This is a genomic window from Hydrogenophaga sp. GW456-12-10-14-TSB4, assembly GCF_059424305.1.
In genome coordinates this window covers 170,935-225,125 of sequence record NZ_JBWKZH010000002.1, presented here as the reverse complement: position 1 = coordinate 225,125, position 54,191 = coordinate 170,935, and the positions used below count along the sequence as shown (strand labels likewise).

Annotated in this window: 52 protein-coding genes and 1 riboswitch (1 of these 53 running past the window's edge); of the genes, 36 read left to right on the top strand and 16 right to left on the bottom strand. The window is 67.4% G+C overall.

What is annotated here, in order from left to right; genetic code table 11:
• Positions 1-132 precede the first annotated feature (132 nt).
• From AC07ZS_RS02185 to trhO, 7 genes are all read left to right on the top strand, one after another.
• The gene (locus tag AC07ZS_RS02185; protein WP_494796993.1) at positions 133-2,502 is read left to right on the top strand and encodes a Tex family protein; all 2,370 of its coding nucleotides are present in this window, start codon (positions 133-135) and stop codon (positions 2,500-2,502) included.
• A gap of 71 nt (positions 2,503-2,573) precedes the next feature.
• Positions 2,574-3,014: a CesT family type III secretion system chaperone gene (locus AC07ZS_RS02180; protein ID WP_494796992.1), complete on the top strand. Its 441-nt coding sequence runs from the start codon at positions 2,574-2,576 to the stop codon at positions 3,012-3,014.
• Positions 3,007-4,701 carry a hypothetical protein gene (locus AC07ZS_RS02175; RefSeq protein ID WP_494796991.1) on the top strand — a complete coding sequence of 565 codons (1,695 nt, stop codon included), beginning with the start codon at positions 3,007-3,009 and terminating at the stop codon, positions 4,699-4,701. Before AC07ZS_RS02180 ends, AC07ZS_RS02175 begins: the two co-directional genes overlap by 8 nt.
• Before the next feature lie 92 nt (positions 4,702-4,793).
• On the top strand, positions 4,794-5,621 hold the full coding sequence (locus AC07ZS_RS02170; RefSeq protein ID WP_494796990.1) for an HDOD domain-containing protein: 828 nt from the start codon (positions 4,794-4,796) through the stop codon (positions 5,619-5,621).
• 87 nt (positions 5,622-5,708) lie between these two features.
• Complete coding sequence (locus AC07ZS_RS02165) at positions 5,709-6,542, top strand: HDOD domain-containing protein (RefSeq protein ID WP_291119479.1); 834 nt, start codon at positions 5,709-5,711, stop codon at positions 6,540-6,542.
• Between the two features lie 40 nt (positions 6,543-6,582).
• Complete coding sequence (locus tag AC07ZS_RS02160; protein ID WP_494796989.1) at positions 6,583-7,677, top strand: patatin-like phospholipase family protein; 1,095 nt, start codon at positions 6,583-6,585, stop codon at positions 7,675-7,677.
• Positions 7,678-7,698: 21 nt separating this feature from the next.
• A complete protein-coding gene (gene trhO / locus AC07ZS_RS02155; protein WP_494796988.1) occupies positions 7,699-8,631 on the top strand; it encodes an oxygen-dependent tRNA uridine(34) hydroxylase TrhO in 933 nt (310 codons plus the stop codon).
• On the opposite strand, the gene gbd is transcribed toward trhO, so the two are convergent.
• Positions 8,632-9,768 carry a 4-hydroxybutyrate dehydrogenase gene (gene gbd / locus AC07ZS_RS02150; protein WP_494796987.1) on the bottom strand — a complete coding sequence of 379 codons (1,137 nt, stop codon included), beginning with the start codon at positions 9,766-9,768 and terminating at the stop codon, positions 8,632-8,634.
• Between the two features lie 104 nt (positions 9,769-9,872).
• Between gbd and AC07ZS_RS02145 the strand changes: the two genes are divergently transcribed.
• Together AC07ZS_RS02145 and AC07ZS_RS02140 are read left to right on the top strand one after the other, a co-directional pair.
• A complete protein-coding gene (locus AC07ZS_RS02145) occupies positions 9,873-10,856 on the top strand; it encodes an alpha/beta hydrolase (protein WP_494796986.1) in 984 nt (327 codons plus the stop codon).
• Between the two features lies 1 nt (position 10,857).
• Positions 10,858-11,721, top strand: a complete 864-nt coding sequence (locus tag AC07ZS_RS02140) for a YbgC/FadM family acyl-CoA thioesterase (protein ID WP_494796985.1) — start codon at positions 10,858-10,860, stop codon at positions 11,719-11,721.
• Between the two features lies 1 nt (position 11,722).
• Here AC07ZS_RS02140 and AC07ZS_RS02135 read toward each other — a convergent pair whose 3' ends face one another.
• Together AC07ZS_RS02135 and ygfZ are read right to left on the bottom strand one after the other, a co-directional pair.
• Positions 11,723-12,583: an NRDE family protein gene (locus AC07ZS_RS02135; RefSeq protein WP_494796984.1), complete on the bottom strand. Its 861-nt coding sequence runs from the start codon at positions 12,581-12,583 to the stop codon at positions 11,723-11,725.
• Positions 12,584-12,602: 19 nt separating this feature from the next.
• Positions 12,603-13,547 (bottom strand): CAF17-like 4Fe-4S cluster assembly/insertion protein YgfZ, encoded by a 945-nt coding sequence (ygfZ, locus tag AC07ZS_RS02130; RefSeq protein WP_494796983.1) that lies wholly within the window; start codon positions 13,545-13,547, stop codon positions 12,603-12,605.
• Positions 13,548-13,621: 74 nt separating this feature from the next.
• On the opposite strand from ygfZ, the gene mltG reads away from it, so the two are divergent.
• The 12 genes from mltG (at position 13,622) to AC07ZS_RS02070 (ending at position 23,695) form a co-directional block, all read left to right on the top strand.
• A complete protein-coding gene (mltG, locus tag AC07ZS_RS02125; protein ID WP_494796996.1) occupies positions 13,622-14,629 on the top strand; it encodes an endolytic transglycosylase MltG in 1,008 nt (335 codons plus the stop codon).
• A gap of 7 nt (positions 14,630-14,636) precedes the next feature.
• The gene (gene tmk / locus AC07ZS_RS02120; RefSeq protein ID WP_494796982.1) at positions 14,637-15,296 is read left to right on the top strand and encodes a dTMP kinase; all 660 of its coding nucleotides are present in this window, start codon (positions 14,637-14,639) and stop codon (positions 15,294-15,296) included.
• Complete coding sequence (locus tag AC07ZS_RS02115) at positions 15,293-16,327, top strand: DNA polymerase III delta subunit-related protein (protein WP_494796981.1); 1,035 nt, start codon at positions 15,293-15,295, stop codon at positions 16,325-16,327. The genes tmk and AC07ZS_RS02115 overlap by 4 nt, the downstream gene beginning before the upstream one ends.
• A 25-nt stretch (positions 16,328-16,352) precedes the next feature.
• The gene (locus AC07ZS_RS02110; RefSeq protein WP_494796980.1) at positions 16,353-16,724 is read left to right on the top strand and encodes a PilZ domain-containing protein; all 372 of its coding nucleotides are present in this window, start codon (positions 16,353-16,355) and stop codon (positions 16,722-16,724) included.
• Between the two features lie 78 nt (positions 16,725-16,802).
• Positions 16,803-17,615, top strand: coding sequence for a TatD family hydrolase (locus tag AC07ZS_RS02105; RefSeq protein WP_494796979.1), 813 nt, complete (start codon positions 16,803-16,805; stop codon positions 17,613-17,615).
• The gene (locus AC07ZS_RS02100; RefSeq protein ID WP_494796978.1) at positions 17,612-18,313 is read left to right on the top strand and encodes an ankyrin repeat domain-containing protein; all 702 of its coding nucleotides are present in this window, start codon (positions 17,612-17,614) and stop codon (positions 18,311-18,313) included. The genes AC07ZS_RS02105 and AC07ZS_RS02100 overlap by 4 nt, the downstream gene beginning before the upstream one ends.
• A gap of 121 nt (positions 18,314-18,434) precedes the next feature.
• Entirely contained in the window at positions 18,435-18,923 is a 489-nt protein-coding gene (locus AC07ZS_RS02095) for a tripartite tricarboxylate transporter TctB family protein (protein ID WP_494796977.1), read from the top strand.
• 16 nt (positions 18,924-18,939) lie between these two features.
• Positions 18,940-20,451 carry a tripartite tricarboxylate transporter permease gene (locus AC07ZS_RS02090; RefSeq protein ID WP_494796976.1) on the top strand — a complete coding sequence of 504 codons (1,512 nt, stop codon included), beginning with the start codon at positions 18,940-18,942 and terminating at the stop codon, positions 20,449-20,451.
• 214 nt (positions 20,452-20,665) lie between these two features.
• Entirely contained in the window at positions 20,666-21,421 is a 756-nt protein-coding gene (gene modA / locus AC07ZS_RS02085) for a molybdate ABC transporter substrate-binding protein (RefSeq protein WP_494796975.1), read from the top strand.
• 21 nt (positions 21,422-21,442) lie between these two features.
• Positions 21,443-22,117: a molybdate ABC transporter permease subunit gene (modB, locus tag AC07ZS_RS02080; protein WP_494796974.1), complete on the top strand. Its 675-nt coding sequence runs from the start codon at positions 21,443-21,445 to the stop codon at positions 22,115-22,117.
• Between the two features lie 79 nt (positions 22,118-22,196).
• A complete protein-coding gene (locus AC07ZS_RS02075) occupies positions 22,197-22,877 on the top strand; it encodes an ABC transporter ATP-binding protein (RefSeq protein WP_494796995.1) in 681 nt (226 codons plus the stop codon).
• Positions 22,871-23,695 (top strand): TOBE domain-containing protein, encoded by an 825-nt coding sequence (locus tag AC07ZS_RS02070; protein WP_494796973.1) that lies wholly within the window; start codon positions 22,871-22,873, stop codon positions 23,693-23,695. The genes AC07ZS_RS02075 and AC07ZS_RS02070 overlap by 7 nt, the downstream gene beginning before the upstream one ends.
• Positions 23,696-23,754: 59 nt before the next feature.
• On the opposite strand, the gene AC07ZS_RS02065 is transcribed toward AC07ZS_RS02070, so the two are convergent.
• The 6 genes from AC07ZS_RS02065 to AC07ZS_RS02040 are packed head-to-tail and all read right to left on the bottom strand — an operon-like array spanning position 23,755 to position 30,527.
• Complete coding sequence (locus AC07ZS_RS02065; protein ID WP_494796972.1) at positions 23,755-24,669, bottom strand: LLM class flavin-dependent oxidoreductase; 915 nt, start codon at positions 24,667-24,669, stop codon at positions 23,755-23,757.
• Positions 24,659-25,468, bottom strand: coding sequence for a (2Fe-2S) ferredoxin domain-containing protein (locus tag AC07ZS_RS02060; protein WP_494796971.1), 810 nt, complete (start codon positions 25,466-25,468; stop codon positions 24,659-24,661). The genes AC07ZS_RS02065 and AC07ZS_RS02060 overlap by 11 nt, the downstream gene beginning before the upstream one ends.
• The gene (locus AC07ZS_RS02055; RefSeq protein WP_494796970.1) at positions 25,465-26,250 is read right to left on the bottom strand and encodes an ABC transporter ATP-binding protein; all 786 of its coding nucleotides are present in this window, start codon (positions 26,248-26,250) and stop codon (positions 25,465-25,467) included. The genes AC07ZS_RS02060 and AC07ZS_RS02055 overlap by 4 nt, the downstream gene beginning before the upstream one ends.
• Positions 26,247-27,317, bottom strand: coding sequence for a FecCD family ABC transporter permease (locus AC07ZS_RS02050; RefSeq protein WP_494796969.1), 1,071 nt, complete (start codon positions 27,315-27,317; stop codon positions 26,247-26,249). The genes AC07ZS_RS02055 and AC07ZS_RS02050 overlap by 4 nt, the downstream gene beginning before the upstream one ends.
• Positions 27,314-28,396, bottom strand: coding sequence for an ABC transporter substrate-binding protein (locus tag AC07ZS_RS02045; RefSeq protein ID WP_494796968.1), 1,083 nt, complete (start codon positions 28,394-28,396; stop codon positions 27,314-27,316). The genes AC07ZS_RS02050 and AC07ZS_RS02045 overlap by 4 nt, the downstream gene beginning before the upstream one ends.
• Positions 28,386-30,527: a TonB-dependent receptor gene (locus tag AC07ZS_RS02040; RefSeq protein ID WP_494796967.1), complete on the bottom strand. Its 2,142-nt coding sequence runs from the start codon at positions 30,525-30,527 to the stop codon at positions 28,386-28,388. The genes AC07ZS_RS02045 and AC07ZS_RS02040 overlap by 11 nt, the downstream gene beginning before the upstream one ends.
• A gap of 84 nt (positions 30,528-30,611) precedes the next feature.
• Positions 30,612-30,881, bottom strand: a riboswitch (cobalamin riboswitch).
• Between the two features lie 109 nt (positions 30,882-30,990).
• Between AC07ZS_RS02040 and AC07ZS_RS02035 the strand changes: the two genes are divergently transcribed.
• A complete protein-coding gene (locus tag AC07ZS_RS02035; RefSeq protein ID WP_494796966.1) occupies positions 30,991-31,803 on the top strand; it encodes an alpha/beta fold hydrolase in 813 nt (270 codons plus the stop codon).
• A gap of 19 nt (positions 31,804-31,822) precedes the next feature.
• A complete protein-coding gene (locus AC07ZS_RS02030; RefSeq protein WP_494796965.1) occupies positions 31,823-32,866 on the top strand; it encodes a 2,5-dihydroxypyridine 5,6-dioxygenase NicX family protein in 1,044 nt (347 codons plus the stop codon).
• Between the two features lie 21 nt (positions 32,867-32,887).
• Here AC07ZS_RS02030 and AC07ZS_RS02025 read toward each other — a convergent pair whose 3' ends face one another.
• The gene (locus AC07ZS_RS02025) at positions 32,888-33,646 is read right to left on the bottom strand and encodes an IclR family transcriptional regulator (RefSeq protein WP_494796964.1); all 759 of its coding nucleotides are present in this window, start codon (positions 33,644-33,646) and stop codon (positions 32,888-32,890) included.
• Positions 33,647-33,786: 140 nt separating this feature from the next.
• On the opposite strand from AC07ZS_RS02025, the gene AC07ZS_RS02020 reads away from it, so the two are divergent.
• From AC07ZS_RS02020 to AC07ZS_RS01990, 7 genes are all read left to right on the top strand, one after another.
• Complete coding sequence (locus AC07ZS_RS02020; protein ID WP_494796963.1) at positions 33,787-34,758, top strand: Bug family tripartite tricarboxylate transporter substrate binding protein; 972 nt, start codon at positions 33,787-33,789, stop codon at positions 34,756-34,758.
• Positions 34,759-34,769: 11 nt separating this feature from the next.
• On the top strand, positions 34,770-37,073 hold the full coding sequence (locus tag AC07ZS_RS02015; RefSeq protein ID WP_494796962.1) for a xanthine dehydrogenase family protein molybdopterin-binding subunit: 2,304 nt from the start codon (positions 34,770-34,772) through the stop codon (positions 37,071-37,073).
• A 9-nt stretch (positions 37,074-37,082) separates the two neighbouring features.
• Positions 37,083-37,835, top strand: a complete 753-nt coding sequence (locus tag AC07ZS_RS02010) for an SRPBCC family protein (protein WP_494796961.1) — start codon at positions 37,083-37,085, stop codon at positions 37,833-37,835.
• The gene (locus AC07ZS_RS02005; RefSeq protein WP_494796960.1) at positions 37,835-38,698 is read left to right on the top strand and encodes an FAD binding domain-containing protein; all 864 of its coding nucleotides are present in this window, start codon (positions 37,835-37,837) and stop codon (positions 38,696-38,698) included. Before AC07ZS_RS02010 ends, AC07ZS_RS02005 begins: the two co-directional genes overlap by 1 nt.
• Complete coding sequence (locus AC07ZS_RS02000; protein WP_494796959.1) at positions 38,695-39,210, top strand: (2Fe-2S)-binding protein; 516 nt, start codon at positions 38,695-38,697, stop codon at positions 39,208-39,210. Before AC07ZS_RS02005 ends, AC07ZS_RS02000 begins: the two co-directional genes overlap by 4 nt.
• On the top strand, positions 39,207-40,427 hold the full coding sequence (locus tag AC07ZS_RS01995) for an FAD-dependent oxidoreductase (protein WP_494796958.1): 1,221 nt from the start codon (positions 39,207-39,209) through the stop codon (positions 40,425-40,427). The genes AC07ZS_RS02000 and AC07ZS_RS01995 overlap by 4 nt, the downstream gene beginning before the upstream one ends.
• Before the next feature lie 89 nt (positions 40,428-40,516).
• A complete protein-coding gene (locus AC07ZS_RS01990; RefSeq protein ID WP_494796957.1) occupies positions 40,517-41,140 on the top strand; it encodes an isochorismatase family protein in 624 nt (207 codons plus the stop codon).
• A gap of 4 nt (positions 41,141-41,144) precedes the next feature.
• On the opposite strand, the gene AC07ZS_RS01985 is transcribed toward AC07ZS_RS01990, so the two are convergent.
• Together AC07ZS_RS01985 and hemP are read right to left on the bottom strand one after the other, a co-directional pair.
• Complete coding sequence (locus AC07ZS_RS01985; RefSeq protein ID WP_494796956.1) at positions 41,145-42,845, bottom strand: AMP-binding protein; 1,701 nt, start codon at positions 42,843-42,845, stop codon at positions 41,145-41,147.
• Positions 42,846-42,988: 143 nt separating this feature from the next.
• Positions 42,989-43,210 (bottom strand): hemin uptake protein HemP, encoded by a 222-nt coding sequence (gene hemP / locus AC07ZS_RS01980; protein WP_494796955.1) that lies wholly within the window; start codon positions 43,208-43,210, stop codon positions 42,989-42,991.
• A 242-nt stretch (positions 43,211-43,452) separates the two neighbouring features.
• Here hemP and AC07ZS_RS01975 point away from each other — a divergent pair, with 242 nt between their 5' ends.
• The 5 genes from AC07ZS_RS01975 to AC07ZS_RS01955 are packed head-to-tail and all read left to right on the top strand — an operon-like array spanning position 43,453 to position 47,706.
• On the top strand, positions 43,453-44,286 hold the full coding sequence (locus AC07ZS_RS01975) for an ABC transporter substrate-binding protein (RefSeq protein ID WP_494796954.1): 834 nt from the start codon (positions 43,453-43,455) through the stop codon (positions 44,284-44,286).
• Positions 44,287-44,298: 12 nt separating this feature from the next.
• The gene (locus tag AC07ZS_RS01970) at positions 44,299-44,985 is read left to right on the top strand and encodes an ABC transporter permease (protein ID WP_494796953.1); all 687 of its coding nucleotides are present in this window, start codon (positions 44,299-44,301) and stop codon (positions 44,983-44,985) included.
• Positions 44,986-44,998: 13 nt separating this feature from the next.
• Positions 44,999-45,712 carry an ABC transporter permease gene (locus tag AC07ZS_RS01965; protein ID WP_494796952.1) on the top strand — a complete coding sequence of 238 codons (714 nt, stop codon included), beginning with the start codon at positions 44,999-45,001 and terminating at the stop codon, positions 45,710-45,712.
• A 24-nt stretch (positions 45,713-45,736) separates the two neighbouring features.
• Positions 45,737-46,879 carry a succinylglutamate desuccinylase/aspartoacylase family protein gene (locus AC07ZS_RS01960; RefSeq protein WP_494796951.1) on the top strand — a complete coding sequence of 381 codons (1,143 nt, stop codon included), beginning with the start codon at positions 45,737-45,739 and terminating at the stop codon, positions 46,877-46,879.
• A 26-nt stretch (positions 46,880-46,905) separates the two neighbouring features.
• Entirely contained in the window at positions 46,906-47,706 is an 801-nt protein-coding gene (locus AC07ZS_RS01955) for an ABC transporter ATP-binding protein (protein ID WP_494796950.1), read from the top strand.
• Between the two features lie 6 nt (positions 47,707-47,712).
• Here the strand turns inward: AC07ZS_RS01955 and AC07ZS_RS01950 are convergent, their stop codons facing one another.
• Together AC07ZS_RS01950 and AC07ZS_RS01945 are read right to left on the bottom strand one after the other, a co-directional pair.
• Positions 47,713-50,223, bottom strand: coding sequence for a penicillin acylase family protein (locus tag AC07ZS_RS01950; RefSeq protein ID WP_494796949.1), 2,511 nt, complete (start codon positions 50,221-50,223; stop codon positions 47,713-47,715).
• Positions 50,224-50,313: 90 nt separating this feature from the next.
• Positions 50,314-51,258 carry an FHA domain-containing protein gene (locus AC07ZS_RS01945; protein WP_494796948.1) on the bottom strand — a complete coding sequence of 315 codons (945 nt, stop codon included), beginning with the start codon at positions 51,256-51,258 and terminating at the stop codon, positions 50,314-50,316.
• Between the two features lie 308 nt (positions 51,259-51,566).
• On the opposite strand from AC07ZS_RS01945, the gene AC07ZS_RS01940 reads away from it, so the two are divergent.
• Positions 51,567-51,902 (top strand): hypothetical protein, encoded by a 336-nt coding sequence (locus tag AC07ZS_RS01940; protein ID WP_494796947.1) that lies wholly within the window; start codon positions 51,567-51,569, stop codon positions 51,900-51,902.
• 28 nt (positions 51,903-51,930) lie between these two features.
• Here AC07ZS_RS01940 and AC07ZS_RS01935 read toward each other — a convergent pair whose 3' ends face one another.
• Together AC07ZS_RS01935 and tadA are read right to left on the bottom strand one after the other, a co-directional pair.
• The gene (locus AC07ZS_RS01935; RefSeq protein ID WP_494796946.1) at positions 51,931-52,923 is read right to left on the bottom strand and encodes an LD-carboxypeptidase; all 993 of its coding nucleotides are present in this window, start codon (positions 52,921-52,923) and stop codon (positions 51,931-51,933) included.
• A 24-nt stretch (positions 52,924-52,947) separates the two neighbouring features.
• Positions 52,948-54,191, bottom strand: the 3' portion of a protein-coding gene (tadA, locus tag AC07ZS_RS01930) for a tRNA adenosine(34) deaminase TadA (protein ID WP_494796945.1). 148 nt of this gene lie beyond the right edge of the window; the window shows 1,244 of its 1,392 coding nt (coding positions 149-1,392); the start codon falls outside the window, past its right edge; its stop codon occupies positions 52,948-52,950.

Here is a 54,191-nt window from a genome sequence, read left to right as displayed (position 1 = left end):
GGAGGGGGCGGGTCGCCGAAGAGGTCGTCTTGCATGGTGGAAACGGGTCAGGCGCCTACCACAAACAGTGCCGATGGTAGCCCCAACGGCTGTGGCAAACTCGCGCGCTTCTTGTTTTCACATCGACGGTGCATGCAGCAGATCATCCGGCAGATCGCCACAGAAATCAGGGTTGAAGAACGACAGGTGCAGGCGGCGGTCGAGCTGCTGGATGGAGGGGCCACGGTGCCCTTCATCGCGCGCTACCGCAAGGAGGTCACGGGCGGCCTGGACGACATCCAGCTGCGCGAGCTGTCGTACCGCCTGGACTACCTGCGCGAGCTGGAAGACCGCCGGGCCGCGGTGCTCAAGAGCATCGACGAACAGGGCAAGCTCACCGACGCCTTGCGCGCCGCCATCGCCGCCGTGCCGACCAAGCAGGAACTGGAAGACCTCTACCTGCCGTTCAAGCAGAAGCGCCGCACCAAGGGCCAGATCGCGCGCGAATTCGGCATCGAACCCCTGGCCGACAAGCTGTTCGCCGACCCCACGCTGGACCCGTCCACCGAAGCCGCCGCGTTCACCCGGCCGCCGGAAGTGCTCGATGACGGCAAACCCGGCGCCGACTTTTCCACCGTGCCGGCCGTGCTCGACGGCGTGCGCGACATCCTGAGCGAGCGCTGGGCGGAAGACCCCTCGCTGGTGCAGAACCTGCGCGAGTGGCTCTGGAGCGAAGGCCTGCTCAAGAGCACGCTGGTGAACGGCAAGGATGAGAACGCGCCCGAGGTGGCGAAGTTCCGCGACTACTTCGAGTACGACGAGCCGATCGCCCGCGTGCCTTCGCACCGGGCGCTGGCGGTGTTCCGCGGCCGCGGCCTGGAGATCCTGGACGCCAAGCTGGTGTTGCCCGAGCCGCCCGACGCGGTGCCCGCCGGCAAGCCCGGGGCCACGCCCTCGCTGGCCGAAGGCCGCATCGCCCTGCACCTGGGCTGGAGCCACAAGGCCCGCGCTGCCGACGACCTGCTGCGCAAGTGCATGGCCTGGACCTGGCGCGTCAAGCTTTCGCTCTCCAGCGAGCGCGACCTGTTCGCCCGCCTGCGCGAGAGCGCCGAGGCGGTGGCGATCAAGGTCTTCGCCGACAACCTGCGCGACCTGCTGCTGGCCGCCCCGGCCGGCCCCAAGGTGGTGATGGGCCTGGACCCGGGCATCCGCACCGGCGTGAAGGTGGCGGTGGTGGATGCCACCGGCAAGCTGGTCGACACCGCCACGGTGTACCCGCACGAACCCCGGCGCGACTGGGACGGTGCGCTGCACACCCTGGCGCTGCTGGGCCGCAAGCACGGTGTGAACCTGATCGCCATCGGCAACGGCACCGCCAGCCGCGAGACCGACAAGCTCGCCGCCGACCTCATCAAGCTGCTGGAGAAAGCCAACCTCACCGGCGTGCAGAAGGTGGTGGTCAGCGAGGCTGGCGCCTCGGTCTATTCCGCCAGCGAATTCGCCTCGCAGGAAATGCCGGACGTGGACGTGAGCCTGCGTGGCGCGGCCAGCATCGCGCGCCGCCTGCAGGACCCACTGGCCGAGCTGGTGAAGATCGACCCCAAGAGCATCGGCGTGGGCCAGTACCAGCACGACGTGAACCAGAGCGAGCTCGCGCGCACCCTGGAAGCGGTGGTGGAAGACTGCGTGAACGGCGTGGGGGTGGACCTGAACACCGCCAGCGTGCCGCTGCTCTCGCGCGTGTCCGGGCTCTCCGGCAGCGTGGCCAAGGCCGTGGTGCGCTGGCGCGAGACGAACGGTGCGTTCAAGAGCCGCCAGCAGCTGATGGACGTGGCCGGCCTGGGCGCCAAGACCTTCGAGCAGAGCGCGGGCTTCCTGCGCATCCGCGGCGGCGACAACCCGCTGGACATGACCGGCGTGCACCCGGAGACCTATGCCGTGGTCGAGCAGATCATGGAGAAGACCGGCAAGCCGGTGGCCGAACTGATGGGCCGGGCCGACATGCTCAAGACCCTGCGGCCCGAGCTGTTCGCCAACGAGCGCTTCGGCGTCATCACGGTCAAGGACATCCTGGGCGAACTGGAAAAACCCGGCCGCGACCCGCGCCCGGACTTCCAGGTGGCGCGCTTCAACGAAGGCGTGGACGACATCAGCGACCTGCGCGAGGGCATGGTCCTCGAAGGCACGGTGAGCAACGTGGCCCAGTTCGGCGCCTTCGTGGACCTGGGCGTGCACCAGGACGGCCTGGTGCACGTAAGCCAGCTCTCGCACAAGTTCGTGAACGACGCGCGCGAGATCGTCAAGACCGGTGACATCGTCAAGGTCAAGGTGATGGAAGTGGACGTGGCGCGCAAGCGCATCGGCCTTTCGATGAAGCTCGATGCGGCGCCGGCCCGGCGCGATGGCCCGCGCGACAACCGCTACGAACCCTCGCGCGGCCAGGGCCGCGCCAGTGGCCCGGCGTCGCCGCCGGCGCCATCGGCCATGGCCTCGGCGTTCGCCAAGCTGAAGAGAAACCCTTGATTCGGTATCCGGGGTGAACCTCCATCGGGCCGGGCTCACTGAAGCTGCAGCCCTAACGATGGAGGACATCCTTGAACCTGAACGCGACAGCCGGACGCGACGACGCCTTCGGCCATCTCATCGACACCACCTGTGACCGGGTGGGCGTGGCGCCTGCCGCCGTGTGGGCCCATTCCGTGCCCGGCGGTTGCCGGGTCGCCACGTTCCGTGTGATGGACACCGAGTGCGTGCTGAGCCACCGCCCGATCATGGCCGACAGCCTGTTCATCCACTGCGGCTTCGGCCCTCTGCCGGTGGCGCGCACGGCCGATGCGCTCGTGGCCCTGCTGCAGTTGAATCTGGTAATGTACACGGGCCATTCACCGGCCTTTGCCATGGACCCCGAGCGCAACGTGCTGCTCTGCATGGAGCTGCACCTGCCGCAGACCGATGCCGGCGCGCTCGTGCAGACGCTGGAGAATCTGGCCGTTCAGGCCCTCGGCTGGAGAGAGGCGTGGTTGGGCCATGAATAACCCCCCCTTGTCGATCGACACGGTCACGCGCTTTAACGTCGTGCCGGAGGAGCGGTTCCATCCGCCTCGGCCTACCTATGGCGCGGTGTGCTGCGCGGCTCTGTGGAATGCGGCGCGGGATGGTTCGGCCACCATGCTGGCCTGCCTGGTCACGCTGGGCGGGGCCATCGGTGTGCGCGCCCTGCTGTCGCACGTGCCCGGCGCGCGGCACGCCGTCATGGTGCTCACCGCCGGCGGCAACGCGCTCGCGGCAACCAGTTTTGGTGTGCGCATCGGTTCGCTGGCCGGGGTGGCTCCCGGCCGCTGGGCCGGCGGCGCACTCGGCGCTGGCGCCCTCGCACTGACCGTGGTGGCGATCTATCAGCAAGGCGAAGAGGGCGAGGAACTGGCGGTGGCCGGCCTGTTCGCGACCATGGTCTATTCGGGCATGCGGGACCTGCTGCAAGGCGTCGTCGGCCGGCGGCTCTTTCCCGGCTCGACCTTGAATGCGGAAAGAGCGCTGCGGTGGGAGACGAGCAACAACGCCGCCAGGCACGGCTACCGTTTGCTGGCGAATCTGGTCACCTACTGGCTGAGCTGCGCCGCCCTGAACGGGCTGGCGGCCCGCAACGTGGTGAGCCCGCAGTTCGGTTCTCATGATCAGCCGCTGGAGGCGTTTTCGCTCGACACGGTGATGTCCTACGGCTTTCGCAGCTTGAACGAAGCCATGGACGCCTTTGCCGGCAGCCTGTTGCTGGCCGGCGTGTTCGACCGCAGCATCGACATTCAGCCGCGCTGGTGCGGCGGAAAAGGGCATGACCTGCCAGCCTGGTGGCGGGAGGCTTCCGCACGGATCTTCATGAACGGAAGCCTGGCGGCCGTCGGCTGGCTGATGCCCCGGGGAGCCCATCCCTGGTTGGGCGCGACCTTGACGGCGGTCACGGTGATCCGTGGCGCGCTGACCGGCCTGAAGCCGCCGGTGAGCACCCGGGCCGATGGCGACTGCCTGCTGCACGCGGTGGCCGGGGTGGTGCAAGGCGAAGAATGGGTCTGCACCGAGGCGGATGCCGTCCGGCAACGGCTGTGCGAGCACCTGGTGCAGGAGGCCGCCGCCGACGACCCGCGCACGCAAGACCTGGTGGAGCAGCACCTGCAGCAGGCCGTGGCCCAACTGAGCCACGAAGCACAGGAGCCAGGGATTCCCTCCGTGCTGGACGGCCCGGCCCTGGTGTCTGGCCTGTCCGATGACGCGCGCCTCGCTTTCGGCGTCTGCCAGACGCACGAAGAGCGGATCGATGCGGCGCGCTGGCTGCTGAACAACACCGACCTCCGGCGGGGACTTCTCCGGAGCATTGCGGACTTTTACCGGGTGCCGCGACGCTATCTCCCGACGGCCATGGTGCCTTTTCTGGCTGAGCTGTTGGAGCGCCCGCTGTCCCTGGACTGTGGCGGTGTCCTGACCCACCACGACGCGGTGGGAAGGCGGGTGCAGGTGGCGGTGGCGGGAGCTGTGCGGATCCGCTTCAGCGTGTCGGGTTCGGGCGATGCCGGAAATCACTTCGAGCGGATCTCGCCTCAGGTATCGGCCCGGCAGGACGAGCCGCGTGCCTTGCATCGGGATGAGAAGCCTTCGGACATTGAGTTGGCTCCATTGAACGGCTACAGCAGCCAGCCCGTGACGCCACGCAGGCGCAATCCGCCGGGCTGAGCGCAAAAGCAGGGCCATGGGGCTCAAGTCGCCGGCCCACTCGCCGATAAGGAGGGAAACCGGAAAACCTCCGTCACGGACGTCACCGACCCATGGAACTCGAAGCCCTACTCAATTACCCGCGCGCCCTGCCCGCGATGTCGCGCACCGTCTCGGACCTGCTGACCGAGATGAACAAGGAAGACCCGAGCCCCAAGCGCGTGGCCGGCCTGGTGTCCCATGACCCGGCCCTCACCACCCGTGTGTTGCGGCTGTCGAATTCGGCCTTTTTCCGCGTCAGCCGCCAGATCGGCAGCGCGGAGGAGGCGGTGGCCCTGCTGGGCATGACGCACGTGCGCTCGCTGGTGATGGCCGCGGCGCTGGGCTCGAGCTTCAAGAACGTGCCGGGGGTGGACATGGTCCAGTTCTGGCGTTACAGCCTGCGGGTGGCGGACATCTCCCGTTCGCTGTCCAGCCTGTTGCGCCAGAACGAGGGCAATGCCTTTACCGCCGGCCTGGTGCACGCCATCGGCGACCTGATCATGCACATCGCCATGCCCGATGTGATCGGCCCCATCGACATGGCCACGCCCCCGCTGGACCTGCGCCGCGCCGAGGCGGAGCGCTCGGTGCTGGGCTACACCTACGCCGAGGTCGGTGCCGGCATGGCCGAGAAGTGGCAGTTCCCCACCACCATCGTCTCCGCGCTCAAGCACCAGACCGCGCCGTTCGACGGCGATGTCTATGACGCCCTCGGCGGCGTGCTGCACCTGGCGTCCTGGCGCGCCCGCGCCGAGGAAATCAAGCTCGACGAAAGCGGCCTGGTGGCGACCTTCCCCGACATGGTTGGCCTCTCGCTGGGCCTGGACCTGGACAGCGTGCTGGGCAAGGACCCCACGGAGTGGTCGTTCAGCCAGGCCCTTGGCGCCTTCATCGACTGAAAGAAAAGTTCTAAAGTGCGTCGCATTCGCGACGATGACAGAGAGACCAACTTTCTGTCATTCACGTACCACCAAAGGCAGGTCAACATGCAACTCGAAAAGCTCCTCAAGCAACCGAATGCACTCCCGTCTGCGCCCAAGGTGGTGCGCAAGCTGATCGAGACCTTCGACAAGGAAGACGTGGATGCCATGCTGGCGGCCTCTCTGATCGAAGACGATCCAGTGCTCACGGCCAAGCTGCTGAAAACCGCCAACTCCGCCTTTTTCGGCCTGCACCGCTCGGTGAGCAATGCGCGCGATGCGATCAACGTGCTGGGCCTCATCAAGGTGCGCGCGCTGGTGATCGCCGCCTCGCTCGGCGAGGGCTTTCACACCGTGGGCGGCGTCAACCTCAACCAGTTCTGGCGCTACAGCCTCAACACCGCCAACCTTTCGCGCTACATCGCCCTGCCGATCAAGATGGACGAGAACACCGCGTTCACGGCCGGCCTGATCCACGGCATCGGCGAGCTTGTGATGCACGTGGGCATGCCCGAGGCCATGATCGATCTCGACCGCAGCGTGCCCATGCTGGACCTCAAGCGCGCCAAGGCCGAACGCGGCCTGTTCGGCTACAGCTACGCCGAGGTGGGGGCCGCGCTGGCCCGCGAATGGCACTTTCCCAAGCGCATGATCAACGCGATCCTGCACCAGACCGCGCCGTTCGACAACGACGTGTACGAGCCCATCGCCGGCGTGATCCACATCGGCTCCTGGCGCGCCCGCGCCGAAGAGCAGCAGATGCGCTCGGAGCTGCTGATCAACACCTACCCGGACCCGGTGGGCCTGGTGCTCGGCATCGACCCCGACACGGTGGTGGCCGAAGAGATCCCGTCGATTTCGCGCCACTCGGAAGTCACGGAAGCGTCCGAGCCGAACTGATCTTTTTGAACCTCGGGGGCTGCGCGACAATCGCAGCCCTATGTCCGCGCTCCGTCTCTACGCCGGCCCCACAGCCCGGCGGCACATCGAACAACATGGCCTGCGCCCCCGCGACGTCGGCATCATCCCCGCGGCAGCGGGCGGCCCCAAGGGCCTGATCCTCGGCCCCATCGACCGCTTCCTGTTCGGGGAGTGGCTGCCACGCAGCGAACAGGCCGTGCACCTGGTCGGTGCGTCCATCGGCGCCTGGCGCATGGCCACGGCCTGCCTGGGCAACCCCGTGGACGCCTTCGAGCGGCTCGAGCGCGACTACATCGCCCAGCACTACGAGCTGCCGGCCGGCCAGAAACGCCTGACGGCCAGCCAGATCAGCCAGCGCTTCGGCGAGAACCTGGAGCTGTTCTACGGTGGCCGGGTGGAAGAGGCGCTGCACCACCCCCGCTACCGCCTGCACATCGTCACCTCGCGCGGGCGCCTGCTGCTGCGGCACGAAGGCCACCTGCGCACGCCGCTGGGCTACCTGGGCGCTTTCACCGCCAACGCCTTGCACCGCAAGGCCCTGGGCGCGTGGCTGGAGCGGGTGGTGTTCTCGTCCGTGCCCGAGGGGTCGGGCGGGGTCAGTCCGCTGCCGTTCGGCACGCTCGACTACCGCACGCGGCAGGTGCCGATGTTCGCCGACAACTTCATGGACGCGCTGCAGGCGAGCTGCTCGATCCCGTTCATGCTGCGCCCGGTGCGCAACATCGCGGGCGCGCCGCCCGGTACCTACTGGGACGGCGGTCTCACCGACTACCACCTGCATTTGCAGTACCAGCCGCCGGCGGCGTCGCCCATCGTGCTGTACCCCCACTTCCAGAAGGCCGTGGTGCCGGGCTGGCTCGACAAGGCCTGGAAAGGCCGGCATCGCAGCAGCCCGGCGCTGGACGCCATGCTGGTGATCGCCCCCGACCCCGACTGGGTGAAGCAACTGCCCAACGGCAAGCTGCCCGACCGGGACGACTTCAGCCGCTACGGGCAGGACCTGCCGGCGCGCATGAAGGCCTGGAACGGCGCCACTGGCGCGGCCCGCCAGCTGGCCGACGAGTTCGCCGAGTGGCTGGAGAAGCCCGACCTGTCGCGCATCGACCCGCTCTAGGGAGCGCGGGATAATCCCCCCATGCCTGCCTATCTCACCGCCGCCCTGTACCAGTTTGTCGATCTGCCGGACCACGCCGACCTGCGCGAGCCGCTGCTGGCGTGCTGCGAGGCCCATGGCGTCAAGGGCACGCTGCTGCTGGCGCGCGAGGGCATCAACGGCACCATCGCCGGGCCGGAAGCCGGCGTGCTCGCGGTGCTCGCCCACCTGCGCGCCGACCCGCGCCTGGCGCAATTGCCGCACAAGACCTCCTGGAGCGACCACCCGCCGTTCCACCGCATGAAGGTGCGGCTGAAGAAGGAGATCGTCACGCTGCGCGTGCCCGGCCTGGACCCGAACCAGACCGTGGGCCAGTACGTGAAGCCGCAGGACTGGAATACCTTGCTGGCCGACCCGGACGTGCTGCTGATCGACACGCGCAACGACTACGAGGTGGCGATCGGCACCTTCCAGGGCGCGATCAACCCGAACATCAAGACCTTCACCGAACTGCCGGCCTGGCTGGACGCGCAACCGGCCTTGCAGGCCGCAGGCCGCAAGCCCAAGGTGGCCATGTTCTGCACCGGCGGCATCCGCTGCGAGAAGTCGACCGCGCTGATGAAGATGCGCGGCTTCGACGAGGTCTACCACCTCGAAGGCGGCATCCTCAAGTACCTGGAAGAGGTGCCGCCCGAGCAGAGCACCTGGCAGGGCGACTGTTTCGTGTTCGACGAGCGCGTGAGCGTGGGCCACGGCCTGGTGCCCGGCCCGCACGAGCTCTGCCGCTCGTGCCGCTGGCCGCTGAGCGCCGAGGACAAGGCCTCAGCCCATTACGTCAAGGGTGTGAGCTGCGCCCATTGCCACGACCAGCGCAGCCCGGAGGAAAAGGCCCGCCTGGCCGAGCGCCAGCGCCAGGTGGAGCTGGCCGAAGCGCGCGGCGAGGTGCACGTGGGCGCGCGCATGTCCGAGGGCTGATCACATCGATGCTTGCAGCATGGCGCGGTAGTCGTCCGCGCTGGCCAGGCGCGGGTTGGTCTTGTGGCAGTGGTCGGTCAGCGCGCCTTCGATCACGCGGTCGAACAGCTCGGGTGTGACGCCCATGGCGGCCAGGCCGTCGGGCAGGCCCAGGCGCCGGCTCATGTCCTTGACGGCGTCGGGCACGTCGCTGCCGCTGGCCAGGCCCATGGCGTGGGCCATGCGCTGCAGGCGGTGGTCCTTCTTCATCGACTCGGCTTCGGCGTTGAAGCGGATCACGGCGGGCAGGAACACCGCGTTGAGGGTGCCGTGGTGCAGGCGCGGGTTCACGCCACCCAGGCTGTGGCTGAGCGAGTGCACGCAGCCCAGGCCCTTCTGGAAGGCCATCGCGCCCTGCATGGACGCGCTCATCATGTTCAGGCGGGCCTCGCGGTCCTGGCCGTCCCGGGTCGCGCGCTCGATGTGCGCCCAGCCGCGTTGCAGGCCGTCCAGGCCGATGCCGTCGGCCGGCGGGTTGAAGGGCGGCGCCATGAAGGTTTCCATGCAGTGGGCGATGGCGTCCATGCCGGTGGCGGCGGTGAGCAGAGGCGGCAGGCCCAGCGTGAGTTCGGGGTCGAGCAACGCTGTCTTCGGCACCAGGTGCCAGCTGTGGAAGCCCAGCTTGCGGCCGTCGTCCACGATCACGATGGCGCCGCGCGCCACTTCGCTGCCGGTGCCGGCGGTGGTTGGCACGGCGATCAATGGCGGCACCCGGTCGGTGATCTTCGGTGAGCCGCCTTCGATGGTGGCGTAGGTCTTGAGCGGGCCTTCGTGCGTGGAGGCGATGGCCACGCCCTTGGCGCAGTCGATGGCGCTGCCGCCGCCGAGCGCGATCAGGCCGTCGCAGCCGGCCTGCCGGTAGACCTCGACGGCGGCGCGCACGGCCGCTTCGGTCGGGTTGGAGGGCGTCTGGTCGAACACGGCGGGCTGCAGGCCGGGCAGGGCGGCCAGGGTTCTGTCGAGCAGGCCCACGGCCTTCACGCCCGCATCGGTGACGACGAGCGGGCGGGTGATGCCGACGCGCTCGCATTCCGCCTTCAACTGCGCCAGCGCGCCGAAATCGATCAGGATGTTGGTGACGTAAAGAATCTGGGCCATGTGGTTCTGTCTCCGTGGAGCGAAAACTATACGGTTGACCCCGGGTCTTGCCTATGGTGCAGGGCCTGCACGGGTCGCGCAAAAGACAGCCACAATCGCATCCCATGCCGACCTCACCCGATCCCCGCGACCTGCTCACGCCCATGATGCGCGGCGTGCTCGACCGCATCGCCCGCGCCGGGCACCCGCCGTTGCATGCGCTTCCCCCCGACAAGGCCAAAGCCGCCTACGAGGCCGGGGCGGGTGTGCTGGAGATTCCTTCGCAGCCGATGGCCCGGGTGGAGGACCTGCGCATCCCCGCGCGCGACGGCGCCGAGCTGCCGGCGCGCCTCTTCGTGCCCGAGGCGAACCACCCGCTGCCGGTGCTGCTGTACTTTCATGGCGGCGGCTTCACGGTGGGCAGCGTGGCCACCCACGGCCCCTTGTGCCGCGAACTGGCCCACCTCGCCGGCTGCGCCGTGTTGTCGCTGGACTACCGCCTCGCCCCCGAGGCGAAATTTCCGACGGCGGTGCACGACGCCTGGGACAGCCTGGTGTGGCTGCGCGGGCAGGCCGGTGCGCTCGGGCTGGACGGCACGCGCATCGCAGTGGGTGGTGACAGCGCCGGCGGCACGCTGGCGGCGGTGACGGCGATCGCCGCGCGCGACGCCGGCTGGCCGCTGGCCTTGCAATGCCTGTTCTACCCCGGCTGCGCGGGCCACCAGGACACCGTGAGCCACCAGACCTTCGCCAAGGGTTTCCTGCTCGAAGAGGCGGACATCAGCTACTTCTTCGGCCACTACCTGCGCAGCGCCGCCGACCGCGACGACTGGCGCTTCGCGCCGCTGGACGGCGTCGACGAAAGCGGCCACGCGCGCGACCTCGACGACGTGGCGCCGGCCTGGATCGGGCTGGCCGAATGCGACGCCCTGACCGACGAGGGCGTGATGTACGCCGACCGCCTGCGCCACGCCGGCGTGGCGGTGGACCTGGAGATCTATGCCGGCGTGGTCCACGGCTTCATCAACTTCGGTCGCGCCATTCCCCAGGCGCGCACCGCCCACCAACACGCGGCCCTGGCGCTGCGCAACGCCTTTGGAGCCGCCTGAGATGAGCCTGACCCGGTCCGACTTCCGCTTCTTCCACCGCCTGCGCGTGCGCTGGGCCGAGGTGGACATGCAGAAAATCGTGTTCAACGCGCATTACCTGATGTACTTCGACACGGCCATGACCGACTACTGGCGCGCCCTGGCGCTGCCGTACCACGAGACCATGGAGCAGCTCGAAGGCGATCTGTATGTGGTGAAGGCCACAGTGGAGTTCCACGCCTCGGCGCGGGTGGACGACCAGATCGACGTGGCCATGAAGTGCAGCCGCATCGGCACCTCGTCGCTCAGCTTCACGGGGGCGATCTTTCGCGGCGACGAGCATCTGATCAGCGGCGAGCTGATCTACGTGTTCGCCGACCCCGCCACGCAGAAGTCCCGCCCGGTGCCGCCCGCACTGCGCGAGGCCCTCAACGGCTACGAGGCCGGCGAGCCCATGAGCTCGGTGCGCGTGGGCCTCTGGAGCGAGCTCGGCCCCGATGCGCAGCGCCTGCGCACGGCGGTGTTCGTGGAAGAGCAGCGCATCCCCAAGGAACTCGAATGGGACGAAGCCGATGCGGTGGCGTTGCATGCCGTGGCCTACAACCGGCTGGGCCGCGCGGTGGCCACGGGCCGCATGCTGCCGCACGAGCCGGGCGTGGCGCGCATCGGCCGCATGGCGGTGGAGCGCTCGCTGCGTGGCGGGCGGCTGGGTCGCGATGTGCTGCATGCGCTGATGGGCGCGGCCCGCGAGCGCGGCGATGCCGAGGTGATGCTGCATGCCCAGCGCAGCGCCGAAGGCTTTTACACCCGCCTGGGTTTCGAGCGCCGGGGCGAGGCCTTCGAGGAGGCGGGCATCCCGCACCAGGAAATGATCGCGAAGCTCTGATTCACCACACCAGCGTTTCGCGCCGGTGCGGCACCGCCTCGAACGGGGCATCCAGCGCCGCGTGGTTGTGGGTCCACTCGTCCATGCGCACCTCCCACCCTTCGCCGGCACCAGGCCGTGCGCTCACGACGAGGCTGCTGCGGGTGCCGTAGGCGCGGCCGGGCATGTGCACGAACGGGCTGGACAGTGCTCGCTCCATGTCATCCGGCACGCCGGTGTGCGGCAGCTCGGGCGCGTTCGCCTGCGTGCGGTCGGTGAGCGTGCGCGCCAGGGGCTGCATCCAGTCGTCGGAGGCGGTGCGTTCGTGCAGGCCCACCAGGGCATCGGCCACGGCTTGCTTGAGGCGTTGCGTCTTGGGCCAGGGCGTGTCCAGGCTCGCGTTGGACAGGCCGTAGACCCCGGCCTGAAGCGCCTTGCGGTACAGCTGGCCGGCGCCCGCTGCTTCGTGCGGCGCGTCGGGATGGCGGTTGCTCAGCCAGGTCCAGCGCTGGCGGTGGAAGTCACCGACCACGAGGTTGAAGCCGCCGTAGGCGCCGGGGTCGATCGTGGCGGCGAGCCGGTCTTCATCGATTTCATCGCCGTGGCCCTGGAGCCAGCGCGTGACCAGTTCGCCCCGGCTGCGGGGCCCCGGGCCGGCGTGCGTCTGCCGCACATTGGTGAGCATGGCCACCCGCCCGCGAGGGCTCAGGCCGAGCCAGGTGCCGCCGTCGCGCAGGTCGCGCCCGGCCACGATGTCGGTGCCGTCGGCCAGGGTCCAGCGGTGCAGGGCCTCGGTCGGGCGGTCCAGAAATTCATCGCGGTTGGCCGCGATGAGCAAGGGGCAGCCCGGGTCGGCGTGAAGGGCGAAGGCGATGAGGCACATGGCGCACCGGCCTTGGTCGTCAGATGTCGTCCAGCAGGGGGTAGGGCAGGGGCAGCAGTTGCAGCGCGGGGCCGGCCGCGCTGCCGGCGTGCAGGCTGCCTTGCGCGGCGGCGCTGGTCTGCAGCGAGACGATGGCGTCAAAACCGGCCACGGGGTGGGCCGCGGCCTGCACCACGGTGCCGCAGGGTTGCTCGGCATCGCCGTCGTGGAAGACCTCCTGGCCGGCGGCCATCGGCGTCTGCCCATGCACGACATAAGCGCGGCGCTTGAGCGTGCCCCGGAACTGGCTGCGGGCCACCACCTCCTGGCCGGGGTAGCAGCCCTTTTTGAAGTTCACGCCGCCGACCGATTCGTAGTTCAGCATCTGGGGCACGAAGGCCTCGAACACCGGCTGGCTCAGCGTGGCGACGCCGCTGCGCACGTCGAGCCACTGCCACAGCGAGTCGGCCAGGGGCTTGCCCTTCGGCGCTTCGGCCTGCGAGGGCGCCACCCACAAGGCGCGCGCCAGGCCTTCGGCCGGGTACAGGCGCACCACCCTGGCCTCACCGTCGCGCGACTGGCTCCACAAGGCGGGCGGCAGGGCCGGCGGCACGGAGCTGCCCACGAGACCGAACAAGGCATAGGCCTCGCTCGCGTCGCTGAGCCTGGCCTTGGCGCGCAGCACGAACATGGACAGGCGCTTGAGCGTGGTGGTCAGCAGGTCGCGGCTGCAGACCAGCAGGATCTCGTCGGGGCTTCGCTTGAGTCCCACGAAGCTGGCCTGCATGCGGCCTTTGGCCGAACAGAACGCGGCCAGGCGGGCCTCGGACGGGTCGAGCAGGACGAAGTCCTGCGTGAGCTGCCCCTGCAGGAATTTGGTGGCGTCCTCGCCCTCCACACGGATCACGCCCAAATGCGGCAGCGGGGCAACGCCGCTGGTGGCGAGGCCGTCGGGGAGGTGGGTGGGAATCGTCGAGGTGCTCATGGCGTCGATTATCATGGCCGGCCCGGTTCCTCGCCGGTTCTCCACGCCTTGTCCCTGCTGAGCCCACGTCTGTGATCCGTCTCCTGAAACTGCTGCTGGTCGTGCCCCTGTTGCTGGGCATGTTGCTGGCTGCGGGCGGCCTGTGGTGGCTTCAGCAGCCGCTGCCGCTGGCGGCAAGCGCGACAGCGCAGAACCCGCTGCTGGTCACCATCGAACCGGGGGCCTCGGCCCAGTCGGTGGCCGACGTCCTGGAGACCGCTGGTGTGAACACGCCCTCGGAACTGCTGTACGCGTGGTTCCGCTTGTCCGGCCAGGCCCGCGACATCAAGGCCGGCACCTACGAAATCCCGCCCGGCACCACCCCTCGCACGCTGCTGTCCAAGCTGGTGCGGGGCGAACAGGCCTTGCGCAGCATCACCCTGCTGGAGGGCTGGAACATCCGCCAGGTGCTGCAGGCCGTGCGCACCTCGCCCGATCTCACGCAGGACCTTGAGGGCATGAGCCAGAACGACATCATGGCGTTCATCGGCTATGCGGGCCGGCACCCCGAGGGGCGCTTCTTCCCCGACACCTACCGCGTGGTCACGCGCGCCCCGGCCTCCAGCGTATTGCGCCAGGCCGCGCAGGCCATGGAGCAGCGCCTGACCCAGGCCTGGGAACAGCGAGACGCCGCGTCGCCGCTGCGCACGCCCGAGGAGGCGCTCATCCTGGCCAGCATCATCGAGAAGGAGACCGGCCTGGAGAGCGATCGCCGGCGCGTCGCGGGCGTGTTCTCCAACCGCCTGCGCATCGGCATGCGGCTGCAGACCGACCCGGCGGTGATCTACGGCCTGGGCGAACGTTTTGACGGCAACCTGCGCCGCGTGGACCTGCAGACCGACACCGCCTACAACACCTACACCCGGGCCGGCCTGCCGCCCACGCCCATTGCCATTCCCGGCATGGCCTCGCTGCTGGCGGCCGTGCGTCCGCAGCAGACCAACGCCATCTATTTCGTCTCGCGCGGCGACGGCTCCAGCCAGTTCAGCGCCACGCTGGAAGAGCACAATGCAGCGGTGCAACGCTACATCCTGCGCCGCTGAGCCGCCCATGGACCCGACCGGACTCTTCATCACCTTCGAGGGCATCGACGGCGCGGGCAAATCCACCCACATCGCCGCGTTGGCCGACGCCTTCCGGGCCGCCGGGCGCCATGTCGTGCTGACCCGTGAACCCGGTGGCACGCCACTGGCAGAAAAGCTCCGGGAACTGGTGCTGAACGACGCCATGGACCCGCTCAGCGAGGCCTTGCTGATGTTCGCGGCCCGCCGCGATCACCTGCAGCAGGTCATCGAGCCGGCCCTGGCGCGCGGCGAGGTGGTGCTATGCGACCGCTTCACCGACGCCACCTTTGCCTACCAGGGCAGCGGGCGGGGGTTTGACCTGGACGTCCTGCGGCAGCTGGAACGCTGGGTGCAAGGGCAGCCGGGCACCCCTGAACTTCGCCAGCCCGACCTGACCGTGTGGTTCGATCTGCCGCCGGCGGTGGCGGCGCAGCGCCTGGCTTCCGCCCGGGTGCCGGACCGTTTTGAATCGCAGCCGCAGGCCTTCTTCGAGCGGGTCGCGGCGGGCTACGCGCAGCGCATGGAAGGCGCGCCCGGGCGTTTTGCCCGCATCGCTTCCGACCAGCCCAAGGCGGCGGTCTGGCAGCAGGTGCGGCAGGCTTTCGAGCAACGGGGCTGGCTGCAGGCGACCGAGGCGCGCGCATGAGCCAGCTGGCACCCTGGCTGCAGACCCAACTGCACAGCCTGCTGGCCCAGCGCGGCCATGCCTTGCTGTTGTCCGGGCCGTCGGGCCTGGGCCAGTACGACCTGGCGCTGTCCCTCGCCCGCGCGTGGCTTTGCGAGCAACCCACCGCGGACGGCGCTTGCGGCGTGTGCGGCAGTTGCCACGCGATCGACGTGCGCACCCATGCCGATCTGTGCGTGCTCATGCCGGAGACGCTGAGCCTGGAGCTCGGCTGGCCGCTGGACGAGGGCGCCCAGAAAGAGATCGACGACAAGAAGCGCAAGCCGAGCAAGCTCATCCGGGTGGAGGGCGCGCGGGACGCGGTTGGCTTCACGCAGTCCACGCGCTCGCGCGGCCGCACCAAGGTCATCCTGGTGCACCCGGCCGAGCGCATGAACATGGAGTCGGCCAACACGCTGCTCAAGACGCTCGAAGAGCCGGTGGGCGAGGTGCGTTTCGTGCTGTCCACCGAGGCCGCGCACCAGTTGCTGCCCACCATCCGCAGCCGTTGCCAGACGCATAACATGGTCTGGCCCGAGGAGGCGCAGGCGCTGGACTGGCTGGTGCAACGGGCACAGGACGACAACAAGGCGGCCGACCGCGCGCAGGCGGCCGTGTGGCTCCAGGCGGCAGGGGGACGACCCGAAGACGCCCTGGCCTGGGCCGCCACCGGTCTGCAGGGCACGACCTGGGCGCAGCTGCCCCAGGCCCTGGCCCGGGGCGACTGGGGCACCCTGAACGGCTGGCCACCGGCCCAGCAACTGGCCGTGCTGCAAAAGCTGTGTCACGACCTGATGGCGCGGGCCGCCGGTGCGCCCGCGCGCTTCTTTCAGACCGACCAGTTGCCCCCGACACCGCGCTGGGGCGCGCTGGCGCAGTGGTCGCGCGAACTCATGACCGCCGCGCGCTCGGTGGAGCATCCTTACAACGCCGGCCTGATGCAGGAAGCCTGGGCGGCTCGCACCCGGCAGGTGCTGGCGAGCGCGGCGGCTTCAAAACCACCCGCGCGATAGGGCATTGCCGCTAAACTCGCCAACCATGAGCACCACTCCCCCTCCATCGGCCGCAGTGGCGCGGCCGAGCGTGATCCAGCTCTCGATCAAGGAAAAGGCGGCCCTGTATGCCGCCTACATCCCCTTGTTCGCGGACGGCGGCATATTCATTCCGTCGTCGCGCGAATACCGGCTGGGTGACGACGTGTACGTGCTGCTCAGCCTGCCCGACGATCCGCAGCGCTACCCGGTCGCGGGCAAGGTGGCCTGGGTCACGCCGGCCAAGGCCCAGGGCGCGCGCACGCAGGGCGTGGGCATCCGGTTTCCGGCGGACGAGAAGTCGCGCCAGCTCAAGCTCAAGATCGAGGAGATCCTGGGTTCCAGCCTCGGTTCCGACCGGGCCACCCAGACACTCTGAGGTCCCGATTCCCCGTCGGCCGATGCGGCGCACAATGCGGTGTGCCCATCGGCTTTTTCACGCCGGCCTTCTTTTCCCATGTTCACCGACTCCCACTGCCATCTCAGCTTCCCCGAGCTGCGGGCCCAGTTGCCCGACATCCTTGAGGCCATGTCTCAAGCCCAGGTCGACCGCGCCCTGTGCATCTGCACCACGCTGGAAGAATTTGAAGACGTCTACAGCTTGGCCCGCGATCACGACCACCTCTGGTCCACCGTGGGCGTGCATCCCGACAGCGACGAGGTGCAGGAACCCACGCTGGAAGACCTTCTCGAGCGCGCGGCGCGGCCGCGCGTGGTGGGCATCGGCGAGACCGGACTCGATTACTACCGCCTGGGCGAGCGCACGGTGGCCGACATGGAGTGGCAGCGCGAGCGCTTCCGCGTCCACATCCGCGCCGCTCGACAAACCTCATTGCCCCTGGTGATCCACACGCGCAGCTCGTCCGACGACACCGTGGCCATCCTGCGCGAGGAGGGCGGCTTCGCGTCCGACAGCCGTGCGGGGCAGGGGCCCGCCAAGGGCGTCTTCCACTGCTTCACCGAAAGCATGGCCGTGGCCCGTGCCGCGCTGGACCTCGGTTTCTTCATCTCGTTTTCCGGCATCCTGACGTTTCGCAACGCGGCCGATCTGCGCGAAGTGGCGGCGTATGTGCCGCTGGACCGCACCCTCATCGAGACCGACAGCCCGTACCTGGCGCCCGTGCCATACCGCGGCAAGACGAACACGCCGGCGTATGTGCCCTTCGTGGCCCGGCAGGTCGCCGAACTCAAGGGGCTCAGTGTGGAGGCGGTGGCAGAGGCGACCAGCCGCAATTTCGAGCAGCTGTTCGATCAGGTGGTCACCACTTGAAAAACTTCATCCGAAACATGAAATATATAAAAAAGTCCATTGTTTTTAAATGGATTATTTCCTTTGCTGCTCTTGGGATGGGAGCGGTCTGGGCAAGCTCGTTCGACGACTTTTTCATCGCCATCAAGAAGGACGATGCTGCCGCCGTGAGGCAACTGGCGCAGCGGGGTTTCGACCTGAACACCCGCAATCCCGAAGGCGAGCATGCGCTGTACCTGGCGATTCGCGACGACGCGCCGCAGGTGGCCAGCTTTCTGCTCAGCCAGAAGCCGGTGGATGTGGAAGCCCGCACCAGCAAGGACGAGAGCCCTCTGATGATCGCGGCGATCAAAGGCAAGCTGGACCTGGCCAGGCGCCTGATTGAGCGAAAAGCCGAGGTCAACAAGACGGGCTGGACACCCCTGCACTATGCCGCCAGCCATGCGGGTGATGACAGCACCGCCATGGTGCGCCTGCTGCTCGAGCACCACGCCTACATCGACGCCGAGTCGCCCAACAAGACCACCCCGCTCATGATGGCGGCCCACTACGGCAGCGCGGCCGTGGTCAAGCTGTTGCTGGAAGAGGGGGCGGACCCGCTGCTCAAGAACGAGCAGGGCCTGAATGCGATTGATTTTGCCCGGAAGGCCAATCGGCAGGCTTCCGCCGATATCATTGCGGGCTTTGTGCGCGCCCAGCAACCCAAAGGTAAGTGGTGAAGCCGCGTCAGCGGTTCGCAGACTTCTGGCTCAAGAGGCCCGAAGTAGGTGTAACCCACATGCGCCAAATGGCGCAGCCGCATCAAAATCGCCCCCGACACCCACAAATTGAGGAGATGCCGTGAAATTGGCAAGCCAAAAGGACTTTTTTTCTGGACTCATGTTCACGATCGTTGGCATCACGTTTGCCATCGGCGCGACCAACTTCACGGTAGGCAGCGCGGCCCGCATGGGCCCCGGCTACTTCCCCCTGTTGCTGGGCATTGTGCTCGCGATTCTTGGCGTTCTGGTGACACTCCAGTCGTTCAAGAGCAAGGCCACCGATGGTGACCCCATCGGCAAAGCCGCCTGGCGCCCCCTGGGCTTCATCATCGGTGCCAACCTGGTGTTCGGCATGCTGCTGGTCGGCCTCCCTTCGGTGGGCTTCCCGGCCTTCGGCCTGATCGTCGCGATCTACGCGCTGGTCATCGTTGCTGGCTACGCGCGCCCCGGCTCCAGCCTCAAGGAGTCGGTGATCCTCGCCACCATCCTGGCGGCGGGCAGCTACTTCGCCTTCGTCTACGCACTGAATCTGCAGTTCCCGGTGTGGCCTGCTTTCCTGACCGCCTGATCCGGAGACTCTTTTCATGGAACTCATTGACCACTTGACGCTGGGCTTCGGCGTCGCCTTCACTTTCCAGAACATCCTGTACGCGCTGGTGGGGTGTCTGCTGGGCACCCTCATCGGCGTGCTGCCCGGCATCGGCCCGGTTGCCACCATCGCCATGCTGCTGCCTGCCACCTACGGCCTGCCGCCGGTGGCCGCGCTGATCATGCTGGCCGGTATCTACTATGGCGCGCAGTACGGCGGCTCCACCACCGCCATCCTGGTCAACCTCCCGGGCGAATCGTCGTCGGTGGTGACCGTGATCGACGGCCACCAGATGGCGAAGAAGGGTCGCGCGGGCCCCGCGCTGGCCGCTGCCGGCCTGGGCTCGTTCTTCGCGGGTTGCGTGGGTACCTTGGTGCTGGCGGCTTTCGCGCCGCCGCTGACCGAAGTGGCCTTGAGCTTCGGCCCCGCCGAGTACTTCTCGCTCATGATCGTGGGTCTGATCGGCGCCGTGGTGCTGGCTTCGGGTTCGCTCGTCAAGGCGCTGGCCATGATCGTGCTGGGCCTGCTGCTGGGCCTGGTGGGCACCGACGTGAACTCGGGCGTGGCCCGCTTCAGCTTCGACATCCCGGAACTCACCGACGGCATCAGCTTCGTCGTGATCGCCATGGGTGTGTTCGGCTACGGCGAAATCATCCACAACCTGTCGCACCCCGAAGGCGAGCGCCAGGTGTTCACCGACAAGGTGCACGGCCTGATGCCGACCAAGGAAGACTTCAAGCACATGCTGCCCGCCGTCCTGCGTGGCACGGCGCTGGGTTCGGCGCTGGGCATCCTGCCCGGCGGTGGTGCACTGCTGTCGGCCTTTGCCGCCTACACGATCGAGAAGAAGGTCAAGCTCAAGCCCGGTGAGATCCCGTTCGGCAAGGGCAACATCCGCGGCGTGGCCGGTCCCGAGTCGGCCAACAACGCCGGTGCGCAGACCTCGTTCATCCCGCTGCTCACGCTGGGCATTCCGCCCAACGCCGTGATGGCGCTGATGGTCGGTGCCATGACCATCCACAACATCCAGCCGGGCCCGCAGGTCATGACCAGCAACCCCGAACTGTTCTGGGGCCTGATCGCCTCGATGTGGATCGGCAACGCCATGCTGATCATCCTGAACCTGCCGCTGATCGGCATGTGGATCAAGCTGCTGGCCGTGCCTTACCGCTGGCTGTTCCCGGCCATCGTGCTGTTCTGCGCGATCGGCGTGTACTCGACCAACAACAACAGCTTCGACATCTGGATGGTCGCCGCCTTCGGTGTGATCGGCTACATCTTCATCAAGCTGGGCTGCGAACCCGCCCCCTTGCTGCTGGGCTTCATCCTGGGGCCGATGATGGAAGAGTACCTGCGCCGCGCCCTGCTGATCTCGCGCGGTGACTGGTCGGTCTTCGTGACCCGCCCGATCTCGGCATCGCTGTTGGCCGTGGCCGTGATGCTGCTGCTCATCGTGCTGTTGCCGTCGATCAAGAAGAAGCGCGAAGAAGCCTTCGTCGAGGATTGATGCGCTGGGCGCCTGGGGCGCCCCACGCTTTCACAAAACCCGGGCCACTGAAAAGTGGCCCGGGTTTTTTTGTGCTCGCGCGAAGGCAAAATTCCGGTGGGGATACTGCGATAGGGCAGAGAGATATCCTTTGAAAATCAACATGCTGCAGGAAAACAGATGCATCGCTGTATATACTTGGATATTGCGATTCACCACCTTCCATGAGACGCCCATGAAAACCTTCGCCACCCGATCCCTGACCTTCGTTCTGGCCGCCGGTTTCGCCATGGCCTCGCACGCGGCCGACGTCACGGTCTCGGCCGCGGCCAGCCTGACGAACGCCTTTCGCGAAATCGCGCCCTTGTTCGAGGCCGCGAATCCCGGCACCAAGGTGCAACTGAACTTTGCCGCCTCGGGCGCCTTGCTGCAGCAGATTGCCAAAGGCGCTCCGGCCGATGTCTTCGCCAGCGCCGACCAGGAAACCATGGACCAGGCGCAATCGCAGGGTCTGGTGAAGGAGGCCCAGCGGCGCAACTTTGTGTCCAACGCGCTGGTGGTCATCGTGCCCAGCGCCAGCGCCAATGTGCCGAAATCGACCAATGATCTCGCCCAGTCGACCTATGCCCGCATCGCGATCGGTCTCCCCGCGAGCGTGCCGGTGGGCCGCTACACGAAGAGCGTGCTGGAGGGTGCCAAACTCTGGGGGGCGATCGAACCCAAGATGATCGGTGCCACCAACGTGCGCCAGGCGCTGGACTACGTGGCGCGAGGGGAGGTCGATGCCGGCTTCGTCTATTCGACGGACGCCGCCATCATGCTGGACAAGGTCAAGGTCGCGTTCACCGTGCCGACCCCCAAGCCCATTCTGTACCCTGTGGCGCCGCTGCCTGCCGGCCCCAATGCCGCAGAAGGGGCGAAGTTCGTCGACTTTCTCTTCACCGCGCCGGCACAGGCCATCCTCGGCAAATACGGGTTCGGCAAGCCCTGATTCCCGGGATCGGATCGCACCGTGGCAGAAGCCTGGATACCGCTGGCCCTCACGCTCAAGGTGGCGGGTTGGGCCACGGCCATCAACCTCCTGCTGGGTGTGGGCGTGGGCTATGCACTGGCGCGGTGGCGCTTCCCCGGCCGCGAGGTGCTGGACGCCGCGCTGACGCTGCCCATGGTGATGCCACCCACGGTGCTGGGCTACTACTTGCTGGTGGTGATCGGCACCCACGGCGTGCTCGGCGCGTGGTTGCTCGAACACTTCGGCCTGCGCCTGATCTTCACGGTGCCGGCGGCGATCATCGCGGCCACCATCGTGTCCTTCCCGCTGGTGTTCAAGGCCGCGCGCGCGGCGTTTGAAACGGTGGACCCGCAACTGGAGGATGCCGCCCGAACCCTCGGCGTCAACGAGTGGGCGGTGTTTTTCCGGGTGTCATTGCCGCTGGCATGGCGCGGCATTCTCGCCGGTCTGCTGTTGTCGTTCGCCCGGGCGCTGGGCGAGTTCGGCGCCACGCTGATGGTGGCCGGGAGCATCGCGGGCAAGACACAGACCCTTTCCATCGCAGTCTACGAAGCCGTGCAGGCCGGGCAGGACCACACAGCGAACTTCCTCGTGGCGGTGACGTCGATCACCTGCATGGCAGTCCTGCTGAGCGCAGGGCGGTTGGTGCCGGGCCGCGTGGCCGCGCGGGCTTGACATGTACCGAGACACACCGCTTGCCCACGCCGTGGCATCCTCTCGCATGGACGGCGATACCGACACAGAGCATTCGACCATGACCTGGGATGTCAGGCTGCGCAAGCGCCTGCGCCAAGGGGGCTCACAGTTCGAGCTCGATGTGGACTTCCGCACCGCCGCGCAGCGCGTGGTGATCTTTGGCCCATCGGGGGCCGGCAAAACCCAGACGCTGCGCATGATCGCCGGCCTCGGCACACCGGAGGAGGCGAGGGTGGTGGTGGCAGGGCAGGTGCTTTGCGACACCGCTCAGGGCAAGGTCGCCACGCCGCAGGAAAGGCGGCTGGCCTACGTGTTCCAGGAATACGCGCTGTTTCCTCACCTGACCGTCGTCCAGAACGTGGCCTTTGCCTTGCGCCGCGGCTGGACGAACCCGAACAAGGCCGTCAGGGACGAGCGCGTGGACCGCTGGATCTCGTCGTTCCACCTCGAATCGGTGGCCGGGCACTACCCCCACCAGATTTCCGGCGGGCAGCGGCAGCGCACCGCCTTGGCCCGGGCGCTGGTCACCGACCCACGCGCCTTGTTGCTGGATGAACCCTTCGCGGCCCTGGACAAGGGGCTGCGGGAGCGCCTGAGAAACGAACTCAAGGCCCTGCAGATCGAGCTCCAGCTGCCGATGCTGCTGATCACGCATGACGACGACGACGTGAACTGTCTGGCGGAACAGGTGATCTGCATCGACGGCGGCAAGGTCGTGGAGAGGGTACGGACATGGTGACCAAGCGGCGCAAAGGTGGCGATCGACTCGATGTCCGCGGATCGATCTGGATCTCTGTGGGGGGCGACAGCCTGGGGGGCCATGGCCGCGTGGCCTTGCTGCGCGCGGTCGACAAGCACGGCTCCATCACGCAAGCGGCCAAGGCTTTCGGGATGAGCTACAAGGCCGCCTGGGACGCGATCAACCGGATGAACGAGCTTTCGCGGACGCCTTTGATCGAGCGCGCCGTCGGTGGCAAGGGCGGCGGTTCGACCCGCCTGACCGAACATGGCCGTCTGCTGATCGAGCGCTATGAAAAGGTGGATGCGATCCACCAGCGCTTTGTCGAACTCCTGGACCAGGGGGCCATGGATCTGGACCAGGAGTTTTCCATTCTGAAGGTACTGAACATGAAGACCAGCGCACGCAACCAATGGATCGGGAAAGTCACGGCGGTGCGGTCGGGCGCCGTCAACGACGAGGTCGAGGTGACCTTGCCCGGCGGGCAGCGGCTGGCCGCGATCATCACCCGCGAAAGCACGCAGACGCTGGGGCTCAAGACGGAGCTGCCGGTGGTCGTGTTGGTCAAGGCGTCGTCGGTGTTGCTGGCCACGGACCTGCAAGGCGCCAAGGTGTCGGCACGCAACCGCATCGAAGGCACGGTCCACGCCATCGCGCCGGGTGCGGTGAATGCGGAAGTCACGCTCAAGACCGAGGACGGTTTGAACGTGGTGGCCATCGTCACCCAGGGCGCGGTGAGCGAACTCGGGCTGGCCACGGGCGTGACGGTGACGGCGCTGGTAAAAGCATCGGATGTCATCCTGGCGGTGGCCAGCTGAGCGGAATCTCATCGGACGATGGGATCTCTTAAATATTCCACGATGTATATTATGTAAAGTTAAAGAGATCGCGCGACGGGAAGCACCTCTCTGGCAAAAAGCCGCATCCCTTCCATGGCGCAAGCGTTGTCCAGCAAGCCATTGGCATTGAACACACAGCGCAGGTTGTCGATCCGGGTGCGTTGATGGAGTGCGGCCATCTGCGCATGGCACTGCTCGGGGTCTCCCCAGACGAATTGCGCCTGCAACGCCCGCGCGGTGTCGATGGGCGGCACCTCGCTGGCTTTCACGCCCCGTTGGCCGGCAAAGTACACGCGGCGCTCGTACAAGCGAGGCCAGAGCTGTTCAAGTTGTTCCCTGGCCTCGGCGTTGGTCCTGGCGATGCAGACGTACCGCGCCAAGGAAGACCGTGCACGCAAACCGGGTGCCGCATCGCCTGCGATCGCGTCGAGATGGGCCAGCTGGCGCGCCTCGGGGGGCTCCAGGCTGAGCAGCAACGGCAGATCGCGCTGAATGGCAAAGCCGATGCTCTCCGGGGTCGATCCGGCGATGTACAGCGGCGGATGGGGTCCGCTTTGCAAGACTTTGCACGCCTGCTCGAACAGGAACCGCGTCTCGTCGGGTGCGATCCGCAGTGCGCCCAGCGTGGCGGCATCGGTGCCCCGACCCAGCCCGACATCGATTCGTCCACCACTCTGAAACGCCAGCTGTTGCAGCTCTTCGGCCAGCAACTGCGGCCGATGCAAGGGCAAGACCAGCACGGCGGTGCCGACACGCAGCCGCTCGGTCCTGGCCAGCAAGGCCGCGGCCAACAGCAATGGCGACGGATAAGGCCAATCCGGCGAAGCCAGGCGGAATTCGCTGAACCACACGCCGTCGAAGCCCAATTGGTCGGCGGTCTCGAACAGCGCAAAGAACGCCCTCGGATCGCCGCGCGTGGCCTCCCGGGTCCAACCGGCCAGGTCAATGCGCATCCGTGACACCCTCTGGCGGGATGCTTGCGCGCAAGACCTGCTTCTCTGGTGTCACCGCATACGCCAGCTCCGGCACGGGCCGGCCCTGCAGCAGGTGCCCCGAGATGATGCGGTCCACGCCGGCCTCATCGACCCCGCCGTACCAGGTGCCTTCGGGAAACACCTGCACCACGGGGGCAAGGTTGCACGGACCGAGGCAACTCGTGCGAGCGCTCATCATGCCGTCGCCGGTGGTGCGCAGATCCAGCCGTTTCTGTTCGTTGCGTAGATGACCCCAGACCAGTGCAGCGCCCGCGTGATTGCACGGCCCGCCCTGGCAGACGAGCACGCGCCGCTTCTGCGGTGGAATCACCGAACCCGCTGTCGCGATGGCACCCTGCCCCGCCGCGATCGCGCTGGCCGGGCCCTCGAGCAGCGCCTGCAGCAGAACCGCCACCGCGGCGGACTGGCTCGGCGCCTGGGCGATCGACACACCTGGCAGGGCGCGCCCTCCTCTCGCCCCTCGCTCACGTTGCCAGCGTTGCACGGCACCGGTGATCCAGGTCTTGAACCCGGGCTCCATGGGCACCATGCACGGCACGATGAGAATTTCCGTCACGGATGCCGAATCGCTCAATCCTTCCAGCACCTCACGCAGGCTTGGACTGCCCTGTTCGCTGAACGCGTGCACGACCTTGTCGAAACAGGTGTTCGTCAGGGCGTGCTGGGCGAGCTCTTCCATTTCGCGGCCGGCTGCGCCGGTGATCGATGCCTTGGCCAGCAGGATGGCCACGCGCTGTGGTTGGGAGGTGGTGTTCATGGCGTGGTCGGAATCACGTAGGTCAGGCCGGCGTCGGTGCCGACGCGTGCACCGACATCGAACAGCGCCTCGATGTTGGCGGGGGTGAGCACGTCGGTGGATGGCCCCGCCTCCAGCAGCCGGCCACCCCGCAGCATCAGGAGCCGGTCGCAAAAACGCGCGGCCAGGGCGAGGTCGTGGATCGCGATGACCGCCCCCACGCCGCCGTGGTCGGCCAGGTCGCGGACCGTCTGCAAGGTCGTCAGCTGGTGCCGCAGATCCAGGTCGCTGGTGGGTTCGTCGAGCAGCAGCAGGCGGCCTTGCTGGGTCAGGGCCCGGGCCATCAGCACCCGTTGGCGCTCTCCCCCACTGAGGTCGCTGAAGTGCCGCAAGGTCAGCGGCTCCAGCGCCAGGCGCTCGATGGCGGCCAAGGCAATGCGCTGGTCTTCGGCCGGTGAGGTGCGGCCCCGGTGCGGCAAGCGACCCAGCATCACCATGTCCAGCACACGCAGCGACATGGTCGGGCCGGTGTGCTGCGGCACGTAAGCCACGGTGCGGGCGAGTTCGGCTCGGGTGTAGGCCGCCAATGGCCGCCCTTGCAGCGCCAGCCGGCCGTCGGTCAGTGGGCGCAACCCGGCCAGGCACTTGAGCAGCGAACTCTTGCCCGAACCGTTGGGACCGATGAGACCCAGCACCTCGCCGACGGCCAGCGAGAAACCGATGCCCTGCAGAACCTCCGGCGTTCCACGGCGGCCATAGCGGCTGCGAAGACTCTCGGCCAGGACCAGGGGCGTGGTGCTCATGAGGCCATCTCGTTGCGCCGCGTCAGCAGCAGGTGCAGGAAGAGCGGCACACCGACGAAGGCCACCACGATGCCCACCGGCACGACCACGGGAGCGAACAGCAGGCGCCCCGCCATGTCGGCGAGCAGCACCAGCAAGGCGCCCACGAGGGCGGCGAACGGCAACAGGGCCCGGTGGTCGCCGCCGATCAGCAGGCGCGCAATGTGGGGTGCCACCAGACCCACGAAGCCGATCACACCGGTGAAGCTGACGATGGCCGCGCTCGACAACACCGCGGCCAGCGTGACCGCGATGCGCGTGCGCGCCACCGCGACGCCCAGCGACGCCGCCACATCGTCGCCACCCGCGCTGAATGCATTGAGCGCGCCCGCATGCACCAGCAGCACCGGCGCGCACAGCAGCCACACCCCACCGGCCACCATCACTTCGTGCCAGCTGCGGCCATTGAGCGAGCCGAAGGTCCAGTGCACGATGGCGGCCAGCTGCTGCTCGCTGGCAAAGAACTGCAGCGTGGCGGTGAGCGCGCCGAAGAGATAGGTGAAGGCCACGCCGGCCAACACCAGCACGATGGCATTGACACCGCGCAGCGCCGCCAGCCCGAGCACGCCCACCGCACAGACTAGGGCGGCAAAGAAGGCCATGCCCACCGTCCAGTAGGCACCTGTGCCAGGCAGTGTGTTCCAGCCCAGCAAGATGGCGATGGACGCGCCAAACGCGGCCGCGGGCGAAATGCCGAGGGTGTACGGGCTGACCAGCGGATTTCGGGTGATGCCCTGCATGGCGACACCGGCCATGGCCAGGCCCGCACCGCAGACCAGCGCCATCACCGTGCGCGGCAGGCGCAGTTGCAGCAGCACTTCGCGCGCGGGGCCTGGATTCGACAAGGCGTCGAGCCCGGGCAGCAGGGACAGCAGTTCGGTCAGCACCGACCGGGCCGATTGCGCCTGCACGCCCAGGCTCAGCGATGCCAGGGCCGCGCCCAGAAGCGCCAGCGCGGCCAGCAGTGCAACGCGCCAGCGGCTGGCGCGCAGAACCGCGATGTCCCGCTGCAGCGCCGACACGTTCACGGCCGCACTCCCTTCAGGGAATAGGCATAGCCGCGTTGCGGTGGCACGCCCTGGAAGTCGTGCAGCCAGGTGCCCATCACCGATTCAGGGTCGATGCCCTGCATGCGCTGCGGGTGCAGCCACTGCGCGATCTGCAGCGCCCCGGTGATCTTGGAGCAGCCCGAAGCCATGTAGTAGCTCAGGTGGTACACCTGCCCTTCGCGAACCGCGGACGATGCCTGCAGGCCGGGGCGGGCTGCGAGCTGGTTCAACAGCTCGACCGAGAAGGCGCGCGGGTGCGGCAGGTACTGGCCGGGTTGCAGCTTGACAATGGCTTCGGGCCGGCGCGCGAGCACCTCTTCCGGATCCACCTCGAAGTTCTGCACGTTGCCGCGCGCGGACGTGCCCCCGGGCAGCTGGATGTCGCCGAACACGTTCTGCCCACCCCCGGCCTCGATCATGTCGTGCCACCCGGAACCCTGGAGCGCGGTCTTGTAGTCACCGACCTCCTCGAAATACACGCGCCGGGGCTCGGCCCCCTGCAGCCGGGTGCGCAGCGCATCGCGCCAGTGGCGGTAAAAGGCGTTGAGGCGCCGTGCCGGTTCGGGCCGGCCGAACAGCCGGCCCAGCAGGGCGACATTCCACTCGTGTTTGAGCAGATCCCAGCCCGTGACAACAACGACCGGAATGCCGAAAGCCTGCAACACCTGGGCCGTCTTCTTCCAGTCGCTGTTGCGCGGCATGAAGACGGCATCGGCCCGCATGCCCACGATGGCCTCGAAGTTCACCTGGGACTGGCCGCTGCCGGCCAGCATGTCCCGCGTCACGCCGGGCCAGTAGTCCGGGAACTTCCCGCCGTCGAAGTCCACGCCCACCACCGCCGGCATGGCGCCGATGGCGCGGATGAACTCGGTGGTGTACCGGTTGAAGACCACGACGCGCCTGAGCGGCAAGCTCAGCGTGACGCGGCGACCCAGGTCGTCGGTGATGGTCGTCGCGCTGCCCTGCGCCGCCACCGTCCGCGAGGGCAGCAAGGCGGCGGCGCCCGCAGCCAGCAGCAGCGACCGCCGCCCCGGTCGCAGGGATGGCTCAGAACGCATAGGTGGCGGACAGCCACACCGTGCGCGGGCGGCCGAGAATCCACTGCACCTCCGAACCCTGCGTGGCGTAGGACTTGTCAAACAGGTTGTCCACGCGCAGATCCAGCGTCAGGCCGCGCATGGCGCGCCAGTTCACGCCGGCGTTGGCGACGGTGTAGGACGGCAGCGAGGCGGTGTTGGTGTTGTTCACGAAACGCTGACCCACGTACTGCAGCGAGGTGCGGGCGGTCCATTGCGGCGCGAAGTCCCAGAAGGCCGTGACATTGGCCGCGCGCTTGGGCACGGTCATCGGCACAAGACCTGCCAGTTGCCGCGTGGCGCTGCCGACCTGAGCCTTGAAATCATCGAACTTCGGGTCCAGCACTGTGCCGTTGGCCTCGAAGCGCCAGGCACCCAGGCGGGTGGCCACGGACGCCTCGATGCCGCGCGAGGACTGCTGGCCGACCTGCTCCTGAATCGTGGGGTTGGCCAGGTTGGCGGTGAGCAGGTCCTTCTTGACCAGGTGGTAGGCCGCCAGCGTCCACTCCAGGCGACCGCCCCACAGGGCCTGCTTCAGGCCGATTTCCACTTGCCGACCCTGCGACAGGCCAAAGCCCTGCTGGTTTGCGCCGATGCTGGCCAGCGAGGTGACCGGGTCCTGCGCCGTGGCGATCTGTCCGTACAGCGCGACATCCTGCACGGGATGGAAGACCACACCCAGGCTGCCGCTGGTGCCGCTGACCTTTCCGTGGGTGATGCGATTCACCTGGCGGTCTTCGCGCTCGGTGCGGTAGCTGTCGCTGCGCAGTCCCGCCACGACGGACCAGCGCTGGTTGAGCGTCAGGCGGTTCTCCAGGAAGACGCCCACCTTGTCGAGCTTCAGGTAGTACATCGGAATGGACTCGCCCAACCACCCTTGCCGGTACTGCCCCGGCACCGGGTTGAGCGCGTCCACCACAGTGGCACCACCACGGTTGTTGTCGAAACGGTCGTAGAAGCTGCGCTCGACCTGCACTCCGGCGAGGAACTCATTCTTCATGCCGGCCACCTCCCCTTTGAAGGTGGCGTAGGTGTTGACGCCGCGCTGGGTCTGCAGTGAGTAGGAGATGTCGCGGTAGCTGGAGCGCCGCACCGTGGCGGTCGTCGGCTGGTAGGTGAACACGGTCACGTCGCGGTAGCGGCGGTTGTGCTCCATGTTGTAGAGCGTGTTGCGCACCGTGATGCCGGTCGATGGTTTCCACTCGGTGTCCAGCGTGATCCACTTGTCCTGGAAGAACAGATCGCTGTCGGCGATGTTGTAGTTCTTCGTCTCGGTGCCGGGCACGGGCGCGCCATTGAACACCGGTGTGCCCAGGTAGTGCATGGGCTTCTGGCGGCCGTGGTCGGTGGCCAGCACGAAGTTCAGGTCGGGCGAGGCATCGAAGCGCAAAGCGGCGGACACCGCCAGCGTGTCCGATTGGCCGCGGTCCACCCAGTTGTCCGAACGGCGGTGGCTCAGGTCGAAGCGGTAGGAGAACCCGCCGCCCAGCGGCCCGGTGCTGCTGAGGGCCTCGTGCAGCGAGTTGTCGGAACCGATGCCCAGGCCGATCTCGTGCGAGGACTTCGTCGGGTCCGGCCGCTTGCTGACGACGTTGACGGCACCGCCGATGGCGCCGGCGCCGTACAGCACCGATGCCGGGCCGTACAGCGCTTCGATGCGCTCCACGTTCCAGGGGTCGAAGGGAAAGCTCACCACGCCGCCGGCGTTGTTGAGCTCCAGGCCGTTGTAGAGCTGCTTGACCGAGTTGGTCCCGGTGAACCCGCGGGCGTTGAGCACGTTGCCGCCGTTGCCCGGGCTGTTGGCCGAGCTGATGCCGGGGGCCAGCGTCTTGGCCTCGATGACCGAGGTCGTGCCCAGCGCGCGGACGAGTTCACCCGGCACGATGGCGATGCTGGCGGGGGTCTCGAAAGGTGTCAGCTCCAGCCGGCTGCCGGCGGTGGAAGGCTTCACCAGCGGTGTGGCAACACCGCGCTCTTCGGTGATGGTGACGGTCGCCAGCGAGGGCGTGTCGGACGTCTGGGCCCAGGCCGTGGCGCTGGAAAGAAGACAAGGGAAGGCTGTGGCAATGGCCAGCGGAAGCGCGGCAACGCGCGCACGAGGTACGGTTTTCATGAGGAAAGCAAGTCACAAAGCAGTCCTTGCCGGCATCCCCGCCGGCGCTGGACGATAACGAGCGCGGTGGCTGCCGATGCAGCGTGCGCGCTCACCTTGTTGGCCGGTATCCGGGCTGACGGAGCTGCATGCATCGCCTTCCCAGTCGCTTGTTCAAGGCGTCCAGTGGCTGTGTGATGAATGCTGAAAGGGCGGGGCTTTCGTCCGTTTGACCGTTGCGGGGGCAGCGCAGGTTGGATGCGTCGGCGCATCGTGGCTGGGGTGGTCCAGCGCAGAATGCCTTGGCCTCTTCCTGCTTCCCGTTGAACTGCGGCATGTGAACCACGCCGCGAGCACCAACGCGCGAATTGTAAGCGGTTGATACGCGGCCATGTGGCCCTTCCTTCAGTTTGTTCTGTTTGACAAAACGATATTCTCTCAAGCAGAATAAAACATTCTCTCTCATTCATGCATCGGAAAGCCCATGAGTCCCGCAAATGGCGGACACGTCAGAGCCAACGGCATCCGCCAGCACTACCTGCACTTCCCGGGTGAAGGGCGCCCTGTGGTCATCGTGCCGGGCATCGTGAGTCCCGCCGCGCTCTGGACACACGTGGGTGAGCGGCTGGTGCCGCGTTTCGACTGCCACGTGCTGGACGTGCGAGGGCGCGGCCTCTCCGAGTCGGGCCCGCACCTGGACTATGGGTTGGATGCGTGCGCACAGGATTTGATCGCTTTCGTGGAAGCTCTCGGCCTGGCGCCGCAGCCCATCGTCATCGGTCACTCCATGGGCGCGCGCATCGCCTTGCGGGCCGCCGCACAGGCCGCCGGGCGACTGCATTCCCTGGTCCTTCTGGACCCACCCACCAGCGGCCCAGGCCGTCGCCCCTACCCCGTGCCGCTGGCACGCACGCTGGCGCTGCTGCGTGCTGCACAGCGCGGCGAAGCGGCAGCGGCATTGCGTGCGAGCACGGCAACGCCGTGGCCCGAAGCGCTGCAGCAATTGCGCGCCGAGTGGTTGTCCACCTGCGATGAGCGTGCGGTCTTCGCCGCCAACGAGGATTTCCATGGCCAGGACATGTTTGCCGACCTCGCGCAAAGCGAGCTGCCCATCTCGCTGATCTGCGCGGGCGAAGGCGGTGTGGTCGCCGACACCGACGTGGACGACATGCGCAGCCGGCGCCCCGCGCTTCACGCCGTGCGCCTCGCCGGCGTCGGCCACCAGATGCAGGCCGAGAACCCGGAGGCCTTCTGCCGCCTTCTGATTGAAACCCTGGAACGCCACGATCGCTCGTGATCACAAGGAGAGAACATTGATGTTGGATGTCGAAATGCTGGAGCTGTTCACGCGCGAGCTCACACTTTGCGCGGTCAAGCCCGGTGAAACCGTCGTGGTGCTGACGGCGGAGGATGAGTGGAAGGACCACGCCCAGGCCTTCATGGCGGCGGCGGAGGCCCTGGGTGCCCGCACCTTCAACCTCAACGTCCGGCGGGCGCAGCACAACGCGGTCGGGGTTCAAGGGCGCCATCCGCTGGTGGGCAACGCCCTGGCGATGCAAACGCTGAAGTCGGCCAGCATGGTGATCGACATGGTGGGTCTGCTGTTCTCGCGCGAGCAAGCCGAGATCCAGGCCGCGGGCGTGCGCATTCTGCGCGTGATGGAACCGTTTCACGTGCTCAAGCAGATGTTCCCCACAGAAGACCTGGCGCGTCGCGTGGAGCACGCCAAGGGCCTGCTGGAGAAGGCCACGCGCATGCGCATCACGTCGGATGCAGGCACGGATGTCACGTACCGGCTGGGCCAGTACCCCGTGATTTCGGAGTACGGCTACACCCGCGAGCCCGGCCGCTGGGACCACTTCCCTTCGGGATTCGCCTTCACGCAGGGCAACGACGGCGCGGTGGACGGCCGCGTGGTGCTGCAGCCGGGCGACATCCTGTGCGCCTTCAAGCAGTACGTGCAGTCACCGGTCACGCTGGAGATTCGCCAGGGGATGGTGGTGGACATCCAGGGCGAAGGCATGGACGCGCAACTGATCAAGAGCTACATCGACAGCTTCCATGATCCCCGCGCCTACGCCATCTCGCACATCGGCTGGGGATTGAACGAGAAAGCGCGCTGGTACCAGTTCTCGGTCACTCGCCAGCTGCCGATGGAGCATGTGATGAACGCGCTGTCCTTCTACGGCAACGTGCTGTTCTCGCTGGGTCCGAATCTCGAACTCGGCGGCACCAACGACACCGCCTGCCACCTCGATCTGCCGCTGCGCCGCTGCAACCTGTGGCTGGACGATGTTCAGATCCTGCGCGAGGGTGACGTCATCCATCCGGCGATGCGCGTCGACAGCGACAGGGCCTGACAACGCCCCGGGCGGACAGGCTCAGACGGCTGGCCGGGAGATCATGTTGATCGACTCGGCCCGGTCGAGCAGGGTCGAGTCGCCGCCCAGGCGGCGCGTCAGCTCCGATGCCGCCTTGAGCAGGGCCTGCGACATGCCGGGCACCAGGTCGATGGAAAAGCGCATGGCCGGTCCGGAAATGGCCAAGGCGCCGCGCAGGCTGCCCTGGGGCCCGAAGACGGGCGCGGCAATGGCCGCGATATCGGGCTCACGCTCACCCACGGTCGCGATCAGGGGCTGAGACGGAAACTGGGCCGGATCCACCAGCGCGCGGTCGAAGCCGGCCAGCACACGGCCCGCGGCCCCCTTGTCCAGCGGCAGCAAATCACCGGTGTGCACGTGATCGCGAACAGAGCGCGAAGAGTCCACGCGGAACAGGCACACGCGCAGCGACCCCTCTCGGGTGAAGAACGAGGCCCCCTCACCGGTTTCCTGAGCGAGCCGGCGCAGGATGGGCGGCACATGGTCGTCTAGGCGAAGCGCCGCCTGGTACAGGCCGCCCCAGTGCAGCAGCATGGAGCCGAGCTGGTAGCTGCCGTCGTCCAGCCGCACGATGCAGTGCTCCTGCACCAGCGTGGTGATCAGCCTCAGGATCGTGCTCTTGTACATCCCCGTGCGCCGCGCGAGTTCGTTCAGCGGCAGCGAGGCGTCGCCCGGTTGAAAGGCATTGAGGATGGCGAATGCGCGCTCGACAGCAGCGACACCACCTGGCTTCGGATCACTCTCTGGGTCTTTGGTCATGAACGAGCAAGGGATTGGCAAACATTCTGCTTGACATTATGCCGTGCTGCTGTACAAAATAAGGTTCTCTTCAGCAGAACGATGTTCCCTCAAACAGAATATCGAAGACTTCTTGGCCTCAACCTTTCAGGAGTTTCCGCATGTCCCCATGGAAAAAATTCGCGCTGGCCCTCTGTGGTGCTGGCCTTGCCCTCGCCGCCACGGGCGTTCAAGCCCAGGCATACCCCAGCAAGCTCATCACCATCGTGGCGCCCTACCCACCCGGCGGTGCCACCGACCTGTATGCGCGTTCGGTGGCCAACGGCCTGGCCGAGTGGGGCCAGCCCACGGTGGTCGACAACAAGGCGGGGGCGTCCGGCATGATCGGCGCGGACCATGTGTCTCGCCAGCCGGCCGACGGCCACACGCTGCTGATCGGTGCGTCGTCGATGTTCTCCGTGCTCCCCCAGCTGAACGAGCGGATGAAAGAGGTCGCACAACGCGTGGAGCCGATTTCGTTGCTGGGCCTGAACCCCTCGTATGTCGTGGTGCCCGCCACGCTGCCGGTGGACACGATCCAGGATCTGATCGCCTATCTCAAGGCCAACCCCGGCAAGTTCGGCTATGGCTCGGCCGGCAAAGGCACCTCGCAGCACGTGTTCATGGAGCTGTTCAAGCAGCGCGCCGGCGTCGACACGTTCAGCGTGCACTACAAGGGCAGCGGCCCGATGGTGGTGGACTTGATCAGCGGCCGCACCGTGATGGCCATTGAACAAGGCCCGGCGGTGCTCGGCCACATCAAGTCCGGCAAACTCAAGGCGCTGGCGGTGACCACCGCCAAGCGCGCCCAGGCCTTGCCCACCGTGCCCACCCTGGCCGAAACGGTGCTCCCCGGCTTCGAGGCGGTGACGTGGTTTGCGCTCTACGGTCCGTCCGGCATGCCCAAGAGCGTGGTCGCCAAGCTGGGGCCGCAGATCGCGAAGACCATGGCTTCGGCCGAAGTCAAGGAGCGCTTGCACGCCGTCGGCGTCGAACCGGCCTCCAGCTCGCCGGAGGAACTGACCAGGCGCCAGTCGAGCGAGACGACGATGTGGAAAGACGTGATCACGCGCGCCGACATCACGCTGGATTGATTCACGCCGCCATGCACGCCACTCTCCCTCTCGCGCTTCACGAAGAACCCCGCGCCGACTACCTGCAGAAGGTCACCGGCACGGCGATCTACGCCAGTGATGTGGAAGTGCCCGGCATGCTGCACGGGAAGATCCTGCGCAGCACCGTGCCCCATGCGCGCATCCGCCGCATCGATGTCAGCGCTGCCTTGGCGATGCCCGGCGTGGTGGCGGTGCTCACCGGTGACGATCTGAAGGACCTGCCAGGCACCGAGATCCGCTGGGGCCTCTCGCTGCGCGATCGGCCCGTGATCGCGCTGGACAAGGTCCGCTACGTGGGCGATCCGGTGGCCGCCGTGGCAGCGGTGGACGAAGGCACGGCGGAAGAAGCGCTTGACGCCATCACCGTCGACTACGACACCCTGCCCTATGCCACCACCGCCCAGGAGGCCATGGCCGAAGGCGCGGCGCTGGTTCATGACGACATGGACCGGCTCAAGGACTACTACTTCCGCGGCGAAGCAACGCCTGTGGAGGGGACGAACATCTTCCAGCAGTGGCAGTACGCCTGCGGGGATGTCGACCAGGCCTTTTCGACCGCCGCGAGGGTTTTTGAAGACACCTTCACCTTCCCCATGGTGTTCCACTACGCGATGGAGCCCCATGTGTGCGTGGCGCACTGGAAACCCGGATCGCTGGAGATCTGGAGCGGGGGCCAGACGCCCACCGCCATTCAGCGCGTGTGTTCCGAAATCCTCGGCGTGCCGCTGGCCTGCGTGCGCGTGCACTCGCCCTATGTCGGCGGCGGCTTCGGCGGCAAGGCGTCGGTGAAGATCGACCCCCTGGTGGCCGCTTTGTCGTGGAAGGCGCGCGCGCCGGTGCGCGTGTGCCTTTCCATCGCAGAGTCCATGCTGACCTGCCGGCGACTCGACGCCGAGATCGCGCTCAAGACCGCAGTCGACGGCGCGGGCCGCATCGTGGCCAAGTCGATCCGCGCCGTTCTCAACGGCGGTGCGTACGCCGACACGGGCCCGGCCATTGCCATCAAGGCGGCCATCCGCGCCATCGGGCCGTATCACATCCCGAACCTGCGGCTCGAGGCGGTCGGGGTGTACACCAACACCGTGCCCGGCGCAGCCTTCCGATCCATCGGCGGGCCGCAGGCGGTGTGGGCCACCGAATCGCAGATGGACATCATGGCCGCCGCGCTTGGTCGCGATCCGGTCGAATTCCGTCTGGCCAACATGGCCGACAAGGGCCAGACGATCAAGCCCGACCTGCGCCCGCTCGATGTCGATATGCGCAACTCGCTGCGCAAAGCCGTGGCAGCGCTGGAGCGTCTGCCCGAGCCAACGCACACGCGCCGCCGCGGTCGAGGCGTGGCGGTGGGGGTGAGCGATCCCGGCATCGTCCCGGTCGGCGGCGCCATCGTGCGCTTGCGTGCCGACGGTTCGATCAACGTGTCGGCCAACACCGTGGAGATTGGCCAGGGCAGCCGAGGCGTGCTGCGCATCATCGCCCACAAGGCCCTGGGGCAGCCGTTGCGCAGGATCGCCGTGGCCGAGCCGGACACGCTTCAGGCGCCCTACGACTGGGGCACCGGTGCCAGCCGTTCGACGGTCATCATCGGCCTGGCCGTGCAGCTGGCCTGCGAAGACATCGTGCGCCAGGTGCAGGAAACGGCAGCCCAGGTGCTGGGCGGATCACCGCAGGCGTACCAGCTGGGAGAGGGGTGCGTTGAAGGACCGGACGGGCCGGTGTCCATCCTCGACCTGCTGCGCCGCTTCAATGGCATGGCCGCCGGCGAGTTTCTGGGCGTGGGCCGCGTGAACTCGAACACCCGCAACGGCGATTTCAAGCTCGCACCGCTGTTCTGGGAAACCGGCGCAGGCGCCTGCGAGATCGAAGTCGATGAAGGCACCGGTGCCATCCGTGTGACGCGCGTGGGTGGCGCGGCCGATCTGGGGCATGTGATCAACCGGAAGGCGGCCGAGGGCCAGGATGAAGGCGCCATGGTCATGGGCCTGGGACACACGCTGTCCGAAGAGTACGTGTACGAGGACGGCCAGGTCGTCAACGGCACCCTGTTCGACTACAAGGTCCCGACGATGGAAGACGCGCCGCGGCACGTGGGCACCACGTTGATCGAAAGCGGCGACGGCCCCGGGCCGTTCGGCGCGCGCGGAGGCGGCGAAGGCGCCATCCTCCCGGTGGCCCCTGCCGTGGCCAACGCGCTCTTTCAAGGCTGGGGCGTGCGCATCAAGGAGCTGCCGCTGACGCCGGAGCGCGTGTGGCGCGCATTGCAGGCCGCCAAGGCCGAAACCAAAAACCAATGAGAGACTTGCATGGATTTCAAGATCGACGCCACCCTGCCCGCGACGGCCGCTCAACTCTGGGCCATCTTCTTTGATGTGCAGCGTGTCGCCGGGTTGATCCCCGGCTGCGAGAACGTCACCGAGGTTGAGCCGCTCAAGGAATTCTCTGCGGTGATGAAGCAGAAGATCGGCCCGTTCAAACTGGAGGTGCCCACGCGCATCGCGCTCGAATCGCACGTGCTTGAAAAGCACGTCGAGCTCAGCGCCAACGGTCGCGACAAATTCACCGGCACCACGATCGACGTGCGCATGAAGGTGGATCTGGAAGAGCTGGGTGACACGCAGCCGCGCCAATGCCGGCTCGCGGTGGACGCGCAGATGCAGGTGGCGGGCCGATTGGCCGCGCTGGGCTACCCGGTGGTGAAAAAGCGCTCGGACGAGTTGTTCGCCGAATTCGAGAAACGCCTGCGCGACGAGCTGGCGTCGTTCGGGGCCGCACCGGCACCCTCCGCGGCCCAGGCGCCTGCGGCAACCGCGAGCAAGCCTCAGGCGCGAACCGCCGTCGCACCGCGACCCGGCGCGGCACCGGTGGCGCCGACCGCAGCGACACGGCCCCGACCGCGCCGCGTCGAACTGGTGCTGGTCTGGCCCCGCGTGGGCGTGAGCGTCGGGGTCGCTTTTGCGGTGGCGCATGTCGCCCACCTGCTGGGCCAGGCGCCCTGGTGGTGGCTGGTGGCGCCGCTGCTGGGCGTTGCGGCCGGACTGGGTCAGAGGGAGGACTGATGCGCCCCGCCCGTTTTGAACTTCATCGCCCCACGAGCCTGGAGGACGCCCTGGCGTTCAAGGCCGTGTACGGCGATGAATCCACGTTTCACGCCGGCGGTACGGAGCTGCTGGTGGCGCTGAAGGCGCGCGTGCTGCACTACGACCACGTGATCGACCTCAAGCAAGTGCCGGAGCTGCGCCGCATCCACGTGCGCGAGGACGGCACGCTGGTGATCGGCGCGCTCTCCACCCACCATGCCATCGCGCGCGATCCGCTCGTGCAGCGGCTCTTGCCGGGCTATGCCGAGCTGAGCGACAACGTGGCCAACATCCGGGTCCGCGTGGCCGGCACCCTGGGCGGGGTCCTGTGCTTCGCCGAACCGCATGCCGATGCCCCCACCATGTTGTGCGCACTGGACGCGCGCATGGTGCTGGCGAGCCACGAGACGGCGCGAACCTTGCCGTCGCGTGAGTTCCACCTGGGGGAATTCACCACGGCGCGCGAAGAAAACGAAATCCTGGTGGCCATCGAAGTGCCGCCGCAGCCGCCCGGTGCGCGATCGGCCTACCGCTGCTTTGGACACACCGAGCGCCCCGCCGTGGGCGTGGCCGCCGTCTGGTCCCCCGAAGGGCCGCAACGCCTGTCGCTGTGGGCCGGCGCCATCACCGGTGTGCCCATCCCACTGCCCGAAACGGAGACCGCGGCGAACGCCCTCCCCGCCGACCTGCCGCCGACCGAGCTCTGGAATCGCCTGGCACCGGTGCTGGCCGCCGAAGCCGCGCGCATCCCAGCACACGACGATCTGCACGGCGGTGCGGACTACAAGCGCCACCTGGTCCAGGTGTTGGCCCAGCGCGCCATCGAGGCCTGCCTGACATGAACGATTCGAGTTCCCACGAATTTCCCCTCACGCGCGTGGACATGACGCTCAACGGACAGCCGACCTCGGTCGACGTCGAGCCGCGCGACATGCTGATCGATGTGTTGCGCGACCGCCTGCGCCTCAAAGGCACCAAGCGTTCCTGCGATGTGCAGGTGTGCGGCGCCTGCACCGTGCTGGTGGACGGCATGCCCGCCTCCAGCTGCACCACGCTGTGCAGCGATGTGCACGAGCGCAGTGTGACCACCATCGAAGGCGTCGCCGCCGGCGGGCGACTGGACCCTGTGCAGCGGGCCTTCATCGCCCATGGCGCACTGCAATGCGGCTTCTGCACGCCGGGAATGATCCTGGCCGTGAAATCGCTGCTCGCCGTCGACCCCCGGCCGACGGAGGACACCGTTCGACATTACCTGCGCGGCAACCTCTGCCGATGCACCGGCTACGTCAAGATCATCGAGGCCATTCTGGACCTCGCCCACCACCCAGAACGTTTTTCATCGGAGCAACAATGACAGACAAGGTACAACGAGACAAGCGCCCTCACGTGATCATCGCGGGGGCTGGTATGGGCGGGCTCACGCTTGCCGTGGCGCTGCTGAAGATGGGCATGGATGTCGACGTCTACGAACAGTCGTCGGAGCTGCGCGAGGTGGGGGCCGGTTTGTGGATCTCGGCCAACGGAGGCAGGGTGCTCGACACGCTGGGCCTGAAGAAGACGGTCGAAGCCATCAACCTCCCGCCCCAGGACCGTGTCGTGCGCTATTGGAAGACCGGCGAAGAACACTCGGTCTACAACCGCGATACCCAGTCCTCCAAGGCCGACCACACGCTGATCCAGGTGCTGCGCGCCGAGCTGCAGCGCGTGCTGTTCGAGGCCGTGATCGCTCTCAAGCCGGATGCGGTGCATTTCGGTGTGCGCACGCTGGGCGCTGACACGGTCGATGGCCGTGCGCGGCTGTTGCTCGACGGCGGAGGTTTCGTCGAGGGCGATGTGGTGGTCGGTTGCGACGGCGCGCATTCGCGCGTTCGTCAGTCCCTCTTCGGCGAGGCGCCGGCCCGCTACACCGGTGCCAATGCCTGGCGCGGACTCGCGGCGATGTCGCGGCTCAAGCCGCAACACCGCAGGCCCCTGGCCTCGACCTGGATCGGACCGACCGCGCACGTCACCACCTACCCTGTGCAGCGCAACGGCGAGCAGTTCGTGAGCTTCTCGGCCCAGGTCGACAGCGACATGTGGCAGACCGAATCGTGGTCGGAGCGCGGCGAGCTTGCCGACGCGCTCAAGGATTTCGAGGGCTGGCACCAGGACATCCTGGACCTGTTCATCGAATCGGAGAACCTGTTCCGCTGGGGTCTCTTCGTGCGCGATCCGCTGGAGGCCTGGTCCAAGGGACACGTCACGCTGGTCGGCGACGCCTGCCATTCGATGACGCCTTACCTGGGCATGGGTGTCAACGTGACCATGGAAGATGCCTACGTGCTGGCGCGCTGCCTCGCCGAGTCGTCGGATGACGTGGCGGGCGCACTGCGGCGCTACGACACCGCCCGTGTTTCGCGCGCCAACCAGACCAAGGCCAGTTCGCTCGACATGCTGCATGTGTTCCACAGCCCGGCGCTGCAAAGCATCGAGACCGCACGCCCCTACATTCAGAAGGCCTGGGCGCCTCAGGCCGTGCGCGAGCGCTACGACTGGTTGGTGTCGTACGACGCGACCACGGTGGGGATCTGAACATGACCGTTGCAGATCCTCAAGCGCGCCCTTGGGACGGGGTCATCCCTCCTGAAGAGCAAGCGATCTACCGCCAGTCTGGCTGGGGCATGCCCAGCGGCATCGGAAAACGACCGGCGCTGCTGGTGATCGATGTGCAATACCGATCCATGGGCGAGCAGCCCTTGCCGATCCAGGAGGCCATTCTCACCCTGCCCACCAGCTGCGGCGAGTACGGCTGGCGGGCGGTGCCTCACATCGCGCGGCTGGTCGAGACGTTCCGTCAACTCAACGCGCCCATCCTGTATCCCTACGTGGCGCACAAGTCAGCGCACAACCGCGGCCAGTTCGAGACCAAGGTTCCCGGTGTGATGGACGTACCGGAGCAGGCGTATGCCTTCGTCGCCGAGGTCGCACCGCGCGAAGGCGACATCACCATCCCGAAGTTCCAGGCCAGCGCTTTCCACGGCACGGCTCTCACGAGCTACCTGGTGAGCCTCGGTGTCGACACCGTCGTGGTCACCGGCTGCACCACCAGCGGCTGCGTGCGCGCCACGGTGGTGGACGCCTGCGCGCTCAATTTCAAGGTGGTCGTGCCACAGGATGCTGTTTACGACCGATCGCAAACCTCGCACGCGGTCAACCTGTTCGACATGGCGAGCAAATACGCCGACGTGACGCCCACGGACACCCTGGTCGACCTGCTGAAAAGCCAGATCGAACGGCGCGGCTGATCGGCTACGGGCGCGCCGGAAAATCCTCTTCGTGGAACGCGCCGCCGCCGCGCTGCCCTGCCGCCACCCGTTGGGACTCTTCGGTGCGCAGTTGCACGCGGCGGATCTTGCCCGAGATGGTCTTGGGCAGTTCCTGGACGAACTCCAGCCGCCGGATGCGCTTGTAGGGCGCCAGGTGTTCGCGCGAGAACGCAAAGATGGCCTGTGCGAGCTCGGGGCCGGCCTGAACACCCGGGCGCAGGATCAGGTAGGCCTTGGGCACCGCCAGGCGCACCGGGTCCGGGCTGGGCACCACGGCCACTTCCATGACCGCCTCGTGTTCCATTAGCGCGCTTTCCAGCTCGAAGGGGCTGATGCGGTAGTCCGACGCCTTGAACACGTCGTCGGCACGGCCCACGAAAGTGATGTAGCCGTCGGCATCCCGCTGCGCGATGTCGCCGGTGTGGTAGTACCCGTCGCGCATGGCGTCTTCGTTCTGCGACGGGTTCCCCTGATAGCCGGCCATCAGGCCCAGCGGGCGCTGAGCCAGGGGCAAGGACACCTCGCCCTCGCTGGCGGGCTGGCCGTCCACGTCGAGCAGGTCGATCCGGTAACCGGGCAAGGGGCGCCCCATGGAGCCGGGCTTGAGCCGCTGGCCCGGCGGGTTGCCGATCTGGGCGGTGGTCTCGGTCTGGCCGTAGCCGTCGCGCAGGCTCAGGCCCCAGGCGGCCTGCACCTGCTCGATGATTTCGGGGTTGAGCGGTTCGCCCGCACCGATCACCTCGCGCAGGCTCAGGCGCCCGCGCCGCGCCGCCAGGTCTTCCTGGATCAGCATGCGCCACACCGTCGGCGGGGCGCACAGGCTGGTCACGCGGTGGCGCTCCAGCACCGACAGCAGGCCCGGCGCATCGAAACGCGCGTAGTTGTAGATGAAGATGCAGGCCCCGGCATTCCAGGGCGCGAAGAAACAGCTCCAGGCGTGCTTGGCCCAGCCCGGCGAAGAGATGTTCAGGTGCACGTCACCGGGCAACAGCCCGATCCAGTACATGGTCGCCAGGTGGCCGACCGGGTAGCTCTGGTGCGTGTGCAGCACCAGTTTGGGTTTGGAGGTGGTGCCGGAGGTGAAGTAGAGCAGCAACGGGTCGGTGGCGCGCGTGGGGCCATCGGGGGTGAAGGCGGTGGCCGCCGTCGCGGCGTCCTCGAAGCGCCGCCAGCCCGGTACGCCCTCCCCCACGCTGATGCGCGTGTAGTCGCCCGCCAGGCCCTCGAACTTGCCGGTCTGCGCGCTGGCCGCGACCACGTGCCTCACCTGTCCGCGTTCGAGCCGGTCGCGCAGATCGTCGGCCGTCAACAAGGCGGTGGCCGGGATCAGCACAGCGCCCAGTTTCATTGCCGCGAGCATCACTTCCCAGAGCGGCAGCTCGTTGCCCAGCATCAGCAGGATGCGCTCGCCCCGCTTCACCCCCAGGCCTCGCAAATGGTTGGCCACCTGCGATGAGCGCTCGGCCATCTGGGCGAAGGAGCGCTTTACCTCGCTGCCGTCTTCGCCCACGATGTGCAGCGCGGGGGCGTCGTTGCCGCGCGCCATCGGGTCGAAATGGTCCAGCGCCCAGTTGAACTCGTCGAGCACCGGCCACTGGAAGTCGCGGTAGGCGCGCTCGTAGTCCTGCCGGTGGGTCAGAAGGAAGTCTCGGGCGGCCAGAAAGGAAGCGGTGGAAGCAGTCATGGTTCCTCGGTGTCTTGTGGCTGGGACACCCGGATTCTGCTCGATCACCTCGCGGGGAAAAAATGCATGGCTGGCCGGCGTTGCCGATGGCTAGCAAAAACGACGCCTGAGAACCACGCCCCAGGGTCGCCCCACGAAAAAAACTACTTGGTCAGGATCAGCTTGCCCAGCTTGGTGGACTGCAGCTTGTACATCGAGCCGTTGTGCGCAATCTGCACGCACTTGCCACCACGCAGCAGCGACAGACTGTCAATGCTCGAAGGCACCTCCAGCGCGATCGGGGCACCGGCAGCTTGCACGTCGTGCTCATCCGCCACACGCCGTGGCACACGCAACAGTGGACGGGTGATCGACAAGGTCTGCATGGCATTCACTCCTGGGTCAGCAATGCATGCAGTTATCTCATAAATGCGATTGATTCTCATTTGATTCAAGAAAAATTTCAGCAGGCTGAAACCGCGTGCACCAACATGGGCCGGCTCGGTTGTTGCTATGCCTATCCGGGGAAACACCGGGCTCGCCCGTCCGTCCATTCAAAGGGCGAGATCTACAATGCGAAAGCCTGTCACTGCCGCGTTTCGAGCGGTAATCAAACGAAAGACATTTCATGAAGAACCTCTTCCTTTCCCTGAGCCTGATTGGCGCCGCTGCCCTGGTGGGTTGCGGCAAAACCGAAGCGCCGGCACCGGCGGCACCCGCTGCGGCCCCTGCCGCCGCGCCCGCTCCGGCCGAGATGCCGGAACTCAAGGTGGCGATCGACCCGACCTACGAGCCGTTCACCTTCAAGACCGCCGACGGCAAGCCCACCGGCTTCGACGTGGACATCGCCGACGCGCTTTGCGCCCAGATCAAGCGCAAGTGCGTGTACGTGGAACAGGTGTGGGACAGCATGATCCCCGGTCTGCAAGCCAAGAAGTACGACGCGATCATCAGCTCCATGTCCATCACCGAAGAGCGCCTGCAGGTCGTGGACTTCACGGACAAGTACTACTTCACCCCCAGCCGCATCGTCGTCAAGACCGGCACGGCCTACACCGACCCGGCTTCGCTCAAGGGCAAGAAGATCGGCGTGCTCAAGGGCAGCACGCAAGAGAAGTACGCCATGGGTGAACTCAAGCCCGCAGGCGTGAGCATCGTCCCCTACGAAGCCCAGGACCAGGTCTACCTGGACATCAAGTCCGGCCGTCTGGATGGCACCGTGGCCGACCAGGTGGAAGTCAACGGCGGTTTCCTGCGCAAGCCTGAAGGCGCCGGCTACGGCTTCGTCGGCCCCGTGCTGAACGAGGCCAAGTACTACGGCACCGGCGTGGGCGTGGCGCTGCGCAAGGGCGAGACCGCGCTCAAGGACGAGCTGAACGCGGCCATCAAGGCCATCCGCTCCAACGGCGTCTACGAGACGGTCGCCAAGAAGTACTTCGACTTCGACGTGTACGGCAACTAAGCCGTCCCCGTTTTGTCCGGTTACTTCGCCTCGATCCTGCAGGGCGCCCTCCTCACGGTGGGCGTTTCCCTGGCCGCCCTGGTGGTGGCCATCCTGCTGGGGCTGCTGGGCGCGGTCGCCAAGCTCTCCGGCCGCCCCCTTCTCGTGGGGGTGGCCACCGTCTACACCACGCTGGTTCGGGGCATCCCCGAGCTGGTGCTGATGCTGCTGATCTTCTACGGCGGCACCATCGGTCTCAACCACCTGCTGGCGGCGACCGGCAGCAAGTCGTCGGTGGACATCAACCCCTTCCTCGCGGGCGTGCTCACCATCGGCTTCATCTACGGCGCCTACATGACGGAGACGTTCCGGGGTGCCATTCTCTCGATCCCCAAGGGCCAGATGGAAGCTGCCTGGGCCTTCGGCATGGGACCGGTGCGCACCTTCATGCGCATCACCGCGCCGCAGATGGTGCGCTACGCCCTGCCCGGCTTCACCAACAACTGGCTGGTGCTCATCAAGGCCACCGCGCTGATCAGCCTGATCGGCCTGAAGGAAATGACCTACCTGGCCAAGCAGGCCAGCGCGGCCACCCGCGAGCCCTTCACCTTCTTCCTGTTCGCCGCCGCGCTGTTCCTGATCTACACCTCGGTGTCGCTCTGGGCGCTGCGCCGGCTGGAACGGCGCTTCAGCCTCGGCGTGAAGCGCGCCCACACCTGATGGACACCCGCACATGAAGTGGGAAGTCATCTTCCAGCCCGCGAACCTGGCCATGTACGGCGAGGGCCTGATCACGACCGTGTGGTTGTTGCTGTCCTCGCTGGGCGTCGGCGCGGTGCTCGCGCTGCTCTTCGCGCTGGCGCTGACCAGTTCGATCGCGCCCCTGCGCTGGATCGTCGGTGCCTACACCTACGTGATCCGCGGCACGCCGCTGCTGATCCAGCTCTACCTCATCTACTACGGCCTGGCGCAGCTGGACTGGATCCAGGCGCGCTGGAACGACGTCTGGCCGTGGACGCATTTCAAGGAGCCGTTCTTCTGCGCTTTGCTGGCCTTCAGCCTGAACACGGCCGGCTACACGGCGGAGATGCTGGCCGGCGCCATCCGCGAAACCGCGGCGGGCGAGATCGAGGCCGCCCAGGCCATGGGCATGAGCCCGGCCATGGCGATGCGGCGCATCGTCCTGCCCAGCGCCATGCGGCGGACCTTGCCGGCGTACAGCAACGAGGTGGTGATGATGCTGCACGCCACCAGCCTGGCCAGCACCGTGCCGGCCATGCTCGACGTGACCGCCGCCGCCAGCCGCATCTACTCCGACTACTACCTCCCGTTCGAGGCCTACATCTTCGCCGCCGCGATCTACCTCACCATCACGTTCAGCCTGGTGGGCATGTTCAAACTCGCTGAACGGCGCTTCCTGGCCCATCTGGCCCCGCGCGGGCATTGAGCGCCCAGCACCAGGTCGCCCCCCATGCAACGGATCGAGTACCCCCTGCTGAGTCCCAGCCTGGGCAGCCAGAAAACCCTCGTGGGCTTTCACTTCGGCGCGCCCGGTGCCCGGCCCAAGGTCTACATCCAGGCCAGCCTGCATGCCGAAGAACTGCCCGGCATGCTGGTGGCCCACCACCTGCGCCAGTCGCTGGAAGCGGCCGAGAAGGCCGGACCGCTGCGGGGTGAGATCGTCCTGGTGCCGGCCGCCAACCCGATCGGCCTGAGCCAGCGGCTGGACCACCGCGCCATGGGCCGCTTCGAGTTCGACACCGCGCAGAACTTCAACCGCCACTACCCCGACATGGCCGCCGCCGTGCTGACCGACGCCATCCCCCGCATGGGCGCTGACGCGAACGCCAACGTGGCGGTGGTGCGCCAGCTCGTGGGCGAGTGGCTGAGCCAGTGGCAACCCGGCAGCGAACTCGAAAGCCAGCGCCGCCAGTTGCTGCTGCTCTCGCACGACGCCGACCTGGTGCTGGACCTGCATTGCGACACCGAGGCCGTGATGCACCTCTACAGCGAGGAGGCCTGCTGGCCGCCCTTTGAACCGCTGGCGCGCCTGCTGGGCTGCCAGGCCGTGCTGCTGGCGAAGGAGTCCGGGGGCGGGCCGTTCGACGAACGCCTCTCCGGCCTCTGGTGGCAATTGGCCGCCGCGTTGCAGGCGGCGGGTGTCAAGGCCCCCCTGCCCCAGGCCTGCGCCAGCACCACCGTGGAATTGCGCGGCGAAGCCGATGTGTCGCACGAGCACGCCCGCCGGGACGCACAAGCGATCCTCGCCTTCCTGGCGCACGCCGGGGTCCTGCGCAACAACGCGCCGACCCCGCCGCTGCCGCCACTGGCCTGCAAGCCCACGCCGCTGGCGGGCTCGCAGACGCTGCGCTCGCCCGTGCCCGGTGTGCTGGTCTTCCAGGTGCAGCCTGGCGCCACCGTCGCCGAAGGGGATGTGGTGGCCGAGGTCATCGATCCCACCGCAGCGGGCGCCGCACGCGTTCATGAAGTGCGTGCCGAGGTGGCAGGGGTGCTCTATGCCGCCGTGCGCGAACGCTATGTGGTTTCAGGCGGCGAAGTCGGCAAGATCGCCGGCGAGACGCCGTTCCGCTCGGGCGACCTGCTGGGCGCCTGAGTTTTCCTTTTCATCGGGCATCGAACATGACTGCAGAACCCACCGCCAACCGAACGCCCGGCCGCCCGCTGCTGGAGGTGCAGGACATCCACAAGCGCTTCGGTGCGAACGAGGTGCTCAAGGGCGTGTCCCTGCAAGCCAATGCGGGCGACGTGATCAGCCTGATCGGCAGCTCGGGCTCGGGCAAGAGCACGCTGCTGCGCTGCATCAACCTGCTCGAACACCCCAACAGCGGGCGCATCGTGCTCGGTGGCGAAGAGCTGCAGCTCAAGGCCGATCGCCACGGCGAACTGCGCGCGGTCAACGCCGCGCAGCTGCAGCGCCTGCGCACCAAGCTCGCCATGGTGTTCCAGCACTTCAACCTCTGGGCCCACATGACGGTGTTGCAGAACATCATCGAGGCGCCGGTCAACGTGCTGGGCATCCCCAAGGACAAGGCGGTGGAGACCGCGCGCCGCTACCTGGAGCGCGTGGGCCTCAAAGGTGTTGAAGACCGCTACCCCTCGCACATGAGCGGCGGCCAGCAGCAGCGTGTGGCGATTGCCCGGGCGCTGGCGGTCGAACCCGACGTGATGCTGTTCGACGAACCCACCAGCGCGCTCGACCCCGAACTCGTGGGCGAGGTGCTGCGCGTGATGAAGCTGCTGGCCGAGGAAGGCCGCACCATGGTCGTGGTGACGCACGAAATGGGCTTCGCGCGCGAGGTCTCCTCGCACCTGATCTTCCTGCACAAGGGCTGCATCGAGGAACAGGGCGTGCCAAAGGACGTGCTGGCCCGGCCCAAGAGCGAGCGGCTCGCCCAGTTCCTCTCGGGCAACCTGAAGTAAGGCGCCTCAGGGCGCGGCCGGCGGCCGCAGCTCCAGCGTCGATTGCCACTGCGCCGGCTTCATCGCCAGCACGCGGTACTGCACGGCCACCCAGGTCTCGCTCATGTCGCGGTAGCGGCCCGAAAACACGTTGCCGCTCTGCCCCGTCTGGTAGATGAAGCGCGAGTTGTCCAGGTCCGCGAGGTCGTAGACCGCGCGCAGGCTGGCGGCATGGCGGTTGGCATACGGCGCATCCGCCTTGTCGAGGTGGTATTGCCCCACGTTGACGGTGAAGGGGTCGCCCCCGGTGGGGATGCGCACGTCGAAGAGCGCCGCCAGCGGCTTCACGTTGTTGAACGGGCGGTGGGCCGAGATCGCCGGGTGGGCATCGCCCCAGCGCCAGGCCGCCACATCGGCGCCCTGCACCGCCTGCAGCTTGTTCAAGGCATCGGTCAAGGCCAGGCCACTGGCCGCAGCGCAACCCCCGGTGCCGCACCAGCTCGCGTCGTCGCGCTCCAGAATGCCTTCCACCGCGTTGCGGAACAGGCGCTTGCCGTACATGCCTTCAAAGCGGGCCTGGCCCAGGCGCTCGCCCACCACGCGGCGCGTGAAGGCGTCTACCCAGGCGCTGTAGATCAGCGGCGCGGCGGAATCGGCCCGCATCTCGCCCTTGAAATCGCGCAACGCGGCCTGCGCTGCCCCGGCCAGCGGGTGGTCCGAGGTGGCCTTCTGCAGGAACGGCAGCAGGCGCACCGTGGCGGCCGACTGCTGGTCGGCGTGCATGTCACGGAACGACTCCAGCGTGTGCTTGGGGGTCTGCGCCAGCATCGCCTCGATGCGCTCCTGGCGATAGGGCGCGGCCCAGTCCTGGGTCAGGAAGTGCGGGTAGTCCGCCGCGTGGATGCGCTGGTTGGCGGTGGCGATCCAGCCGCGCGCGCCGTCGTCCTGCGGCGTGTCCTCGTAGGGCAGCCAACCGGCCCAGTCGTAGCGCGGGTCCCAGCCCGGCGCGGGGGCGACACCGCGGATGTCGTTCTCCGGCGAGCGCAGGGGCACGCGGCCGGCGGCCTTGTAAGCGATGCGGCCGCTGCGATCGGCCATCACCACGCTCTGCATCGGTGAATGGAAATCGCGGAACGCCTGCTGGAGGTCGTCGACCGACTGCGCGCGGTTCGACTCCAGAGTGGCGATCACGTTGCGGTTGTCCGCGTCCAGCGCGGTCCAGCGCAGCGAAAGCACGAAACGGCCGGTGTTCAGCACTTCGCCGTGGCGCGCCTGCGCATCGCTGAGCACAGGGCCATGGCGGGTGCTGCGCACCATGTGGCTCACATCGGGCTGCCCTTTGACCTGGATGGTCTCCATGCGCAGGCCGAAGTTGGCCCAGGCCGGCTCACCACCGGGAGATGGCACGCGGTACTGCGCGGGATTCGCGGGGTTGATCTGCTCCAGGTAGAGGTCCTGCACGTCCGGGCCGGTGTTGGTAAAGCCCCAGGCCACCTGCTGCGTGCGGCCGAGCACCACGAAGGGGGTGCCCGGCAGTGTGGCGCCGATCACGTCCATGCCCTTGATGCCGTCGGCATCGGGCGCCTGCAGGTGCGCGAAGTACCAGATCGCCGGCGCGCTCAGGCCCAGGTGCGGGTCGTTCGCCAGCAAGGGCATGCCCGAGGCGGTGCGCGAGCCGTTGACCACCCAGTTGTTCGAGCCCTTGCCTTCGATGTTGCCCAGCTCGTCGGCCCAGCGTTGCATGTCCGTGCCGATCTGCTCGCGCACCGAAGCCAGCAGGCCCGGCGTCGGCGCGTCGGCCTTCGAGGTGGTGACCGTTTTGCCCCGGTAGACACCGAGTTCGCGGTAGAGCCTGGCGAGGTCGGCCGTGGCCGCGGGCTGTTCGCCCGGGTATGGCGGGAACAGCTCCCACAGGGCCTTGGTGTCGATCGCTTCCAGCGCCGTGAGCCGGGCGAATTCGTTGCCCCAGTTGCCGCCGAGGTCCAGCGCCATCATGAGCGACCAGGCCACGCAATCCACCGGGTCCCAGTAACGCCCCGCAGCGGCCTCTTCGCGCGGGCTGATGCCCAGCAGCAGGAATTCCGGTGAAGGCAACTGCTCGGTGTGGGCGAAGAAGGCGTTCACGCCGTCGCTGTAGGCCTGCAGGGCTTCGCGGGCCTCGGCCGGCAGGGCTTCCAGCTGCCGGCGTGCGGCGTGGCGGATGCCCAGCGTGCGCATGAGCTTGTCGGTCTCCAGCGTGGTCGGCCCGAGCACCTCGGAGAGCGTGCCGCGCATGATGCGGCGGTTGAACTCCAGCTGCCAGCCCCGCTCCTGCGCGTGCACGTAGCCCATGGCCATCCAGGCATCGCGCGGCTTGCCGGCCAGGATGTGCGTGACGTCGCTCGCATCGCGGTGCACCTTCACCGGTGCCGACAGCCCGCCCAGATTGAGGCTGCCCTCGGTTTTCGGCAGGCTGCGCCAGGCGTAGAAGGCGGCCAGCGCGAGCGCCAGTACCACGAGCAGCGACAGCAAGGCAAAGAGTCGTTTGATCCAGCGCACGAAATGTCCCCGCTCATCTCTAGCTGTAATTCGCGGCGCGTGGTGTTGCGCACCGCGTTGCGGCCTGTGCCGCGTCCTCTTGTTTTTGTCTTACTTCTCGATGCCGATCGGTGCGATCGACATCTGGCCATCGACCAGCCGGAAGCGCACCGTCGGCGCGCTGAAATCGCTGAAAGGCGCGCCCATGGCGATCTCGCCGTCGCTGTGCAACAGGCACTCCTGGCGCCGCAGGGCAATCACGTTGTCGCCGGTGCCGAACCGCACCCAGGTGCCATAGCTGCTGATGTCTTCGAGCACGTAGTTGCCCGAGCGGATGTCGATGCTGGCATGCAGGCGCGAGACGCGCGGGTCGCTCACGATGAAATCGGCCTCGGGCACGCGGCCGATCTTCATCGGCAGGTCGGTCAGGCTGAACGCCTGCGTGGTGTCCAGCCACGACAGCTCGAACCCGCCGAACACCGACTCCCGCACCGGGCTCAAGGCGTGCAGGTCGGCCGGCAGCGTGAGGAACTCGGACAGCATTTCGGGCTGCCACTCGACCCGGAACACTTCGCAGGGCTCCACCCGGCCCTTGATCCGCATGGGGCCCAGGCTGCGGCTGCGCACGCCGTGCCGTGGGCCGAGTTTGCGGATCACCGTGTCGGTGGCCATGATCTGTTCGGGGCCGGCCAGGTCGCTCAGGCGCGAGGCCACGTTGACCGCATCGCCGAAACAATCGCCGTCGACCACCACGACCTGTCCACGCGCCATGCCAATCTGCATCATGAGCTTGAGGCGGTCGGGCCACTGCATGACCCGCTTGGCGTGTTCCTGCTGGATCAGCACCATCGCGTCCACCGCGTTGCGGTTGTTGGCAAACGACATCAGCACGCCGTCGCCCAGCATCTTGACCACCGTGCCGCCGTTCTCCACGCCCATGGAGCCGATCCACTGCGTCAGCTTGGTGACGGCCTTGGTGGCGCGGTCGTTACCCAGTGTTTCAAACACCGAGACGCTACCCGTCAGATCCACGAAAGCAATTGTCAGTTCGGCCATAGGAGAGAAGACTTGTCGGCTGGATTACAACACACCACCTGAGGTGAACACTCGTGTCGGAAAACCGCTCCTCCAACACCCCGAAACCGGCCCGTGAAGGGGGCGCGGTGCGAAGGCCCGAGATGAAGCAGTTTGTTAATAAAAGCGTAAAAAGGTACTACATACCTCATGCAATCGCTCAAAAATCGACGATAAACATATGATTTATTTGTTGTTTTTTGAGTCTTGTCAAACTTTCCCGATTGCAAGTTTGTGGTTCTGCGACGTATCCTGTGTCCAATTAATACAAAGTCGTTGAGGCCACTCCCATGCGCTGGTTCAAACCCGGTATCCGCAACAGCATCTCCGCCCTTCTCAGCCCTGAGACGCGCAAGGACTCGCCCGAGTCCCTGGAGCCGGTGCGCGAAGCCATGCTCGCGGTGCTCGGCGAAGAAGGCGCCAAGGCCAATCCGCAGCTCACGCGCAAGCTCAAGTACCTGCACGACGCGCACGCCCTGTGGTTCGCGCGCGCCGAAATGGTCGCCGTGCTGAGCCAGCTGCACGGCGAAGCGCTCGCGGTGCACCGGGTGCAAAGCCTGTCCCCGGTGTTTCAGGGCCTGGTGCCCAAGAGCCTGATCGACGCCGGGCGCATGCGCCGGTCCTGATCTCCCGCGCAGCGCCGCCAGCGTCTCCTCAGCCCCAGTAGATCAGGGCGTCTCGCCCTTCCACCATCAGATCCACCTTGCGCCCCACGGGCAGCAAGACCTTGGTCGGCACGTGCCCGAACGGCAGGCCCGTGAACACCGGCGTCTTCGTGCGCGTGCGCATCCAGTCGATCACCGTCTGCAGCTTGAAGCCCCGGTCGTAGCCCGGTACCAGCTTGAAGCGGTTGAACGAACCCATCAGCACCGCCTTCTGCTGGCCGATGATGCCCGCGTTGAGCAACTGCGTGAGTTGCCGCTCGATGCGGTACGGGTGCTCGTTCGCATCTTCCAGAAACAGGATGCCGCCCTTGACGGTCGGCAGGTAGGGCGTGCCCACGAGCGCGCAGATCACATTGAGGTTACCGCCCCACAGCGTGGCACCGCGCAGCCGGAACACCGGTGCTTCCTCGCCGTCCTTGCGCGGGGCCGCCTTCGCGTCCGACACCGGCAGCCGCCAGCCCGCGCCCTCTCCGTGGCCCACGAGCAGGTCGTCGAAGCAGGCTTCCATGATGTCGTCCGGCGCTTCGGCGCCGAAGTCCTCGCCCAGCGCCGGGCCGCCCCAGGTCACGGCACCGGTCTTGGCCATCACCGCCATCTGCAAGGCGGTGAAATCGCTCAGGCCCACGAACTGGGTGCCGCGCTCGATCGCCTTGGCGATCTTCTTGAAAGGCAGGTCGCCGACGATGCGCGTGAGTCCGTAGCCGCCGCGCGAGATCAGCGCCACGTTCGCGCCGCTGGCGGTGGCGCGCTCGATGGCGGCCAGGCGCGTGGCATCGTCGCCCGCGAAGCGCATGTGGCTGGACAGCGCCGCCTCGTCGATCTCCACCTCATGACCCAGCGCCTTGAGCCGCGCCACGCCACGGCGGAACGCGGCCTTGTCGCGCACGGCACTGGAGGGCGAGTAGATGTAGATGTGCTTGGTGCCGTGGTGGTGGCTGTGGTTGCAATCGGGGCTGCAGGCGTGCGTATGACCGTGGCTCATGGTGTTGGGCGAAAAAGGGCTCGATTATCCGGGTGTGGTGGCCGCGAAATGGCGCACGGCGGCATCGGCGATGGTCTGGCCATGCTCCTGCACGAAGTGCCCGGCTTGCGGCAGGTCAAGGGGTTCGGGGCAATGGCGGATCTGGGCGTGCAAGGCCTGCATGACGGCGTTGCCCAGCACCGGGTCCTGTTGGCCGATGGCCATCAGGCTCTGCCCCTGCCAGTCGTGGGACCAGAAGTCCCGCGCCTGGCGGCTGACGGCGGCGCCATCGTCGTCAGCGTGCTCCGGCACCATGGGCGGAAAGGCGCGCAGCGCGGCGCGGTGACCCCGGTCCGGAAACGGCGCGTTGTAGGCCGCACATTCGGCCGGTGACATCTGCGGGTTGCCGCGCGCGAACAGGCGGGCCACGTCGAACTCCGGGTTCTGCGCGCACATGGTGCGCCAGGCCAGGAAGCCGGGTGAGAGCGGCACCTCGCCGGTGGCCAGGGTGGTGTTCATCACCAGCAGCCCGCGGTAGCGCTGTGGTGCGGCCATGGGCAGCGTGAGGCCCAGCAGGCCGCCCCAATCCTGCACCACCAGCACCACGTGGCGCAGGTCGAGGCGCTCCACCAGCTCCAGCAGCACCTGGCGGTGCCAGGTGAACGAATGCGCCCCGTCCTTCTTGGGCTTGTCGCTGCGGCCGAACCCGATCAGGTCGGGCGCGACCACGCGCGCGCCACTGCCCAGGAACACCGGGATCATCTTGCGGTAGAGGTAGCTCCAGGCCGGGTTGCCGTGCAGGCACAGCCAGGTCAGGGGCGCGTCCTTCGGCCCCTCGTCGAGGTAGTGCAGGCGCAGGCCGCCGAGCGAGGGCAGATCGCTCAGGTACTGCGGCGCCCAGGGGTAGCCCGGCAGGTTCTGGAAGCGCTCATCAGGGGTGCGCAAGGCATCGTCGCGCAGGGGGTGTGGGTTCACGCGGCGCTCTTTGAAGAAACCGCGCAGCAGTTGCGCCCCCTCCTCGGCCAGCACACCGCCCTGCACCACCGTCTGGTGGTTGATCTGGGCGTGACCGAACAGATCGAGGACCGAGCCGGCTGCGCCGGTCTTCGGATCGGCCGCGCCGAACACCACGCGCGCCAGGCGCGCGTGCAGCATGGCCCCGCTGCACATCGCACAGGGCTCCAGCGTGACATAGAGTGAACAGCCATCGAGCCGGTAGTTGCCCAGCGCCCGGGCGGCGGCGCGCAAGGCGACGATCTCGGCATGCGCGGTGGGGTCGTGGCCATCGA

Excerpts from the sequence above, each read along its gene's own strand:
- AC07ZS_RS01975 (WP_494796954.1), top strand. The coding sequence starts at position 43,453 with ATGAAGAACCTCTTCCTTTCCCTGAGCCTGATTGGCGCCGCTGCCCTG.
- AC07ZS_RS01965 (WP_494796952.1), top strand. The coding sequence starts at position 44,999 with ATGAAGTGGGAAGTCATCTTCCAGCCCGCGAACCTGGCCATGTACGGC.
- AC07ZS_RS02015 (WP_494796962.1), top strand. The coding sequence starts at position 34,770 with ATGCACGCCACTCTCCCTCTCGCGCTTCACGAAGAACCCCGCGCCGAC.
- AC07ZS_RS02070 (WP_494796973.1), top strand. The coding sequence starts at position 22,871 with ATGGTGACCAAGCGGCGCAAAGGTGGCGATCGACTCGATGTCCGCGGA.
- AC07ZS_RS02105 (WP_494796979.1), top strand. The coding sequence starts at position 16,803 with ATGTTCACCGACTCCCACTGCCATCTCAGCTTCCCCGAGCTGCGGGCC.
- AC07ZS_RS02025 (WP_494796964.1), bottom strand. The coding sequence starts at position 33,646 with ATGACCAAAGACCCAGAGAGTGATCCGAAGCCAGGTGGTGTCGCTGCT.
- AC07ZS_RS01945 (WP_494796948.1), bottom strand. The coding sequence starts at position 51,258 with ATGGCCGAACTGACAATTGCTTTCGTGGATCTGACGGGTAGCGTCTCG.
- gbd (WP_494796987.1), bottom strand. The coding sequence starts at position 9,768 with ATGGCCCAGATTCTTTACGTCACCAACATCCTGATCGATTTCGGCGCG.
- ygfZ (WP_494796983.1), bottom strand. The coding sequence starts at position 13,547 with ATGAGCACCTCGACGATTCCCACCCACCTCCCCGACGGCCTCGCCACC.
- AC07ZS_RS02145 (WP_494796986.1), top strand. The coding sequence starts at position 9,873 with ATGCCGACCTCACCCGATCCCCGCGACCTGCTCACGCCCATGATGCGC.
- AC07ZS_RS01940 (WP_494796947.1), top strand. The coding sequence starts at position 51,567 with ATGCGCTGGTTCAAACCCGGTATCCGCAACAGCATCTCCGCCCTTCTC.
- AC07ZS_RS02040 (WP_494796967.1), bottom strand. The coding sequence starts at position 30,527 with ATGAAAACCGTACCTCGTGCGCGCGTTGCCGCGCTTCCGCTGGCCATT.
- AC07ZS_RS02000 (WP_494796959.1), top strand. The coding sequence starts at position 38,695 with ATGAACGATTCGAGTTCCCACGAATTTCCCCTCACGCGCGTGGACATG.
- AC07ZS_RS01960 (WP_494796951.1), top strand. The coding sequence starts at position 45,737 with ATGCAACGGATCGAGTACCCCCTGCTGAGTCCCAGCCTGGGCAGCCAG.
- AC07ZS_RS02055 (WP_494796970.1), bottom strand. The coding sequence starts at position 26,250 with ATGAGCACCACGCCCCTGGTCCTGGCCGAGAGTCTTCGCAGCCGCTAT.
- hemP (WP_494796955.1), bottom strand. The coding sequence starts at position 43,210 with ATGCAGACCTTGTCGATCACCCGTCCACTGTTGCGTGTGCCACGGCGT.
- AC07ZS_RS02140 (WP_494796985.1), top strand. The coding sequence starts at position 10,858 with ATGAGCCTGACCCGGTCCGACTTCCGCTTCTTCCACCGCCTGCGCGTG.
- AC07ZS_RS01985 (WP_494796956.1), bottom strand. The coding sequence starts at position 42,845 with ATGACTGCTTCCACCGCTTCCTTTCTGGCCGCCCGAGACTTCCTTCTG.
- AC07ZS_RS02020 (WP_494796963.1), top strand. The coding sequence starts at position 33,787 with ATGTCCCCATGGAAAAAATTCGCGCTGGCCCTCTGTGGTGCTGGCCTT.
- AC07ZS_RS02170 (WP_494796990.1), top strand. The coding sequence starts at position 4,794 with ATGGAACTCGAAGCCCTACTCAATTACCCGCGCGCCCTGCCCGCGATG.
- tmk (WP_494796982.1), top strand. The coding sequence starts at position 14,637 with ATGGACCCGACCGGACTCTTCATCACCTTCGAGGGCATCGACGGCGCG.
- AC07ZS_RS02185 (WP_494796993.1), top strand. The coding sequence starts at position 133 with ATGCAGCAGATCATCCGGCAGATCGCCACAGAAATCAGGGTTGAAGAA.
- AC07ZS_RS02005 (WP_494796960.1), top strand. The coding sequence starts at position 37,835 with ATGCGCCCCGCCCGTTTTGAACTTCATCGCCCCACGAGCCTGGAGGAC.
- AC07ZS_RS02160 (WP_494796989.1), top strand. The coding sequence starts at position 6,583 with ATGTCCGCGCTCCGTCTCTACGCCGGCCCCACAGCCCGGCGGCACATC.
- AC07ZS_RS01995 (WP_494796958.1), top strand. The coding sequence starts at position 39,207 with ATGACAGACAAGGTACAACGAGACAAGCGCCCTCACGTGATCATCGCG.
- AC07ZS_RS02030 (WP_494796965.1), top strand. The coding sequence starts at position 31,823 with ATGTTGGATGTCGAAATGCTGGAGCTGTTCACGCGCGAGCTCACACTT.
- AC07ZS_RS02075 (WP_494796995.1), top strand. The coding sequence starts at position 22,197 with ATGACCTGGGATGTCAGGCTGCGCAAGCGCCTGCGCCAAGGGGGCTCA.
- AC07ZS_RS02135 (WP_494796984.1), bottom strand. The coding sequence starts at position 12,583 with ATGTGCCTCATCGCCTTCGCCCTTCACGCCGACCCGGGCTGCCCCTTG.
- AC07ZS_RS02090 (WP_494796976.1), top strand. The coding sequence starts at position 18,940 with ATGGAACTCATTGACCACTTGACGCTGGGCTTCGGCGTCGCCTTCACT.
- AC07ZS_RS02035 (WP_494796966.1), top strand. The coding sequence starts at position 30,991 with ATGAGTCCCGCAAATGGCGGACACGTCAGAGCCAACGGCATCCGCCAG.
- AC07ZS_RS01990 (WP_494796957.1), top strand. The coding sequence starts at position 40,517 with ATGCCCAGCGGCATCGGAAAACGACCGGCGCTGCTGGTGATCGATGTG.
- AC07ZS_RS02110 (WP_494796980.1), top strand. The coding sequence starts at position 16,353 with ATGAGCACCACTCCCCCTCCATCGGCCGCAGTGGCGCGGCCGAGCGTG.
- AC07ZS_RS02045 (WP_494796968.1), bottom strand. The coding sequence starts at position 28,396 with ATGCGTTCTGAGCCATCCCTGCGACCGGGGCGGCGGTCGCTGCTGCTG.
- modA (WP_494796975.1), top strand. The coding sequence starts at position 20,666 with ATGAAAACCTTCGCCACCCGATCCCTGACCTTCGTTCTGGCCGCCGGT.
- AC07ZS_RS02010 (WP_494796961.1), top strand. The coding sequence starts at position 37,083 with ATGGATTTCAAGATCGACGCCACCCTGCCCGCGACGGCCGCTCAACTC.
- AC07ZS_RS02065 (WP_494796972.1), bottom strand. The coding sequence starts at position 24,669 with ATGCGCATTGACCTGGCCGGTTGGACCCGGGAGGCCACGCGCGGCGAT.
- AC07ZS_RS02175 (WP_494796991.1), top strand. The coding sequence starts at position 3,007 with ATGAATAACCCCCCCTTGTCGATCGACACGGTCACGCGCTTTAACGTC.
- trhO (WP_494796988.1), top strand. The coding sequence starts at position 7,699 with ATGCCTGCCTATCTCACCGCCGCCCTGTACCAGTTTGTCGATCTGCCG.
- AC07ZS_RS01955 (WP_494796950.1), top strand. The coding sequence starts at position 46,906 with ATGACTGCAGAACCCACCGCCAACCGAACGCCCGGCCGCCCGCTGCTG.
- AC07ZS_RS01935 (WP_494796946.1), bottom strand. The coding sequence starts at position 52,923 with ATGAGCCACGGTCATACGCACGCCTGCAGCCCCGATTGCAACCACAGC.
- AC07ZS_RS02165 (WP_291119479.1), top strand. The coding sequence starts at position 5,709 with ATGCAACTCGAAAAGCTCCTCAAGCAACCGAATGCACTCCCGTCTGCG.
- AC07ZS_RS02115 (WP_494796981.1), top strand. The coding sequence starts at position 15,293 with ATGAGCCAGCTGGCACCCTGGCTGCAGACCCAACTGCACAGCCTGCTG.
- AC07ZS_RS02060 (WP_494796971.1), bottom strand. The coding sequence starts at position 25,468 with ATGAACACCACCTCCCAACCACAGCGCGTGGCCATCCTGCTGGCCAAG.